The following is a 57,047-nucleotide window of genomic DNA, read 5'->3' on the forward strand; positions in this document are numbered from 1 at the left end:
CACGCCACGCGGGCGGACCGTGCGGGAGCAGGCGCGCACGCGCACGCCCCGGGCCACGCCGGCGAAGCCGGTCACGCCGGAGAAGCCGGCGAAGCCCGAGCAGCCGACGCTGCGGGTGGTCGACGGCGGCCGGGCCGACGAACCGCGAGCCCCGCGCAAGGCGGCATCCCCGGCCCGGACGGGGGCGACCCCGGCGGCGCGCGGCGGCACGACCGCGGGCGCCCGCTCCGGCACGCGCGGGGCCGGCCCGGCGCGCAGGACCACCACGACGACGGCACCGCGCGGCGACGGCACCGGTCGGGCGCCCGCGCGGACGCCGCGTCCCCGGACCGGCACCACGAAGGGTGGCGCCACCGCACCCCGGCCGCCGCTGCGCCGCAAGCCGCGCACGCGGCCGAAGCTGGCCGACCCGAACCGCCGGCTCCGGCTCGGCGCCTTCCTCGCGCTGGCCATGTTCGCCTGCATCGGCATCCGGCTGGTGACGCTCCAGGTCCTGCCGACACCCGCGTACGCCGACGGCGGCATCCAGGACCGGCTCCGCTCGGTGACCCTGTTCGCCTCCCGCGGCGGCATCTACGACCGCTCCGGCGTGCCGTTGACGCACAGCGTCGAGGCGCGGCACGTCTACGCGGACCCGGAGATGGTCGAGAACGCGGCGGACGCGGCGGCCAAGCTGTCGCCGCTGCTGGGCGTGGCCCGGTCAGACCTGGAGAAGCGGATGGCCAAGCGGAAGCTGGCCGGCGGCATCCCGTCCACCTTCTCGTGGCTCGCCCGCGGTGTGCCGATCGAGAAGGCCCAGCAGGTGATGGCGCTCAACATCGCGGGGATCGGCATCGGCCGCGACGAGCGCCGGGAGATCCCGGGCGCCGACCTGGCGGCCAACCTGATCGGCATCACCGGCGAGGACATGACCGGCCTGGAAGGGCTCGAGGCGCGTTACGACGACGTGCTGCGCGGCACCAACGGCAAGCACCGATTCGAGGCCGGCAACGGCGAGCTCGACATCCCGATCTCCGGCGGCTACGACGAGGTGGTGCCGGCCAAGCCGGGCAGCTCGTTGACGCTGACCATCGACCGCGACCTCCAGTACGAGTTCCAGCGCTCGCTGAGTGAGAACGTGCTGGCCCGCAAGGGCACCGTCGGCGCGGCGATCGCGATCGACATCAAGACCGGCGAGGTGCTCGCCCAGGCCAGCCAGCCCACCTACAACGCGGCCGACTGGGAGAAGTACTCGGCGGTCGACCGGGAGGACGCGGCGACCTCGTTCATCGTCGACCCGGGCTCGGTGCACAAGGCGATCATCTTCGGCGCCGGCCTGGAGGAAGGCGTGATCACCCCGAAGACGGTCTGGAAGATCCCGAACACGATCTACAAGGCCGGTGAGCCGTACTCGGACACCCACCCGGCCGGCAACAAGAAGATGTCGATGGCCGGCGCGCTCGCGTACTCCTCGAACGTCACGACGATCAAGGTCGCGGACAAGCTCGGCGCGCAGCGGGTGTACGACTACCAACTCAAGTTCGGCCTCGGCAAGGCGACCGGCGAGGGCATGCCGGGCGAGGCGCCCGGGCACGTGCTGCCGCCGGACGAGTGGAACGGCACCTCGCCGGGGTCGATCCCGATCGGCCACAGCGTCGACGTGACGCCGCTGCAGATGGCCGCCGTCTACGCGACGATCGCCAACGACGGCAAGTGGGTCCAGCCGCACCTGATCAAGGACACCGTCACCGGGGACGGCCGGCACGTCGCGCCGCCCGCGCCGGAGACCCGCCAGGTGATCAGCCCGCAGCACGCCGCGGAGCTCCGCTACCTGATGGAGGCCGTGACCACGATCCCGGACGCGACCGGCGTCTCGGGCCGGATCAAGGGCTACCGGGTGGCGGGCAAGACGGGCACGGGCAAGCGCGTGGTCGACGGTGAGTACGCGCCCGGCGACGTGGCGTCGTTCATCGGCATGGCGCCGGCGGAGGCACCCCGCTACGTCGTCGCGGTCTTCGCGTACACCCCGGGCGGTGGTGGCGGGGACGTCGCCGGACCGGCGTTCCGCGAGATGATGCAGTACACCCTGCAGCACTACCGCGTGCCACCGAGCACCAAGTCCGCCCCCAAGTACACGGCATTTCCGTAGATCAGCGTGGAGATGCGGAAGCCGGGCATGGACCGGGTAGGGTCTGACGCCGTGCCCGGCAATCCGCGCCCCCGCGCCGTCGCTCCCGTCCGGCTCGCCGACTTGGCGTCCCTGGTCAGGGCGGCTGTCCCCGTGACCGACGTCGACGTGACCGGGATCACCCATGCCAGCGGCGAGGTGCGCCCCGGCGATCTCTACGCGGCGCTGCCCGGTGCCCGGCGGCACGGCGCCGAGTTCGTCCCCGCCGTCGCCGCGGCCGGCGCGGTCGCGGTGCTGACCGACGCGGCCGGTGCTCCGGCCGCCGCCGCGGCGGGCCTGCCGGCGATCGTGGTCGACGATCCCCGCGAGGCGCTCGGCGCGGTCGCGGCCGCCGTCTACGGCGACCCCACGGCCGACCTGGTGGTCATCGGCCTCACCGGCACCGCGGGCAAGACCTCGACCGCCTACCTGGTCGAGTCCGGCCTGCGCGCGGCCGGCCACGTGACCGGCCTGATCGGCACCGTGGAGACCCGCCTCGGCGACCTGGTCGTCGACAGCGTGCGGACCACGCCCGAGGCCACCGACCTGCACGCGCTGCTGGCCGTCGCCCGCGAGCGCGGGGTGACCGCGGTGGTGATGGAGGTGTCCAGCCACGCGCTGGCGATGGGCCGCGTCGGCGGGGTGCGCTTCGCGGTCGGCGGCTACACCAACTTCGGCCAGGACCACCTCGACTTCCACGCCGACCGCGACGACTACTTCGCCGCCAAGGCCAAGCTGTTCGACGGGCGCTGCCGGGTCGAGATCCTCAACCTGGACGAACCGGCCCTGGTGCCGCTGCGCAAGCCGGAGACCGTCACCTACTCGGCCGCCGGCGACCGCGCGGCCACCTGGTGGGCCGACGGGGTCGTCGACGCCGGCTACGGCCAGGCCTTCCTCGCGCACGGGCCCGACGGTGCGGCCGTCGACGCCGGTGTCGCGCTGCCCGGCCTGCACAACGTGGCCAACGCGCTGCTCGCGATCGCCTCGCTGGTCGCCGTCGGGGTCGACCCCGCGACCGCGGCCGCCGGCGTCGCCGCCTGCCCGGGCGTTCCCGGGCGCCTCGAGGTCGTCGACGCCCCGGGCCCGGTGCTCGGCGTCGTCGACTACGCGCACAAGCCCGACGCGATCGTCGCCGCGCTCCGTGCGCTGCGCGCCCGCGCGACGAGCCGCGGCGGGCACCTGATCTGTGTGATCGGCGCGGGCGGCGACCGTGACCGGGGCAAGCGCCCGCTGATGGGCGCGGCCGCGGCCGAGGGCGCCGACCTGGTGCTGGTCACCGACGACAACCCGCGCACCGAGGAGCCCGCGGCGATCCGTGCCGAGGTCCTGACCGGGGCGCGGGGGAGCGGACCCGCGGTGGTCGAGGAGCTCACCGGCGGGCGGCGCGCGGCCATCGACGAGGCGGTCCGCCGGGCCGGCGAGGACGACGTGATCGCCGTGCTCGGCAAGGGGCACGAACGAGGGCAGGAGGTGGCCGGCGTGACGCACCCGTTCGACGACCGGGTCGAGCTCGCGGCGGCACTGCGCGCCCGGTTCGGCCATCTGGTGGGTCAGCGATGATCGCGATGCGCCTCGACGAGGTGGCCGCGGCGGCCGGCGGCCGGTTGGTCGGCGCCGACCCGGCGGCCACGGTGTCCGGCCCCGTCGAGTACGACTCGCGCAAGCCGACGGCCGGCGGCCTGTTCGTCGCCTTCCCCGGCGAGAAGGTCGACGGCCACGACTTCGCCGCGGCGGCGGTGGCCGACGGCGCGGTCGCGGTGCTCGGCACCCGGCCGGTCGAGGGCGTCCCGATGGTGCTGGTCGACGACCCGCTGGCGGCGCTGGCCGGACTGGCCCGGGCGTCCCTGTCCCGGCTGCCCGACCTGTGCGTGATCGGCCTGACCGGCTCGTCCGGCAAGACCACCACGAAGGACCTGGTCGCCCAGCTCGTCGCCCGGCTCGGCCCGACGGTCGCGCCGGCCGGCTCGCTCAACAACGAGCTGGGCTTCCCGCACACCGTGCTCAAGGCCGACGAGCAGACGCGCTACCTGGTGCTGGAGATGGGCGCCCGGGGTGCCGGGCACATCAGCTACCTCGCCGGCATCGCCACGCCGCGGGTCGGCGTGGTGCTCAACGTCGGCACCTCGCACATCGGCGAGTTCGGCTCGGTCGACAACATCGCCGCGGCCAAGGGCGAGCTGGCGGAGGCCGTACCCGTGGACGGGGTGGCGATCCTCAACGCCGACGACGAGCGGGTCCGCAAGATGGCCGTGCGCACCCGGGGCCGGGTGGTCCTGGTCGGCGAGTCGCCGGACGCCGACGTGCGCGCCGACGAGGTGACCATGGACTCCCAGGGGCTGGCGTCGTACACGCTGCGGGTGGCCCGGGGCAGTGTGCCCGTGCGGCTGCGGGTGCCCGGCCGCCATCAGGTCGGCAACAGCCTCGCGGCCGCCGCCGTGGCCCGCGAGCTGGGCATGCCGCTGCGCGAGCTGGGCGAGGCACTGGGTGAGCTGACGCTGCGCTCCGCCCGCCGGATGGACGTGTTCGAGCGGCCCGACGGCACGACCGTCATCGACGACTCGTACAACGCCAACCCGGCATCGATGGCCGCCGCCCTGCGGGCGCTGGCGACCATCGGCGAGGGGCGGCGTACCGTCGCGGTGCTCGGCTACATGGCCGAGCTCGGCGAGTTCGAGCGTGCGGGACACGAAGAGGTCGGGCGGCTCGCCGCGGAGCTGGGCGTCGACCGGGTGGTCGTCGTGGGCGAGGCCGCAGTGCCGATCCACGACGGCGCGATTGCCCACCAGGGCTGGGAAGGCAGGTCCGTGGTGGTGGGCGACCAGGCAGCGGCGATCGAGTCGCTGCGGGCCGATCTGCGGCCGGGTGACGTGGTCCTGGTGAAGGGCTCGCGGTACCGGACCTGGGACGTGGTGGACTCGCTGCGCGAGAACGGAACCACGGCGTGAGGGCGGTCATCGTCGCGATGGCGGTGGCGTTCCTCGTCTCGCTGTTCGGCACGCCGCTCGCGATCAAGGTGTTCACCCGGCTCAAGGCCGGCCAGCCGATCCGGGCCGACGGCCCGCAGATGCACATGGGCAAGAAGGGCACGCCGACGATGGGCGGCGTGGTCTTCATCGTGGCGACGGTGATCGCCTACGTGGCCGGCCACATCGCGCTGACCACCCTGCCGTCCCAGCAGATCTTCCAGGTCGGCCCGACGATCACCGCGCTGGTGCTGCTCGGGCTGCTGGTGTTCTGCGGCGCGGTGGGCTTCATCGACGACTTCCTCAAGGTCCGCCGGCGGCACAGCGGCGGGCTCAACAAGCGCGGCAAGCTGCTCGGCCAGCTCCTCGTCGGCGCCACCTTCGGCATCGTCGCGCTCTACTTCCCGAGCACCATGCTGGACACCACGGGCAGCCGCACCAACAGTGAGACCGTCGGCAGCACCGCCATCTCGTTCATCCGCGAGGTGAGTTGGCTCGACATCGGCAAGGTCGGCTCGGTCATCCTGTTCGTCTTCGTGGTGCTCGCCGCGACCAACGGCGTCAACCTGACCGACGGCCTGGACGGACTGGCCACCGGCGCCACGACGATGGTCCTCGGCGCGTACGCGTTGATCGCCTTCTGGCAGTACCGGCACTGGTGCGCCGACCCGAGCTACGTGAAGGCCGGCGCCGACACCTACTGCTACGCCGTGCGAGATCCCCTGGAGATAGCCCTGATCGCCGGGGCCGGCGCCGGGGCGTGTGTCGGGTTCCTCTGGTGGAACACCTCGCCTGCCCGGATCTTCATGGGTGACACCGGTGCGCTCGGCCTGGGCGGCCTGATCGCCGGCATGGCGATGTCGACCCGCACGATCATGCTGCTGCCGATCATCGGCGGGCTCTACGTGATCATCACGATGTCGGTGGTCATCCAGATCATCTCGTTCAAGACCACGGGCAAACGGGTCTTCCGAATGTCGCCGCTCCAGCATCACTTCGAGTTGGCGGGCTGGAGCGAGGTCAACATCGTGGTCCGCTTCTGGATCATCGCCGGAATCGGCGTCGCGATGGCGCTGGGCCTGTTCTACAGCGACTTCCTGGCAGCGGTCAGTTAGGGCTCAGGCCGACACGCCGAGAATTTCTCCGCTGTCCGGGCGTGCCGAGCGCCCATGATGGGCCGGTGGGGGAGGAAGCGAAACCGGGTTCGGTCGCCGCGCAGGCCCGCCGCTCGCTGTTCGACGGCGGGGTGTCGGCGCTGCGCGGGCTGCTCGGGCGTCCGCTGGCGTCCTACTACCTGCTGATCTCCAGCGCGGGCCTGCTGCTGGTCATCGGCCTGACCATGGTCTTCTCGGCGACCGGCCCGCGGGACATCGCCGACGACGGCAACGCGTTCGCCGCGCTGGCCAAGCAGGCGCTGTTCGCCGCCGTCGGGCTCGCCGCGTTCTGGGTGTGCCAGCGGCTGCCGGCCCGCACGTTCCGGGCGCTGGCCCGTCCGATCCTGGGCGTGGCCATCGCGCTGCTGCTGTTTCTCAACGGGCTCAACGCGCTGGCCGCCGTCCGCGGTGAGAAGGCGGTGCACCTCGGGCCGATCCAGAGCGACGAGCTCTGGCTGCACGTCGGGTCGTTCCAGCTCCAGCCCTCGGAGTTCGTCAAGATCGGCCTGATCCTCTGGGCGGCCGACGTGATCAGCCGCAAGGGCCCGGCGCTGACCTACTGGCGCGAACTGGCGATGCCGCTGTTCCCGGTCGTCGCGCTGCTCTTCATCCTGGTCGGCTACAAGGACCTGGGCACGATGCTGATCCTGCTGGCCATCGTGGTCGGCGTGCTCTGGGCCGCCGGCGTGCGGATGCAGGTGTTCGCCAGCCTGTTCGTGGCGGGCCTGGCCGGCATCGGCGTGCTGATCGCGGCCGCGTACTACCGTTTCGCCCGGCTGCTGACCTTCTTCAACCCGCCGACGGACTGCGACCTGAAGGACTGCTACCAGGGCATCCAGGGCCGGTACGCGATCGACAACGGCGGCTGGTTCGGCGTCGGGCTGGGTCAGGGCCAGCTCAAGTGGGGCTGGCTGCCGGCCGCCGACAACGACTTCATCTTCGCCGTGATCGCCGAGGAGCTCGGAGTGATCGGCTGCATCGTCGTGCTGGCGCTGTTCGGCGTGCTGGCCTACACCGGTCTGCGGATCGCGCGGCGCATCGACGACCCGTTCCGCCGCCTGGTCGCCGCCGCGCTGACCACCTGGCTGGTCGCCCAGGCCCTGATCAACATCGGTGGCGTGGTCGGGCTGATCCCGATCACCGGCCTGCCGCTGCCGTTCATCTCCGACGGCGGCAGCGCCCTGGTGGTGACCATGGCCGCGATCGGCATGCTGGCGTCGTTCGCCCGCGCCGAACCCGATGCCGCCCGAGCCCTGCATGCCCGCCCGCCGGCCAGGTGGGTCCGACTACTCTGGGCCCCGCTGCCTCCGTTGCCCTCGGCTCCGAAGGCCAGCCGTTCGTCGGCGTCCGCCGGCGGACGCGCCGCGCGCGAGCGTGCCGGCGTGGGTGGCGAGAGGAGACGGTGATGGGTCCGCTGCGGTCGGTCGTGCTGGCTGGTGGAGGGACGGGTGGGCACATCTATCCGTTGCTCGCCTTCGCCGACTGTCTCCGCCGGCATGATCCATCGGTCCGGATCACCTGCCTCGGCACACCCAAGGGCCTGGAGAACGAGCTGATCCCGCCGCACGGGTACGACCTGCGGCAGATCCCGGCGTTCCAGCTTCCCCGGTCGGTCAACATGGCGTTGCTGCGTACCCCCGACCGCATGGTGACCTCGACCCGCGCGGCCGGCAAGATCCTCGACGAGGTCCGCGCCGACGTGGTGGTCGGCTTCGGCGGCTACGTCTCGGTGCCCGGCTACCTGGCGGCCTGGCGCCGCGAGGTGCCGATCGTGGTCCACGAGGTCAACGTGCCGCCGGGCGTGGCCAACCGGATGGGCATGCGGTTCACCAAATACGTGGCGGTCGGCTTCCCGCACCAGCCGCAGCAGGCCGAGTCGCTGCGCGACGCCCGGGTCGTCGGCGTCCCGCTGCGCTCCTCGATCGCCCACCTCGACCGCCGCGCGGCCTCCGCCGCCGCCCGCGCGCGCTTCGGGCTGCGCCCCGACCTGCCGGTGCTGTTCGTCTCGGGCGGCTCGCAGGGCGCCCGGTCGATCAACCTGGCCGTCGCCGGTGCCGCCAAGGAGCTGTCCCGGGCCGGCGTGCAGGTGCTGCACGTGATCGGCGCCCGCAACGAGCCGGTCTCGATCCCCAACGACCTGCCGGTGCCCTACGTGACCATTCCCTACCTGAGCCAGATGGAGCTCGGGTACGCGGCCGCGGACCTGATGCTGAGCCGGGGCGGCGCGATGACCGTCGCCGAGGTGGCGGCGATCGGCCTGCCCACGATCTACGTCCCGTACCCGTACAGCAACCAGGAGCAGAGCCGCAACGCCCAGCCCGTGGTCGACGCCGGCGGCGGTCTGCTGGTCGACGACGGCGAGATGACGCCGGCGTGGGTCGAGCGCACCGTGATCCCGCTGCTGCGCGACCCGCACCGGCTGGCTGCGATGGGCTACGCGGCCGCGGGCTACGGACGGCGCGATGGTGACGAGGCGTTGCTCGACTTCGTTTACGAAGCGGCAACACACGCCGGACAGTGACTGACGAGAGCGAGGCACGGTGGCAGGGCTCAACATCGCGGACTTCACCCCGGCTGGCACGGTGGCGGCGGAGGATCTGGGCACGGTGCACCTGATCGGTGTGGGTGGTGTCGGCATGAGCGGGCTGGCCCGCCTGCTGCTGACCCGGGGCATCCAGACCTCCGGCAGTGAGCTGCGGGAGTGGCCGGCGCTGGCCGGCCTGCGCGCGCTCGGCGGCACGATCCACATGCGGCACGTCCCGGAGAACCTGGACGGCGTCGACACCGTGGTCTACTCGACCGCCATCCCGCAGGACCACCTCGAGCTCGAGGAGGCCCGCCGGCGGGGGCTGCGGATCATGCACCGGTCGGAGGCGCTGGCCGCCGCGATGACCGGCCGGCGCACCGTCGCCGTGGCCGGCACGCACGGCAAGACCACCACCACCTCGATGATCACGCTGATCCTCCAGCACGCCGGGCTCGACCCGTCGTTCGTGATCGGCGGCGAGATCTCCGAGGTCGGCTCCAACGCCCACCACGGCAGCGGCGACCTGTTCGTGGCCGAGGCCGACGAGAGCGACCGGTCGTTCCTGCTCTACCGGCCGTACGCGTCGATCATCACGAACATCGACGCCGACCACCTCAACACCTACGGCGACCTGGCCGGGCTGGAGGCGGCGTTCCTGGAGTACGCGCTGCTGACCGACCCGGCCGGCTTCGTGGTGACCTGCGCCGACAACGAGGGCACCCGGCGGCTCGCGCAGACGCTGCGCGAGCAGGGGCGGCGGGTGCTGACCTACGGGGTGGCCGCCGACGCCGACCTGCGGCTGTCCGACATCTCCTCGTCGGTGCTCGGCGTCCGCTACCAGGCGACGCTGCTCGGCGAGGAGGTCGGCGAGATCCGGCTGCCGGTGCCGGGCGGCCACTTCGGGCTCAACAGCGCGGCCGCCGTGCTCGCCGCGGTCGAGCTGGGCGTGTCCCTGCCGGTCACCGTGGAGGCGCTCGCCGCGTTCCCGGGCGTACGCCGCCGGTTCGAGCGCAGGGGCGTCGCCAACGGCGTCGTCGTCTACGACGAGTACGCGTACCACCCGGTGTCGGTCACGGCCGCGCTGGAGACGCTCCGCGAGGTCGCGTCCGGCGGCCGCCTGGTGGTGGTCTTCCAGCCGTACCGCGTCTACCGCACCCGCGACATGGAGGCGGAGCTGGCCACGGCGCTGGCGATCGCCGACGAGGCGATCATCCTCGAGGTCTTCGGCCCCGGCGAGACCCGCGGACCGGGCGAGGGCGGCGTCGCGCTGACCGCGGCGATCGGCCTGCCCGCCGCCCACAAGGTGTTCGTGCCCGACTGGGACGCGGTCCCGGCCGAGGTGGTCCGCCGGGCCCGTCCCGGCGACCTGGTGGTGACCATGGGCGCCCCGCCGAGCTCGCTGCTCGGTGACGAGCTGCTGGCCGCCCTGTCGGCGGCCGACCCGGCCGTGGGCGACGCGGCGGCGGGTTCGGTGTCGCCGGTCGCCGGCTGATGACCGTCCGGCCCGGCGGCGGCGCGCCCGAGCGGCGCCGCTGGACCCTGGTCCGCGCGGGCAGTGACGCGATGCCGTCGTCGGTGCGCCGGTTCATGCGGCGGGCGCGCCGTCGGCGGCTGCGGGCCGCGCTGCCCTGGGCCGTGGGTGTGGGCTTCCTGTCGGTGCTCGGCCTGCTGGCGTGGGTCATTCTGGGCTCCAGCCTGCTCGGCGTGCGGACGGTCGCGGTCGACGGCACGTCGCTGCTCGGCCCGGACGAGGTGCGGGCCGCCGCGGCGGTGCCGGCCGGTGCCCCGCTGGCCCGCCTCGACCTCGAGGCGGTCGCGGCCCGGGTGAGCACGCTGCCCGCCGTGGAGAAGGCCACCGTCACCCGGCAATGGCCCGACGCGTTGACGGTCGTCGTCGTGGAGCGCACGGCCGAGGCGGTCGTCCCGCAGGGCAGGCGGTTCCTCGTGGTCGACCGGTTCGGCGTGGTGTTCCAGGACCTCAACCGCCGCCCGGCCCACCTGCCGCTGGTGCGGATCGCCGACCCCCGGGGCAACGTCGACGGCACCCGTGGCGCGGTCGGTGTGATCGCCTCCCTGTCGCAGTCCCTGCGCCGCCAGTTGCTCGAGGTGGGTGTGGCCGGACCGGCCCAGATCACCCTCAAACTCTCCGGTGGCCGCACGGTGGTCTGGGGCGACGCGAGCCGCAGCACGGAGAAGGCGACGGTCACCGCGGGGCTGTTGCAGCGGGACGGAAAGACGTTCGACGTCAGCGATCCCGGGGTCGTCACGATCCGCTGAAGAAATACCGCGTGGCGACACGCCGTACCTGGTCCTTGGATCACGGTCGTGTCCCGCTTACGTTGCCCCAGAGGCCGAGCAGTTGACATAACTCTAAGCCTCTAGTAGAGGGTGAGGGTTTCCTCCCTTGCCCTTCGCGTAGCGGCGGCATGCCGCGTCCGGCCGCACACGGGAAGGGAAGGCACCCCCGATGACACCTCCGCACAACTACCTGGCGGTCATCAAGGTCGTCGGCATCGGTGGCGGTGGCGTCAACGCCGTCAACCGAATGATCGAGGTCGGCCTCAAGGGCGTCGAGTTCATCGCCATCAACACCGACGCGCAGGCGCTGCTGATGAGCGACGCCGACGTGAAGCTCGACGTCGGCCGCGAGCTGACCCGGGGCCTCGGCGCCGGTGCGAACCCCGACGTCGGCAAGAGCGCCGCCGAAGACCACCGCGACGAGATCGAAGAGGTGCTCAAGGGCGCCGACATGGTCTTCGTCACCTGCGGCGAGGGCGGCGGCACGGGCACCGGCGGCGCGCCGGTGGTCGCGAACATCGCCCGCAAGCTCGGCGCGCTGACCATCGGCGTGGTCACCCGCCCGTTCTCGTTCGAGGGCAAGCGCCGCCAGGTGCAGGCCGAGGCGGGAATAGACGAACTGCGCAACCAGTGCGACACGCTGATCGTGATCCCGAACGACCGGCTGCTGGCGCTCGGCGACCGCGGCATCAGCATGATGGACGCGTTCCGCCAGGCCGACCAGGTGCTGCTCTCCGGTGTCCAGGGGATCACCGACCTGATCACGACGCCGGGTCTGATCAACCTCGACTTCGCCGACGTCAAGAGCGTCATGAGCGGCGCCGGCAGCGCGCTGATGGGCATCGGCAGCGCCCGCGGCGACAACCGCGCCGTGGAGGCCGCCGAGGCCGCCATCTCCAGCCCGCTGCTGGAGCAGAGCATGGACGGTGCGCGCGGCGTGCTGCTCTCCATCGCCGGCGGCTCCGACCTCGGCCTCTTCGAGATCAACGACGCGGCCCAGCTCGTCACCGACGCGGCCCACCCGGACGCCAACATCATCTTCGGTGCGGTCATCGACGACGCCCTCGGCGACGAGGTGCGGGTCACCGTCATAGCGGCTGGCTTCGACGGCGGCACGCCCGCCTACAAGCCGTCCGAGCCGGTGCGCAAGGCGACTCAGCCGCAGCCGATCGTGACCAGCACGCCGGTCGAGACCACGCCGCCGCCGGTGGCCCCGGCCCAGCCGGCCCGCCGCGTGCTCTTCGACGACGTGGACGTGCCCGACTTCCTTAAAAACGGCTCGTAAAGTCCGGGTGTGCGCCGGAGGCGCTTCGGGAAGCAGGGCACGGCGCCTAATAGCCTGACAGCGTGAAGGCTGACGACGACACCCGGCGCGCCGAGTTGGCGGCCAACCTGGCCCTGGTACGGGCCAGGATCGACGCCGCCCGCTCGGCCGCCGGGCGCACCGACGAGGTCACGCTGGTCGCGGTCACCAAGACCTACCCGGCCAGCGACGTCGGGCTCCTGGCCGACCTGGGCGTCACCGAGGTCGGCGAGAACAAGGACCAGGAGGCGGCGCCCAAGGCGGCCGAGATCGGCGCCCGGGTGCGCTGGCACTTCGTGGGCCAGCTCCAGCGCAACAAGGCCAAGTCGGTGGCCGCGTACGCGGATGTCGTGCAGTCGGTCGACAGCGTCCGGCTGGCGGCGGCGCTCGACCGGGCCGCCGAAGGGCACGGGCGGGTCATCGACGTGCTGCTCCAGGTGAGCCTCGACGGCGACCCGTCGCGGGGCGGCGCGCTGCCCGGCTCGGCGGACCCGGACCGCGGTCTGGGCCCGGCCGCGGAGGCGGTGGCGGGTGCTTCGGCACTGCGGTTGGCCGGCCTGATGGCGGTCGCGCCGCTGGGTGCGCCGCCGGATCAGGCGTTCGCCCGGCTGGCCGAGATAGCCGCCGCGTTCCATGTCGATCATCCGACAGCCACGGTCCTGTCGGCGGGAATGTCCGATGACCTGGAGAACGCCGTTTCACACGGCGCGACACATGTGCGGATCGGTAGCGCGTTGCTCGGTAAGCGTCACTACCTGGGGTAGCCTGACGGCGGACACCAAACTACATCGGTGTTGTTTTCCATGCAGACCTTCGCAGCGCCGGGGGGCGCGCCGTCAACCGGGAGGGTGACGGCATAGGAAGGTCGGCTTGGTACCGATGCATAGACGGAGTCCACGCGCGTGACAGTGGCTCGGGCAGGGGGGCACGTGCCACACGGCGGACGGAGGGGCGCGGCACATGGGAGCTTTGCGAAAGGCGGGCGTCTGGCTCGGGTTGGTCGAAGAGGAAGACGACGACCGGGGTTATGACGACGGCTATGACGGCCGGTCCGGCAGCAGCCGGTCCGGTGATGCGGGCTACCGCGAATCGCGTTACCGGTCCAGCCGGTACAGCGACGACTTCGGCGAGGACGAGGAAGAGGCCGACGACGCGCCGGCGGTGCCGCGCGCCCGGTCGACCCGGCACGCCGACCGTCCGAGCCGGCTAGAGGCCGCCGAGGCCGAGCTCGCCGAGGCGCGTGAGGCTCGTGAGTCCCGCGCCGAGCGCGCACTCGAACGCTCCAGCGTGCGATCGATCACTCGTTCGCCGGCTCCGGAGAGCCCGTCACAGGTGAGTTACCCCACCCGCGACAATCTCGCGCTCGCACCGCAGGTGCAGTTGCGCGAACGCGCGGTGGTCGCCGACGACGAACAGCGCTACCAGATCACGACTCTGCATCCGACCACTTATCGCGAGGCCCGCACCATCGGTGAGCATTTCCGGGACGGTGTTCCGGTGATCATCAACCTCACCGAAATGGATGAGTCGGACGCCCGCCGTCTGGTGGATTTTGCGGCGGGCTTGGCCTTCGGTTTGAGGGGTACGATCGAGCGCGTCACCAACCGGGTGTTCCTGCTTTCACCGGCCAACGTCCAAGTCACGGCAGAGGACAAGGCGAAGATCGCTGAAGGCGGTTTCTTTACCCTGCCGTAGCCCTGAGCAGGGCAGAGCCGGCCTGATGGAGGGTTGCGCGAGTCGTGCTTTCGATTCTGTTCCAGGTCCTCTACCTGCTGATCTACTTCTTTTTGATCACTCTGCTCGCACGATTCGTATTGAGCGCTGTGCTTCAATATGGCCGTCGTTGGCAGCCGAGGCGTGCTGCGGCCGCCGGACTGGAAGTGGTGTGGAGCGTCACCGATCCGCCCCTCAAGGCGTTGAGGCGTGTGATCCCACCACTGCGGATCGGTAACCTCAGCATCGACCTCGCTTCGCTTGTGCTCTTGGTTATCCTGTTCGTGCTGATGAGATTCGTGGTGCAGCCCTGGATCTGACACACGGTCTGACCAGGAGCAACGCGGCCGCAACTGACCCGAGGAGTTTCGATGCCGCTTACCCCGGCCGACGTGCACAACGTCGCCTTCAAGAAACCCCCGATCGGCAAACGGGGGTACGACGAGGAGGAGGTCGACGCTTTCCTCGACGAGGTCGAGCGCGAACTCGCCCGGCTGATCGAGGAGAACAACGAGCTGCGCGCCCAGGTCGAGCGCGGCGGACCCCGAGGCGGCGCGCCAGCCGGCCCGGGTGCCGACCCTCGACTGGCTGCTGAGCTCAACGACCTCAAGGCCCAGCTCGACCGGATCCAGCGTGACAAGGCCGCCGCTGAGCAGGCCGCCCGCGCCATGCAGGGCGAGCTTGAGCAGATGCGCGCCCAGGGCGCCCCGGTTGTGGGCGGCGACGGCGAGCAGCAGGCCCTTCGGGTCCTGATGATGGCCCAGCGCACGGCCGACGACCACGTGTCCGACGCCCGCCGCGAAGCCGACAAGCTGCTCTCCGACGCGCGCACCAAGGCCGAAGAGGTCACCCGCGAGGCGCGGGCCAAGGCCGACGCGCTCGAGCGTGACGCGCGGCAGCGGCACCAGGAGGCCATGGGCGGTCTCGACGCCAAGCGCACGGCACTGCAGAAGCACATCGAAGAGCTCAAGCAGTTCGAACGGGAGTACCGCACCCGGCTCAAGGCCTACCTGGAGAGCCAGCTTCGCGACCTCGACGGTCGTGGGCAGGGGCTCGAGGCCGAGATGACCCGGACCGACGGCAATCGGTCCGTGACATCCGGCGCACCGGGTCTGGCCACCGCCGGTCTCGCGGGCTCCTACGGCGGCGCGGGACGCTCCGGCTCCCTCGAAGCCGGCCGCTAAGAGCTCCTCGAACCGACGACGGTTCCGTAAGCCCAACCGGGGGCGGGCATGCGTCCCCCGGACGGTGCCGTGTCTCCGGCGTACCCGGGTCCCCCCGGGGGCGCGCCGGACCCACGACATCTATACAGAAAGCGGCGGGGGTGAGCCGTGATCGTTGCAAGTTTGGTGCTCATCCTCGGTGCTGTCACGCTGCTCGTGCTCGGACTCGCAGGTGGTTCGAGCGTGTTGTTGGTCCTGTCGATCGCGGCGAGTCTTTTCGCCGCTGTCGCGCTCGTCGTCGGTGCCCGCCAGGCGGCCGCGGCACGGGCTCAGGCCAGCTACAACGATGACGAGCGATTCCAGCGTGCCGGCGGCGAGGATGACTCGAGAGTGTTCCACCACCGTTCGACGGTCCGGGGCAACGAGCCCGGCCGCCGGCGGGCGACCGCATGGGGGGCAGACGAGACGTCTGTCGCGGTCGCAGATCCCGTCGCTCCACCGAGCGTGCCCAACCAGGGCGCCTACCGGTCGGGCGAGGGCACGGAGTACGGCCGCCGCAGGGCGGCGGCCGCGACCGTCGACGAGCCGGGGGGCCTTGTCGACGACCGTACGGGTCATTACGACCAGGGCTTCGCAGACCTGCGTGCCGAGGGTCCCCCGCAGGGTCAGGGCTGGCCGAGCCAGCAACCGGCCCCGCCGCGGCAGACCTACGCCGCACCCGACCTGGTCGATGACGACGACGATGATGATGACGACGATCCGCCGGACGAGCCGGCGGCCCAGTTCGTCTCGGCCGCCGACGCGGCCCGGGTGGCGCGGATGTCCGCGCCGGTCCTGGTCTGCGACGGACGCCCGCGCTATCACATCCTCGGCTGCGTGCACCTGCTCGGTCGCGAAAGCGAGCCGCTGCCGGTGAGCGAGGCCGCGGAGCTCGGGTTCACGCCGTGCAGCCTGTGCGAGCCGGACAGCGCCCTGCTCGCGGGAGCGCGCCGGGTCTAGCTCTCTGTCGCGTTAAAGAAGGGCACCCGTCCCACGGGTGCCCTTCTTGGCACAATGAGGCATGGTCAGCAGGTCCGTCGTGGTAGCCGTCCGGGTGAAACCGGGGGCGTCGCGTGCCCGGATCGGTGGGCACCACGACGGTCCGCACGGTCCGGCGCTGGTCGTCGCCGTCACCGCCCGCGCCGTCGACGGCCAGGCCACCGAGGCCGCCCGTCGCGCGGTGGCCGACGCGTTCGGGCTGCGGGCCAGCGCGGTGGCGCTCAAGACCGGCGCTGCCAGCCGCGACAAGCTGTTCGTCGTGGAACTGCCGGCCGGTGCGGCCGGCGACGCCGCCCTCGACCGGTTCTCCGTGCTCCGCGCCGGCCCAGGACGGTGAGCGAGGAGCTGAACCTCGCCCTGCTACTCGGGGCGGCGGTGCTGCTTGTCGCGGTCGCGGCCGTGCGCTTGTCCACCCGGCTCGGCCTGCCCAGCCTCCTGGTCTACCTGGCGCTCGGACTGCTCATCGGCGAGTCGGGCCTGGGCATCCAGTTCGAGAACGCGTCGCTGACCCGGACCCTCGGCTTCGCCGCCCTGATCGTGATCATCGCGGAAGGCGGGCTGACCGCCCGGTGGTCGACGCTGCGCCCGGTGCTCGGCGTCTCGCTGACCCTCGCGACCGTCGGTGTCGCGGTGAGCATCGCGGTGGTCGGCGTGGCCGTACACCTGCTGCTCGACCTGGACTGGCGGCTCTCGCTGCTGTACGGCGCGGTGGTCGCGTCGACGGACGCGGCCGCGGTGTTCGCCACCCTGCGCAAGATGCGGCTGCCGGCCCGGTTGGTGGCGACGGTCGAGGCCGAGTCCGGCATCAACGACGCGCCGGTCGTGCTGGTGGTCGTGCTGCTGGCCACGGTCGGCCCGTTCGCCCACCCGTGGTGGTGGGAAGTCCTGGTGATCTTCTACGAGCTCGTGATCGGCGGCGCGATCGGCCTGGTGGTCGGTGCCGGCGGGGTCTGGGTGCTCCGGCGCGCGGCTCTCCCGTCCTCGGGCCTCTACCCGATCGCGGTGGTCGGGCTGACCGCACTGGCGTACGCGGCCGGCGCCGTCGCGCACGCGTCGGGATTCCTGGCTGTGTATACGGCCGGCGTGATGCTCGGCAATGCGCGGCTGCCACACCGGCAGACCATCCTCGGCTTCGCCGACGGCCTGGCCTGGGTCGCCCAGATCGGCCTGTTCGTGCTGCTCGGCCTGCTCGCCTCGCCCAGCCGGCTCGACGACGTGTTGGTGCCCGCCCTGGTGGTCGGCGTGGCGCTGGTGTTCCTGGCCCGGCCGCTGTCGGTGCTGGTCTCGGCCATCCCGTTCGGGGTGCCACTGCGGGCACAGGCCTTCCTGGCCTGGGCCGGCCTGCGTGGCGCGGTGCCGGTGGTGCTGGCGACCATCCCGCTCTCGGCCGGCACGCCCGGAGCGGCGCGACTCTTCGACGTGGTGTTCGTCCTCGTCCTGATCTTCACCGTGCTCCAGGCGACGACCATCGGGCCGGTGGCCCGGGCGCTGCGGGTCACCGCCCCGGCGGAGGCGGCCGAGCTTCGGGTGGAGACGGCGCCGCTGGAGCGGATGGGCGCCGACCTGCTCCAGCTCGAGGTGCCGCCGGGTTCGATGCTGGCCGGTGTGCACCTCGACGAGCTGCGGTTGCCGGTCGGTGCGGCGGTGACCCTGGTGCTCCGCGACGGTCAGGGCTTCGTACCGGGTCCCGACACCCGGCTCGCCGTCGGCGACAGCTTGTTGATCGTGGCCACCGCCGCCGTGCGGGACGCCGCGGAACGCCGCCTCCGTGCCGTCAGCCGCCGGGGGCGTTTGGCCAGGTGGTTTGCCGAGTACGGGGAGGAAAGGGGCTAACCATCGGTTAAGGTTCCTTTTGTCCTGATTGCCGGCTAATCAGGGGCGGAACTGGTTGAAACGGTGCGGCATGTTGTCGGACGTCTTCACGTTCCGTATTCTTGCCAACCTCCGGAGTGCGCGGCGGCCCGCCGCGCGCCCGTTTTGCACGTGGGGGAACGTGATGGCCGACCGCGCGAGCATCGTCCGGAAAGCACCGGCCTCAGCCGGTGCGCCGGGCACGCGCGCCGCCGGGCCGCACCCCGACCGCCGGCCCCGGCGCACCGAAACGGGTCCCGCCACACCCGGCGCGAGTCCCGTACAGAAGACCGCAACCACGTCAAACCGGTCGACCGTCCCGTCGCGCGCGGCCAAGCGGGCCGGCGCTGAGGGCACGACCGCCCGGCGGGCCGCCGCGACCGCGCCTGCCCGATCCCGGCCCGCGCGCGAGTCGGCGTCCGCGCCGCTTGCTGCTGCTTCTACGGGAGCGACGGGTAAGGCTGTCGCCACGGCGCGGATCGAGCCGGCTTCCGGGTCTGCCGATCGGACCAGGTCCGGGCGCAAGACCGTGGTCGCCGCGCAGGCCGGGTCCGGGCGGAAGGCGGCCAAGGCCGGCGCGGCCAAGAAGGCGAGCCCGGCCAGGGCGACGCCCGCGAAGAAGGCCGCGGCGAAGGCCGGGCCGGCCCCGGAGGCCAACGGTCGGAAGGCGGCCACGAAGAAGGCAGCCGACACGGCTGCGTCGTCGGCCACCGAGGCCGCTGCTACGAAGGCCACGGCGAAGAAGACGACCGCTAGTAAGAAGGCGGCCAACGCCGGAGCCGCCGCGAAGAGCGCGACCAAGGCTGCGCCCACGAAGGCTGCCGCGAAGAGCGCGTCCGCGAAGGCTGCTGCGAAGAGCGCGGCAGCGAAGCGGGCGCCGGCCGACCAGGCCGCGACCGCGGAGTCGGCGACAGCGAAGAAGGCCGCGCCGACCCAACGCGCGGCCGCGAAGAAGACCGCGACCAGTGAGGCTGCGGAGAAGAAGGCCGCACCGGCCCAGCGGCCGGCGGCGAAGAAGGCTGCGCCGGCGAAGGCCGCCAAGAAGGCCGCGCCGGCGAAGAAGGCGGCCGCCAAGGCGCCTGCGCGGAAGGCCGGCTCGTCGGCCGCCGCGAACACCCCGCCCGCGGGCGGGGCCGGAAAGGCCGCGCCGGCCAAGAAGGCGGCCCGGGCCGGTGGTCCCGTGGCCGGGACGGCCGCTACGCGCGCCGACTCGGCTGCCACCGGCACGCGGAAGAGCACCAGGCGCGCTGGGTCCGATTCCGGACCGGCGGCGTCGGCGTCGGGTCGCGGTGCTGGTGCGGGGCCAGCCGCGCGCTCGAAGGCAGGGTCACGGACCCGCGCCACCAGGTCGGAGGTGGGCGCCAAGCGCGCGCCAACCGGAGCCGGCACCTCGATTCAGGCCGGGTCTGCCGACCCGGTCTCGTCGCGGAGGAAGCGTTCCTCCTCCGCGACGACAGCACAAACCGCCGCGGGGGCCGCGGCTGAGGGAGAAGCCATGGTGAAGCCAGCCGACACGAAAACCGCCGCCAGCCGCAAAGCGCCCAAGGGCACGCGGACCGCCGCGGAGACGGAGAAGATCCGTGTGGCGCTCTCGGCCCGGCGGGAGGAGCTGACCATCGAGCACAGCCAGACGCTGACCGAGATCACCGTCCTGCAGCGCGACCGGTTCACCGACTCGGCGGGCGACGACCAGGCCGACACCGGCACCAAGACCTTCGAGCGTGAGCAGGAGATCACGATCGTCAACAGCATCCTCGACCGGATCAGCCAGGTGGAGCGCGCGCTGGAGCGCCTCGACGAGGGCGGGTACGGCTGGTGCGAGCGCTGTGGCAACCCGATCCCCGTCGAGCGGCTGGCCGCGTTCCCCTCCGCGACCCTCTGCGTCACCTGCAAGCAGTTGGAGGAGCGCCGGTAGGGCCGGCGTCCGCTCCTTCGCGTAGAGTTGCCCGGCCGGGCCGTGTCACCCGCGGCTCGACCGGGCAACGCCGCTTTCGCGACAAACCCGGCGGACCACGCCCGGCGATCCCCGCCGACGAGGAAGCAGGCCGAGCTGAACGCCGCCGAAGAGGGACAGATGACCGCGACCACGCCCGCGGACGAGACCCCGGCGCCGCCCAAGCGCGCCCGGGCCGTAGCCGTCTGGACGCTGGTGGGCGTTGCCGCCTTCATCATCCTGATCGACCAGCTCACCAAGCACTTCGCCCTCGAAGAGCTCAGCGGTCGCGGCCCGGTGCGGATCCTCGGCGGCGCGGTCTACCTGAGCCTGATCCGCAACAGCGGTGCCGCGTTCAGCATGGGCAGCGGGCACACCTGGGTCTTCCCCTTGGTCACGATCGCGGTGCTGAGCTGGATCGCCTGGATGACCCTCAAGCTCCGCTCGCTGCCGTGGGCGATAGCCCTCGGCCTGGTGGCCGGCGGCGCGCTGGGCAACTTCACCGACCGGCTGTTCCGGGCGCCCGGCCCGTTCCTCGGCCACGTGGTCGACATGATCAGCCTCTTCGCACCGTACGGCGAGAAGTTCGCGGTCTTCAACATCGCCGACAGCTCGCTGACCTGTGGCGTCGTGCTGGCGATCATCCTCGAGTTCAGCGGGCGGCAACGGGACGGCTCGCGGATACCGCTCCGCAAACAGAAGGCCAAGGCCGAGAACGACGCGGGGTCGGGCGACAAGTGACCTCCCGCGCTCTGCCCGTGCCGGACGGACTCGACGGCATGCGGCTCGACCAGGCGATCTCCCGGCTCTTCGGGCTGTCCCGCACCGCCGCCGCCGCGATCGTCGAGGCCGGTGACGCTGTCGTCGACGGCTCGCCGCGTCCGAAGTCCGACAAGGTCGCCGCGGGCGCCTGGCTCGAGGTGCGGCTGCCGGAGCCCCAGGCCGCGCTGACCGAGGTCGTGCCGCAGGCGGTGCCTGGTCTGCGCGTGGTCTACGCCGACGACGACATCGTGGTGGTCGACAAGCCGGTCGGCGTCGCCGCACACCCGAGCCCGGGCTGGACCGGCCCCACCGTGGTCGGCGGCCTGGCCGCGATCGGCCACCGGATCTCCACCAGCGGCGCCGCCGAGCGGCAGGGCGTCGTGCACCGGCTCGACGTCGGCACCAGCGGGCTGATGGTGGTGGCCAAGAGCGAGCGCGCCTACACCGGGCTCAAGCGGGCGTTCAAGGTGCGCGAGGTCGAGAAGCGCTACAGCGCCGTCGTCCAGGGCCACCTCGATCCGTTGCGCGGGACCATCGACGCGCCGATCGACCGGCACCCGCACCACGACTACCGGTGGGCGGTCGTCTCCGGCGGCAAGCCGAGCATCACCCACTACGACACGCTGGAAGCGTTCCCGGCCGCCAGCCTGATCGACGTGCGCCTGGAGACCGGGCGTACGCACCAGATCCGGGTGCACTTCTCGGCGTTGCGGCATCCCTGCGTCGGCGACCTGACCTACGGCGCCGATCCCACGCTCTCCGGGCGGCTGGAGCTGACCAGACAGTGGCTGCACGCACGCGCCCTCTCCTTCGTCCACCCGGGCACGGGCGACGAGGTGTTCTTCGAGAGCAGCTACCCTGACGACCTGCAGCGCGCGCTGGAAATCCTGCGCGACTGAGAGCCGAGCCTGGGGGAGGGGATCGTGCGCGTCGACGACCTGCTCCGCCGGATCGACGACGCGATCGTCCCGCCGCTCGGTCGGCTGCTGGACCGGCTCCGCCGGCCCACCGGCCACACCGGCCTGCTGACGGTCGTCTCGCTGGTCTCGGTCACCGTGGTGCTGGCGACCGCCGTCTGGGTGGCAGAGCGCCCGCGTGAGGACGCGCCGAGCGGCGAGGTGGTCCGGGTCGGGGTCCCCGACGGTGTCTCGGTGCCGAGCTACCTGGCCGAGTCCCGGCGCGAGCTCGACGAGCTCTCGGCCCGCGCCTCCGGCAAGGGCGACCCGTACGCGCTGGTGATGTTCTCCGCCTACCTCGCGCCCGACCGGTTGCCCACCGTGCTCGACGGCGCACCGGTGTCCGAAGTGTTCACCAGGGTGCCGCTGCCCGGCATGCAGACCCAGATCGCGCGGATGCCCGTACACCGGGTGCCCGATGACGTGGTCGCCGGAATGCTGCTGTTCGCGGAGCGCAAGGAGCGGGAGGCGCACGACTACCAGGACCGCGCCGTCGAGGTCACGGGCACGCCCGACGAAGGTCGACTGCGTCCCGTGTACGAGACAGCGGCCCGGGTGGCGATCGCCGAGGCGACGGCATACCGCACACATTGCTCGTGTGTGTACGCCGCCGTACTGCGCGCGGCGCCGCCCGACCTGAAGCGGCTCGCCGCGCGACCCGGCGTGCGGGCTGTCGATCCTGCGCCCGAGGTGCGTACCCTGGACCGGGCGGTGTTCCTGCCGCCCCTGCCGGAACCGAATCCGGCGCCGCGCCCGACACCTGTCGAGCCGACCGCCGCACCACCGGAACCAACCGCGCTACCAGCGCCGACGCCGTCGGCCGAACCATCCGGCCCCACACCGGAGCCGCCGACCACCGCGCCGACCGAGGCGGTGAGCAGCGGTTCACCGGAGCCGGGGTAATCGTGGAGTGGCCCACATCCGGTGACCGGCCCGGCACGTTGGAACAGTCTGACGGTGCGCCATGTGCACAGTGGGGATATGCGTGCTGGTGTGGGCCGCATAGGGTTGCTTCGTAGCCGGATCTGTCGAGCGGGCGTACGCGTCGGGAGGGCGAGGCGTGGAGGGCACCGAAACCGGGTGGGGTCGACCGGCTGAGCCGGCCCCACGGTGGCGGGCACTCCTCGACCGTGCGCTGCTCGGGGGGCGCACCGGGGAGAACCATGAGGTCCGGGAGGCCAGGGTGGCCGCGCCGCGGGCTCCGGTGGAGCGCCAGGAACCACCGGTCGCGCCGGTCAACGGGTTCCAGGGCCGCGCCGTCGCGCCGGTCTCCTACCCGCCCGAGCGGCGCTATCCGCCGGAGCGGGAGAGCTACCCGCCGGAGCGGGAGAGCTACCCGCCGGCCCAGCCGGGCTACCTGCCGACCCAACAGGGCTACCCGCCGGCGCGGGAGAGCTACGTGCCGCCGCAGGAGACCTACCAGCCGGTGCAGGAGAGCTATCCGCCCGCGCCGGAGGCCCATCCGCCGGCGCAGGACAGCTACGAGCCGACGGCCTACCAGTCCGGCGGCTACTACGGCGGGAGCGGGGCGGGCACCGACTACGCCTACGGCGCCGGTGCCTCCGGATACGCACAGGACCGCTACACCGGCGACCAGTTCGACGGCGGCGACTACACCGAGAAATACACGGGCGGCGGATACGAGGGGTACGCCCGCACCGAGCCGCGCCTGGTCGAGCCGCCGCCACCGCCGCCGCCACCGGTCAGCCAGCCCGACCCGGGTGGGCTCGAGTGGCGTGCCCCCGCGCCGACCGAGACCGAGGTCGACCGGGCCGTCGGGGTGCTGCGCCGGGAGTTCGGCAGCTCGCGGGTGCTGGCGTTCGCCAACCCGAAGGGCGGCGTGCACAAGACCACCGCGACCGTGCTGGCCGCCGCGACCGTCGGCAGCGTCCGTGGGCAGGGCGTGCTGGCCTGGGACGACAACGAGCTTCGCGGCACGCTCGGGCTGCGGGCCGGCAGCGCCCGGCACGCCCGCACGATCCGGCACCTCATCACGAACCTGGCCGAGGTCGAGGCCCAGCACGGCTACGGGCTGACCGAGGCGCTCGACGAGTTCCTGCGGCACGCGTCCGACGGGACCTACGACGTGCTGGCCGGCGAGGAGAGCCCGCGGTTCGCGCAGCGGCTCGACCAATACACGGTGCGTCGCGTGCTGGAGCTGCTCCGGCGCACCCACGACGTGATCTGTGTCGACACCGGCAACAACGTCGAGAGCGCCAACTGGCAGACGGTCCTGCAGGCGGCCGACCAGTTGGTCATCACCACGGTGCCCCGGGAAGACGCCGCGTTCACCGCCGACTGGATGCTCGACCTGCTCTACGACGTCGGCATGGGCGATCTCGCGACCAACGCGGTGACCCTGCTGTCCTGCCCGACGCCGGGCAAGTCGCCGATGCTGGACGACCTGGCCGCGCACTTCGCCACGCGTACGCGTGCGGTCGCGGTCGTGCCCTACGACCCGGCGCTGGAGACGGGCTCGTCGATCGAATACCAGCAGCTCCAACCCGCGACCCGCGACGCCTGGCTCAAGGCCGCCAGCGTGATGCTGGAGCCCTTCGCCCGCTGAGCCGGTCGGGTGGTGATCACCCACTACCGTGTACGCATGTCCGGCGGTCGATGGGCGGGTCTCGGCGAGCCGATCATGTTCGCGTTGCGACGCGCGTACGGGTCGGCGTTTCGCGGGCGTGCCCCGCTGATCGGGACGATCGACGTGCTGGCCCACGCCACCGCGCGGGCGAAGCGCCTGCCGCTGCTCCTGGACCCGTCGGTGCTGGCCGAGCTGCGGGGGATCGCCGAGAGCCCGGCTCATCCTTCCGGCCGCTACGGCCCCGGCGAGACCATCGCGGCGACCCCGCCGGACCCCGAGGTCGAGGCGTTGCTGCGCGAGGTGGAGTGGCGGGTCCGGCGGGTGGCGCGCCGGCCGGTGCCGGAGCGGAAGGACGACCCGGACTGGTGGGAGCATCGGCCACGGTGGACGCCGGCCGCACGGGCGCAGCTGGCCGGCACCCTGGCCGAGGCACGCGAGCACGGTGTCGGCTTCGCCGGCCTCGGCCATCTCCTGCTCGCCACGTTGCGACTGCGGGACCTGCCGGCCACCCGCTACCTGGCGGCCAACGACGTGCGGCGCGCGGAAATGATCGCGTCGGTGGCCCGCGACCGCACCCTCGGCGAGTCGTCGGCGCCGTATCCGGAGCCCAGCCCCTTCCCCGCGGAGGGTCGGGGGCTCGGTGCCCGGATCGGCCGCGCCATGTCGCGGCTGACCCGGCTCGACGGCTTCCTGCTGGCATCGACCGAGGACATCAAGGCCCAGGCGGTGCGTCTCGACCACGACGTCGCCGGCGCCGGCCACGCGCTGCTGGCCCTGCTGCGGGTCGACGCGTCCTTCACGGCGACGGGCGCAGGCTTCGCGCCCCCACGCCGAGCCCGCAACCACGCGGCCGCCCTGCTCCGCGAAGCCGGCCTTGACCCCCACCGCCTGGATACGGCGCTAGCACCGCCCCCGAACCACGAGGCCGGTGCGCCGCTCGGCTCCGCGCGGGACCGGCCGGTGGCCGGGTTGCCATCGGGCCTGGGCTCTGAGGCTGGCTTGCCGTTCGGCTCCGCGCGGGACCGGCCGGTGGCCGCGTTGCGATCGGGCCTGGGCTCTGAGGCTGGCTTGCCGTTCGGCTCCGCCGCGGACCGGCTGGCGGCCGGGTTGCCATCGGGCCTGAGCCCCGACGCCGTCGTGCCGCTGGGCCCCGCGCCGGACCGGCTGGTGGACGTGCTCCCACCTGACCCGAGCCCCGAGGCCGTCGCCGAACAGGTCGAGGAGCTCCGTCGGGGTGACCCCTTCCTCGCCGACGAGCTGCTCCGGGCCGGCAAGCGGACCGCCGAGATCTCCCTGCACCACCACCACGCCATGTCCGGCACGACCCACTACCTGTTGGCCCTCCTGGAGGCACCCACCGCCGGTCCGCTCCTGGACGCGTGCGGAGTCGACGGCGACGACCTGCGCGCCCGAGCCACCGCCCTGCTCAGCGCGATCCCGTCGGCCTGGTCATGATCGACTCTGTCCTAGGATGCCCTAGCGGGTGTGTGCCGCGGACCTGGCCAGCGCAGCGAAGCGGAGCGATCCCCGGCGGGAGCGACGGTCGCGCCCACCGCGGACCCGGGAGAACCAGCTTTTGATCGTCGCCGCCGAACCCCGGCCCCGGCCACCGATCTCGATCCCGTGGCACGTCGGGGGACGTGGCGCGCGGGGCGGGAGTGGCGCGCCTCGGCGAGTCTTGATCGTTTGTGGCGGGGTGCGGTAGGCGATGGGCGATTCGCCTGAGAGGATCGGTCGGTGACCGCCGCCAGCCCCGAGCCGACCGACGGGTCCGGCGCCACCCCCGCTACCGGGGACGGCACCTGGACGAGGGCGGGTTCCCTGCCCGCTGACCCGCTCGCTTCCCCGTCGCCCGACCCTGCCGGCGGTGGGTCCGCGGCGTTCGGCTCGTTCGCACAGCTCGACCCGCCGGATGCCGGGCGCGCGTCGGGTGCGGGGCCGTGGTCCACGCCGCCGACCGGTTGGCAGCCGCCGAGTCCTGTCGAGGTCGGCGTCCCGGGTGCGGACGTCGCCTACGGGCCCTCGGCACCGCCCACCCCGCGGATGCCGCTGCGGCAGCGGCTCGGTGCCGCCGGGTTGACCGTCGCCGTCGTCGCCGTGATCGGTGCGCCGCTCGGGCTGCTGTGGGCTCTGATCGCGCCCGGGGTGCCCATCATCAAGACCGAGGACGGCGCCGTGTTCGCGACGCCGAGTCCCGAGGAGTTCATCGCCTCCGACGGGTGGTTCACGATCCTGCTGTTCTCGCTCGGGGTCGTGGCGGCGCTGGTGACCTGGATCGGGTTCAAGCGGCACCGCGGGCCGTTGACCTTGGCCGCGCTGGTCGTCGGCACCATCGGCGCCAGCATCCTGGCCTGGCAGGTGGGCCGGCGGATCGGGTCCGGTGACTACCACGACAAGGTGCTCGCCGCCCAGCCCGGCGACCTGCTCGTCCGGCCGCCCGACCTGCGGGCCGGCGGGTTCACCAAGCTCTGGGACGTCGTACCGTTCGTGCACGGCGACCTGCTGATCGCGACCTTCGGCGCGGTGATCATCTACACGCTGCTCGCGGGCTGGTCGCGCACCCCGACGCTGCGACCCGAGCCGGCGCTGCCGCAGCCCGCCGTGCCGAGCAACCCGTACTACTCGCTCGCCGGACCGAGCGAAACCGCCGCAGCGGGCTGGCCGGGCCAGCCGGCCACGGAGCCAGGCGGACCAGCCCAGCCGGGTGGGTCCGGTTGGCAGGGCGGGCCGGCCGATCCGGGCGACCCCGCCGCGCCCCCGCGCTGACGCCCGCGACGGTGAGCGCCGGCCTGGAGCCGCGGACCCGCGACTGGGTGCACTCCGCCCTCCCACCGGCACACGAGATCCACACCGTCACCCCACTGCGCGGCGGCTGGACCTCCCGGATGTGCCGGCTCGACATCCAGGGCCCGGACACCTCGTACCCCCTGGTCCTGCGGTCCTTCCTGAAGCCCTTCTACGCCCGGCACGCCCCCGGACTGCTCGCCCGCGAGGCCGGCATCCTGCGACTGCTCGCCGGCACGACCGTCCCGGCCGCCCGCCTGCACGCCGTGGACCCGGCGGGTGCGGGCGCCGCCCATCCCTCCCTGCTGATGTCGCTGCTCCCGGGCCGCGTCGACCTCACAGTGGACCGGTCCGCGGAGCTGGCCCGCCAGCTCGTCGCGATCCACGCCATCGCGAACAGGCCGCGGACCTACCAGCCCTGGACCGACCCTGACCGGGTACGCGTCCCGGACCAGGACACGGCCCTCTGGCGCCACGCCGTCGGCCTCATCCGCCGGGAGGCGCCGCCGTGGGAGGGCCGGTTCCTGCACCGCGACTTCCACCACGGCAACGTGCTCTTCGACGGCGACACGGTCACCGGCGTCGTCGACTGGGTGGAGACCTCCTGGGGCCCGGCCGACCTCGACGTCGCACACTGCGCCACCGCGACCGCCCTGCTGCACGGGCCCGAGCAGGGCCTCAAGTTCGCCGGCCACTACCAGGAGGCCGGCGGCGTGCTCGGTGCCGACCACCGCTACTGGCGGCTGTTGGACGCGCTCGGCTTCGCACCGGACGCCGAGAAGGTCGCCGGACCCTGGCGTGATCTCGGTCGCACCGACCTGACGCCGACCCTGCTGACCCGGCGCCTGACTGACTACGTCGCGGCGGCGGTCAGCTAGTTCGGGCTCCCGGGCACGGCCAGGTCGCGCAGCGGCACCGGCACCGCCCGCACCTGGCGCAGCAGTGCCGCCTCGCGGCTCAGCAGCCGCAGCTCGGCCCGCAGCCGGCCGGCGGTGTCCGGGGTGGCCAGCAGCCGCTGCCGGTCCTCCAGCGTGAGCGCGGCGGTCGCGGCGACCAGGTGGGACAGCACCGTCGGGTCTTCCGGGAGTTGCTCGGTCAGCTCCCGCTCGTCGGCGCGGATCAGCGTCAGGTACTGCCGGAAGACCGCGAGCACCCGGGGCGCCAGCAGGTCGGCGAGCTCCTCCTGGCCCTCCGGCTCGGGCAGCCATTCGACCTCGGCCATCAGATAGGGCTCGGAGGTCTTGTCGACGGACACCACCCGGAACCGGCGCCGGCCCACGGTGACGATGTCGTAGCGGCCGTCCGGCAGCTCGGTGACCTGGCGCAGCTCGGCCGTGCAGCCGACCTCGTGCAGGGCCACGTCGCCGGGCTCGGCCTGCGCCGCGGGCGGCGGTGGCAGCGGCGTCGTCGGCACCGGACCCAGCCGGGGCGGCTGTGTCTCCGGTGGGGCGGGGGCGGGCGCGGTGGGCAGCGTCTCCCACCCTTGCTGGATCGCCAGCACCCCGAACTCGCGTGGATCACCATCGGGCCGGCTCAGCAGATGCTTCACGAGGTCGCGGTAGCGTTCCTCGAAGATGTGCAACGGCAGCACCAGGCCGGGGAAGAGCACCGTCCCGAGGGGAAAAACGGGCAGCCGCGACGTCACCGCCCGAGCCTAGCGCCTGACCGGGCACCAGGGACCGAACAGCGCGAACGGCGCCGGAATCCCGATTGCTGGAACGCCTAGACTTTGTGGGGTGTTGAACCGGATCGACTTGCGCGGCGTCGACACTGACCCGCGCGGTCTGCTGCCCCGTGCCCGGCTCGATGTGTCGCAGGCCGTCGAGACCATCCGCCCGCTCGTCGAGGCGGTGCGCGAGCATGGGTTCAGCGCGGTCCGGGAGGCCACCGCGCGCTTCGACGGTGTCGAGCTCGACGAGCTCCGCGTCCCGCCCGAGACGATCAAGGCCGCGGAGCGGAGCCTCGACCCCGATGTGCGGGCCGCCCTGCTGGAGGCGATCAGCCGCGCCCGCCGGGTCCACGAGGACCAGCGCCGGCGCGACACCACCACCCAGGTCGTACCCGGTGGCACGGTCACCGAACGCTGGGTCCCGGTCGAGCGGGTCGGGCTCTACGTGCCCGGCGGCCTGGCCATGTACCCCTCGACGGTCGTGATGAACGTGGTGCCGGCCCAGGTCGCCGGCGTCGACGCGCTGGTCGTGGTGAGCCCGCCGCAGAAGGACAACGGCGGCCTGCCGGACCAGCGGGTGCTCGCCGCCTGCGCGCTGCTCGGCGTCGACGAGGTCTACGCGGTCGGCGGGGCGCAGGCCATCGCGGTGCTCGGCCACGGCAGCACCACCAACGCCGCCGGCACCGGCTACTGCCGGCCCGTCGACATCATCACCGGGCCCGGCAACGTCTGGGTCACCGCCGCCAAGCGGATCATGCGCTCGGGCGGCACCGTCGGCATCGACGCCGAGGCCGGCCCCACCGAGATCGCCATCCTGGCCGACGACACCGCCGACCCGGGCCACGTCGCCGCCGACCTGATCAGCCAGGCCGAGCACGATCCCCTGGCCGCCAGCGTGCTGGTCACCCCGTCGACCAGCCTGGCCGACGCGGTCGACGCCGAGCTCGCGACCCGGGTCGAGGCCACCAAGCACACCGGGCGGGTCACCACCGCGCTGACCGGCGAGCAGTCCGGGACCGTTCTCGTCGACGACCTCGACCAGGGGCTGCGGGTGGTCGACGCGTACGCCGCCGAGCACCTGGAGATCCAGACCCGGGACGCCCGCACGATCGCGATGCGGGTACGCAACGCGGGCGCGATCTTCGTCGGTCCGTACGCGCCGGTCTCGCTGGGCGACTACTGCGCGGGGTCCAACCACGTGCTGCCGACCGGCGGCTGCGCCCGCCACTCCAGCGGCCTGTCCGTGCAGTCGTTCCTGCGCGGCATCCACGTCATCGAGTACGACGAGGCCGCCCTGCGGGACGCGGCACCGCACGTGGTGACCCTGGCCAACGTGGAGGACCTGCCGGCGCACGGCGAGGCGGTCACGGCGAGGTTCCCGGCATGACGACACTTGACGACCTCCCGCTGCGGGACGACCTGCGCGGGTTGACCGCCTACGGCGCGCCCCAGCTCGACGTGCCGGTGCGGTTGAACACCAACGAGAACTCGTACCCCGTGCCCGACGACGTGGTCGAGGCGATCGGCAAGGCGGTCCAGGACGAGCTGCGCGACCTCAACCGCTACCCCGACCGGGACGCGGTGGCGTTGCGCGCCGACCTCGCGGCCTACCTCGGCCACGGGCTCACCGTCGCCAACGTCTGGGCGGCCAACGGGTCCAACGAGGTCCAGCAGCAGCTTCTCCAGGCGTTCGGCGGCCCGGGCCGCACGGCGCTCGGCTTCACCCCGGCGTACTCGATGCACCCGCTGCTCGCGGTCGGCACCGGCACGGCCTGGGTCGACGGCCACCGCGGCGGCGATTTCACGCTGACCGCGGCCGACGTGGTCGCGCAAGTGAGACAGCACGACCCGGACCTGGTCTTCCTCTGCTCGCCCAACAACCCGACGGGCACGGCGCTGCCGCCGGACGTGGTGACCGCGGTGCTCGACGTCGCGCCCGGCATGGTGGTCGTCGACGAGGCCTACGCCGAGTTCGCCCGGCCCGGCACTCCGAGCGCGCTGACCGTGCTGCCCGGCCACCCACGGCTCGTGGTCACCCGCACGATGAGCAAGGCGTTCGGGTTCGCCGGCGGCCGGCTGGGCTACCTGGCGGCCGACCCGGCGGTGGTCGACGCCGTGCAGCTCGTCCGCCTGCCCTACCACCTGAGCGCCCTGACCCAGGCCGCCGCCCGCGCCGCCGTCGCCCACCGCGACGGGCTGCTCGCCACCGTCGAGGCGATCAAGGAGCAGCGCGACCGGATCGTGGCGACGCTGCGATCGCGCGGCCTGACCGTGGCCGACAGCGACGCCAACTTCGTGCTGTTCGAGGTCGGCGGCGACCAGCGGGCCGCCTGGCAGGCACTGCTCGACCACGGCGTGCTGGTCCGCGACGTCGGCCTGCCCGGCTGGCTGCGGGTCACCGCCGGCACCCCCGCCGAGACCGACGCCTTCCTCACCGCCATGGAGTCCTTGTGAGCACCCGCCGCGCCCGCGTGGAGCGCACCACCAACGAGACCAAGGTCAGCGTCGAGATCGACCTCGACGGCACCGGTCGGGCCGAGATCTCCACCGGCGTCGGCTTCTACGACCACATGCTCAACCAGATCGCCCGCCACGGCGGGTTCGACCTGACCGTGCAGACCGTCGGCGACCTGGAGATCGACGCGCACCACACGATGGAGGACACGGCGATCGCCCTGGGCACGGCGTTCGCCGAGGCGCTGGGCGACAAGGCCGGCATCGTGCGGTACGGCAGCGCCACCGTTCCGATGGACGAGGTGCTGGTGCGGGCCGCGGTCGACCTGTCCGGCCGCGCCTACGTGGTGCACGACGAGCCGCCGCTGGCGCCGTACATCGGACCGGTCTACCCGACCAGCATGACCCGGCACATCTTCGAGTCGTTCGGCCTGGCCGCGAAGGTCACGTTGCACGTCGACGTGCTCCGGGCCGCCCGCCCCGGCGGCAACCCAGACGCCCACCACGTGGTCGAGGCCCAGTTCAAGGCGCTCAGCCGGGCGCTGCGCGAGGCCGTGGCGATCGACCCGCGGTCCGGTGGCGCCGTGCCGTCGACGAAGGGCGCCTTGTGAGCATCGCGCTGCTGGCGCTGGCCGGGATCCTGTCCGGCGGCGCCTACTCGCTCTACAAACAGGGCACCTCCCGTGCCGCGGCCGTCTTCGTCGGGCTGCTCGCCGCGCTGGCTCTCGTCGGCGGCATCCTCTGGCTGGTGCCGTCATGAAGGTCGTCGTCCTCGATTACGGGTCCGGCAACCTCCGATCGGCCCAGCGGGCGCTCGAGCGCGTGGGCGCGGACGTCACCGTGACACCCGACCTCGAAGCCGCCGCCGAAGCGGACGGGTTGGTCGTGCCGGGCGTGGGCGCGTACGCCGCCTGCATGGCCGGCATTGACGCACTGACGGGCGACGCCGGTCGGGTGATCGCCGAGCGGGTCGCCGCCGACCGCCCGGTGCTCGGCATCTGCGTCGGCATGCAGATCCTGTTCGAGGCGGGCGAGGAGCACGGCGTGGTCACCAAGGGGCTGGGCCTGCTGCCCGGCGCGGTGACCCGGCTCGGTGCCCGGCGGGTGCCGCACATGGGCTGGAACACGGTCGCACCGCCCGCCGACTCGGTGCTGTTCGCCGGCCTGCCGACCGACACCAGGTTCTACTTCGTCCACTCGTACGCGGCCCACGATCCGCTGCCGGGCGCCACGCTGTGCACGCACGAGGCGCCGTTCGTCGCCGCGGTGGAGCGGGGCGCCCTGTCGGCGACCCAGTTCCACCCGGAGAAGTCCGGCGACGCGGGGGCCACCCTGCTCGGCAACTGGCTGGCCACCCTTGGCTAAGGAACGCGCCCTGCGCCGGGCCGCCCGCGAGGCGGAGGCCGCCAAGCAGCGCGCCCGACGCGCCCGAATCGTCGCGCGCCGGCAGCGCCGTCGTGCGCTGCTCACCCGGCTCATGCCCCGGCGTCGCCGCACCGGCCGCCTGCTCGTCCGCCGCAGCCGCGGCCAGCGCGCCGGCATCGCGGTGGTCACGCTCGTGCTGCTGGCGCTCGTCTGGTTCCTGGTCGACGACATCGCGCTGCGCCTGGTGCTGACCCTGCTCGGCCTGCTCTGCCTGCCCGCCCTGGTCGTCGTCGCCCTGGGCCGCCGCACCTCCTGACAAAAGCTTCCGAGGAGATCAACCGTGACGCTCACCCTGCTGCCCGCCGTCGACGTCGCCGACGGCCAGGCCGTCCGCCTCGTGCAGGGCGCCGCCGGCACCGAGACCGGCTACGGCGACCCGCTGGAGGCGGCGTTGGCCTGGCAGCACGACGGTGCGCAGTGGGTGCATCTGGTCGACCTCGACGCCGCGTTCGGCCGGGGCTCCAACGCCGAGCTGCTCGCGGACGTGGTCGGTCGTCTCGACGTCAAGGTCGAGCTTTCCGGCGGCATCCGCGACGACGCCTCGCTGCGCGCCGCGCTGGCCACCGGCGCGGCCCGGGTCAACATCGGTACGGCCGCACTGGAGGACCCGGTGTGGTGCGACCGGGTCGTCGGCGAGTACGGGGACCGCGTGGCGATCGGGCTCGACGTGCGCGGCCGCACCCTGTCCGCCCGCGGCTGGACCCGCGACGGCGGTGACCTCTTCGAGGTCCTCGAACGCCTCGACAAGGCCGGCGCGGCCCGGTACGTGGTCACCGACATCACCAAGGACGGCACGATGCGCGGACCCAACCTGGACCTGCTGCGCGACGTCTGCTCCCGTACACCCGCGCCCGTGATCGCCTCGGGCGGCGTCTCGAAACTCGACGATCTGCGCGCGCTGGCCACCCTGGAAGACGCCGGGGTCGAAGGCGTGATCGCCGGCAAGGCGCTCTACGCGGGCGCGTTCACGGTGCGCGAGGCCCTGGCGGTGCTGGCGTCGTGAGCGTCGCGGTCCGGGTGATTCCCTGTCTAGACGTCGACGCGGGCCGGGTGGTCAAGGGCGTCAACTTCGTCGACCTGCGCGACGCCGGCGATCCGGTGGAGCTCGCCGCGGCCTACGACGCGGCCGGCGCCGACGAGCTGACCTTCCTCGACGTGACCGCGTCGTCCGACGACCGGGGCACGATGCTCGACGTGGTACGGCGTACCGCCGAGTCGGTGTTCATCCCGCTGACCGTCGGCGGCGGGGTCCGCTCGGTGTCCGATGTGGACACCTTGCTGCGGGCCGGCGCCGACAAGGTGGGCGTCAACACCGCGGCGATCGCGCGGCCGGAGCTGGTGAGCGAGATCGCGCAGCGGTTCGGCAACCAGGTGCTGGTGCTCTCGCTGGACGTGCGCCGCTCGCCCTTCGGCGGGTTCCAGGTGACCACGCACGGCGGGCGCAAGGAGACCGGGCTCGACGCGGTCGAATGGGCGAAGCGGGTCGCCGACCTCGGTGCGGGGGAGATCCTGCTCAACTCGATGGACGCCGACGGCACCAAGGCCGGCTTCGACCTGGAGCTGATCCGGGCCGTCCGGGCGGTCGTCGACATCCCGGTGATCGCCAGCGGCGGCGCGGGGACGACCGCCCACTTCCCGCCGGCCGTCGACGCGGGCGCGGACGCGGTGCTGGCGGCCAGCGTGTTCCACTTCGGAGACCTGCGGATCGGCGACGTGAAGACGGCACTGCGCGAGGCGGGTCACCCCGTACGCGGCTGATCTGATCCCACACAGAACCGGATCCGGCGGTCCTGCGTCTTGGAGGCGAGAGGATGTCGTCGGCATACGGGGAGTGGCATGAGAGCGCTGTCGACCATCGGTCGCGTGGAGGCGCCCGTCAGCAGGGTTACACCTTCGGCAGAGGCGGAGTTCACCGCCTTCGTCACCGCCAACTACGGTCGGCTGCTGCACATCGCCGACCTGATCATCGGTGACGCCGGGCGGGCCGAGGAACTGCTCCAGACCGTCCTGACCCGCACCTACCTGCGGTGGTCCAGGGTCAGGCAGGACAACCCGCTGGGGTACGTGCGCACCGGGCTCGCCAACGCGCGCACCGACTGGTTGCGCCGTGGCCTCGGGCGGGAGCGGCCGACCGCGATCGTGCCGGTCACCGCACTGACCGCGGACCACTCCGAGCAGGTGGTCGGGCGCGACGCGGTGCACCGTGCGCTCGCGGTGCTCACGCGGCGGGAGCGGGCGGTGGTGGTCCTGCGCTTCTACGAGGATCTCAGCGAAGCCGAGATCGCCCGGACCCTCGACATCGCGGCCGGCACGGTGAAGAGCACCTGTGCGCGCGCCCTCGTGAAGTTGCGCCTCTCGCCCGACCTTCAAGAAGGGAACCGGTCGTGAACACCATCGAGGATCTGCGGGCCGCGCTCGACTACCCGGACCAGCCAGCCAGCCCGGACACCGGCGCCATCATCGCGCGCGGGCGGCGCCGGCGAACGGTCCGCCGGGCCGCGGTGGCCGGCGGGCTGGCCGCGGTCGTCGCGACGGTCGTGGCTGTGAACCCGTTCGGCGGTGGTCCGGAGCTCCGCCAGGGCATGGCGCTGGACGGCACGGCGCCGGCCCCGGCCCTGATCGCGGCGGCGGGGACGGGTGTGGAGGAGGCCCCCGAACGGTTCGACCCGCTGATGCGTACGTTGCACATCGGTTGGGTCCCGGGCGGTTTGAGGGGCGGGTCGGCGGAGGTCAGCGTCACGGAGCAGAGCTTCGGTGCCAAGGACAAGGACTGGGCCGACGGAGGTACGGACCTGGGCCTGTTCCTGGTGGTGCTGGCCAAGGGCCGACCGATCACGGACTTCTCCGACGGTGCCCTCGGGCTGCCCATGGGGGCGGTGGAACGCGAGACGGAGGACATCAACGGCCGGCCCGCGGTGTGCCTGAGCGATCCAGCGGTACGTGGCTCGTGTCCCGCGCTTCGCTGGGAGTACGCGCCGGGCGCGTGGGCACGCGTCTCGTACGGCGGCAGTGCCGGTCCGACGCCCGAGGCGGCGGCGGCCGTGGCCCGCAAGGTGGCCGAGTCGGTGTGGCTCACCGCGGCCGAGCCCGTCCGGCTGCCGTTCACGCTCACCGGAGCGACCGCGGACCTGCCCGCCGTGCGCACGTTCGTCTCGATCGCCGAGCCCGGGTACCCGGACTACGAGGGGCAGGTCTGGTCCGCGAGCATTGCGGTTGCCCAGACGGCCGCCGAAGCCGAGAAGCCTCCCGGCGAACGCCGGCAGGTGTCCTTCGAAGCCCGCAAGTCCGTGGACCCCGGATCCCGTATGCGGGCGGACCCGGAGCCGAACGCGACCGTAGGCGGGCACGACGCCTGGGTGGCCGACACCGAAATGATCGTCTGGAACGTGTCCGGAACCCGGGCAGTGACCTGGTACGAGAATTGGGACGCCGACCCGAGGACCGCCTACGCCGACCTGCGCATGATCAAGGATCCCGCCGACCCCGCCGACTGGCCCGTGGTCAAGCGCTAGTCGGCGGGCTCGGTCCGCCCGGCGTACTCCAGGATCGCCGCAGCGTGGTCGGCATCGTCCAACGTCCAGTCGCTGTCGTCCGGGATCGGACGGCGGAGCAACTGGGCATAGACGGTGTCGACCGCGCCCACGCCGGACCGGCGGGCGCGCCAGAGCGTGCCGCCGGCGGAGGTGACCCGGAACCAGCCGTCGGCCACCGTGATCAGCCCGGCGCCGGTCAGGCGCCGGACCGCTTCCTCGACCTCACGCCGGCCCGGTAGCAACTGGCGCAGGTGGTCGGCCATCGAGAGCACGTCGGCCAGCCGCACGCCCTCGGGTCGTCGAGTTGTCGCCGAGCGCATGTGTCGCCCGGCGCCGTTCGCCATCACCACCGAGACGAAGATCCAAGCATCGGATCGTCGCCAGCCGTCTTGCCCCATGGAGCAATGATGCCAACGTCAACGACCCATGAACATTGGTGTGATCTTTCGTTTACCTGAAACCTTCACCAGGTTCGATGCATCATGCAGTCGGTTCGGCGATCGGTTGACCACCGATCCGGGGTGGCGAGGGGCGCACGGTGAACAGCGGAATGAAGACGTGGTTCAACGGTCCGATGAGGAGCGCGTACGCCACCGTGCCGATGCCGACAGTGCCTCCCAGCAGCACACCCGCGCCCAGCACGCCCACCTCGATCACCGTCCGGGTGAGCCGGATCGAGCGGCCGGGCTTGCGCCCCACCCACCCGGTCATCAGCCCGTCCCGAGGCCCCGGCCCGAGCCGCGCGCCGATGTAGAGGCCGCCGGCGACCCCGTTGAGCACGATGCCGAGAACCAGGAAAGTGATCCGCACCGGCAGCCCGTCCGGCGTCGGGAACAGGGCCAACGAGGCGTCGACGGCGAGGCCGATGATGACGATGTTGCTGACGGTGCCGATGCCCGGCTTCTGCCTCAGCGGGATCCAGAGCAGCAGGACGGCCGCACCCACGATGATCACGATGGTGCCGAACGAGAGCCCGGTCTTCTCCGCGAGACCCTGGTGGAACACGTCCCAGGGGTCCAATCCCAGGGTGGCCTCGATCTGGAGTGCCATGCTCGCCCCGTACAACACCAGGCCCAGGAACAACTGGGTGAGCCGGCGGGGAAGCCGGTCACGCAAGGCCATGGGGTGGTGCGGGTGGTTGCTCTCGGACGCCATGCATGCAACTCTGAAGGCCAATTGGTTCGGTGTTGAAGAGCCAATTCGCGAGGAGTGGATATGACAAGCCTGGTCCGGGGTAGCCAACTCGCCCGCCTGCTCGGCCACTGGCACGCGTTGCCGGGCCGTCGCAAGAACCCCGACTACGCGGCCCTGGCCGGGGCGGTCCGGGGCCTGCTCGCCGACGGACGGTTGCCCCTGGGCATCCGGCTGCCCGCCGAGCGCGAGCTGGCCGAGTCACTCAAGGTCAGCCGGACCACCGTGACGGCCGCGTACCGGGAGCTGCGCGACAGCGGCCACCTCACCAGCCGCCGCGGCGCCGGGAGCTGGACCACCCTCCCCGGCGGCCACCGGGTGGCCAGCACCGGCCTGTGGACCCCGCTCAACGACCTCGGCATGATCGACCTCGGCTGCGCCGCGCTGGCCGCGCCGCCCGAGCTGATCCCCGCCGCCCGCGCCGCGGCCGACGAGCTGCCGCGCTACCTCGGCGACGCCGGCTACCACCCGACCGGCCTGGTCGAACTGCGCGAGGCGGTCGCCCGCGGTTTCACCGACCGCGGCCTGCCGACCAGCCCTGACCAGATCATGGTGACCAGCGGCACCCAGCAGGCGCTCGACCTGGTGCTGCGGCTGACGGTCCAGGCCGGCAACGGCGTGCTCATGGAGTCACCCACGTACCCCAACGCCCTCGCGGCGCTGTCCGCGCGCCGGGCCAGGATCACCACGCACGGCCTGGACCCGGCGAACGGCTGGGACGGCGAACTGCTGCTCAGCGCGCTACGCCAGAGCACGCCTCGCTTGGCCTATGTCATTCCGGAGTTCCACAACCCGACCGGCCACCTGATGCCGGCCGACCTGCGCGAGCGGATGGTCGCCGCGGCCCACGCCACCGGCACCGACCTGGTCGTCGACGAGTCGTTCGTCGACCTCCCGCTGGACGGGGTCGAGATGCCACCACCGGTGGCGATGTTCGACCGCCACTCCCGCGTGATCACCATCGGCGGCATGAGCAAGCCGTACTGGGGCGGCCTGCGCATCGGCTGGGTCCGCGCCTCGGCCCCGACGGTCCAACGACTGGCGGCCCTGCGGGTCGGCGTCGACATGTCCAGCCCGGTGCTGGACCAACTCGTAGCCGCCCAACTCCTGGACCGCGCCGACACGATCGTCCCGGCCCGCCGCCTGCAACTCGCCGCCCAACGCGACGCGCTGCTGGACGCACTGGCCGAACACCTACCGGAGTGGCGGGTCCAGACCCCACACGGCGGCGTGACGCTGTGGGCAGAGCTCGACGGACCGATCTCCAGCGCCCTGGCCCGAGCGGCCGAGGAGGTCGGGGTGCGGCTGGCTCCGGGGCCTCGGTTCGGCCTGGACGGGACGCTGGAACGCTTCCTGCGACTGCCGTACACGCTGCCGGAGGGCGACCTGATCGACGCGGTCAAGCGAATCGCCACGGTCCGCTACGACCTGGACCACGCCCCCCACCCAGGCTGGCGCAAACCAGTCGTCATCGCCTGACGCAAAAGCCCTGTGGCGGCAGGCATCCGCAAGCTCAGCAGCTAGAAGACGTGAACAGCCGGTCCCCCGTCGGAGTGTCGCCACCCGGCGGAGCACACCCGCTTCCCCCGCCACATGGATCGGCCCGCCCGGGTGGCGTGGGACTGCCACCCGGGCGGGCCGATCTGTGCTGTCTAGATCTCGGCCAGCGTGCCTTCGTACATCTTGTTGATCTCCGTCTGGAAGTTGGCCTCGACGCCGCGGCGCTTGACCTTCATCGACGGGGTGATCTCGCCGTCCTCGATCGTCAGGTCGCGGGAGAGGATGGTGAACTTCTTGATCGTTTCCCAGCGGTTGAGCTTCGCGTTGAGCTCGGCCACGTGGCCCTCGACCATCTCGCGGGCCTGTGCCGATGCGACGATCTCCGCGTAGGGCTTGCCGGCCAGCTCGCCGCCCGCCGCCCAGGCCGCGATGGCGTCCGGGTCCAGGGTGATCAGCATCGTGCAGAAGTTGCGGGCCTGGCCGACCACGATCGCCTGTGAGGTGTACGGGCAGATGGCCTTGAACAGGCCCTCGATGTGGGACGGGGCGATGTACTTGCCGCCCGACGTCTTCACCAGGTCCTTCTTGCGGTCGGTGATCTTCAGGAAGCGGTCTTCGCTGATCTCGCCGATGTCGCCCGTGCGGAAGAAGCCGTCCTCGGTGAACGCGGCCGCGGTCTCCTCGGGCAGGTTGTGGTAGCCGCGCATCACCGGCGTGCCGCGGAGCAGGACCTCGCCGTCGGAGTCGATCTTGCACTCGAGGTCGCCGAGCGGCTGGCCGACCGTGCCGATGCGCAGGCCGCCCGGGCGGTTGACGAAGTTGCCCGCGCTCGTCTCCGTCAGGCCGTAGCCCTCGGAGATCGGCAGGCCCGCGGCGGCGAAGAACTCGGAGATGTCGACGCTGAGTGGGGCGGCGCCGGACACCAGCGTGCGGATGTTGCCGCCCAGCCGGGCCTGGAGCTTGCTGAACACCAGCTTGTTGGCGATCGCGTACTGAATCTTGAGGCCCGCGGGCACCGGCTGGTCGGCCTGCTCCAGCTTGACCTTGCGCCTTCCGGTGGCGACCGCCCACCCGAAGATCTTGGCCTTGGCGCCGCCCTCGGAGGTGGCGTTGGTGATCGCCTTGTTGTAGACCTTCTCGAAGATCCGGGGCGCGCCGCACATCAGCGTCGGCTTCACCACGCCGAGGTTGTCGACCAGCACGTCGATCCGGCCGTCGACGTAGGTCGGCAGGCCGACGTGGATGATGCCGCACAGCAGCGTCTTGCCGAACGAGTGCGACAGCGGCAGCCAGAGGTATTGCAGGTCGTCGGCCCGCAGGATGCCCAGGTCGGCCTGCGCCACGGCCTCCCAGCACCAGCCGGCGTGCAGCAGCTCGACGCCCTTGGGACGGCCGGTGGTGCCGGAGGTGTAGATCAGCGTGGCCAGGTGGTCCGGGGCGATCTCGGCGACGAGCCGCTCGATCAGCTCCGGGTCGCCGGCCAGCGCGGCAGCGCCCTGCTTCTCCAGGTCGGCCATCGTGAGCTGGGGCGGGCTGGCGGCCGGGTCGGCGTCACCGTCGATCAGGACGACGTGGGTGACCGCGGGTAGGTTCGCGCCGGCCAGCTTGCCGGCCTGCATGGCGTTCTCCGCGATGACGACCTTGGAGCCTGAGTCGGCGATGATGAACGTCGCGTCCTCCGGCTCGGTGGTCGGGTAGACCGTGGTGGTCGCCGCGCCCGCGCACATGATGCCGAGGTCGGCGATGACCCACTCGAGGCGGGTGTTGGCGAGGATGGCGACGCGCTCCTCGGCGCCGACGCCGAGGCCGTTCAGGCCGGCCGCGAGCGAACGCGCCCGCTCGCCCACCTGCTGCCAGGTCATCCACTGCGGACCGGACGCACCCGGGTAGCCCAACGCCCGCGCGTCGGGCGAAGCGGCGACACGCTTGAGGAACATGTCGGGGATCGACCGGTAAGGGACATCGAGCGACATATCCGGAAACCACCTTTAGTTGGCCATGTGATCGTGGTCACTCTGACGGTTGCTACCGAAGAGTATGGCTAACCGGTGCGTCGATGCCAGTCCCTGAGCGTACGTGTCGATCATGGGCTGACCAGGGTCTTTATCCTGGACTCAGGGGTGGTAGCGGAGGGCGCCCAGGGACCAGTCGTACGTGCCGCGTAACCAGCGGCGCCGGGACTGCAACATCCGGGACAATCTGCCGTCCGCGTCGGCCAGCACCTCGGCCTCCAACGCGCCGTAAGCAGCCAGTCCGGCGTTGTACCGCGCCGCCGCCTCGGTCAGGGCCGCCCGCTCCGGCCAGTTCAGCTCGTACGCGATGACGGTGGCCAGGTTGTGCCCGTCGCGCAGGCGTTCCTTCCCGTACGAGAAGACGTCGTTGCACCAGCACACGAGATCGGCGGCCAGTAGGTCGAGCCGGACCACCCGCGGGTCGACCCGGTCGACGGTGGCCGCCAGACCGTCCGTGGCCAGGTCGGTGAGCGCGAAGCTGGGCAGCACGGCACCGGTGTGCCGGCGCATCTGCACGTACTCGGCGAACCGGGGCACGCGGTGCAGTTGCCGGTTGGTCGCCTCCCAGAGCAGGGCGAACAGGTACTCGCGGAAGGCCGCGGCGAACTTGAGCAGCCCGCCCGGCCGGCCCAGCGCGCGGACCCGGCGGCAAAGGTCGTGCAGCGCGGCCGCGGTCGGCCCGGCCGGCTGGTAGCCCGCGTGCGCGGTGGTGCCGAACCGGTCGACCACCTCGAGCAGCGGCGCCAGGGCGGGCGCGAGCCGAGCCGGGTTGGCGCCGAGCTCGTCCTCGTCGCACCGGTCGTCGAACGCGAACAGCCAGGTGATCAGGTCGGCCAGCAGCCGGACCGCCGACAGGGGCACCTCCGGGCAGGCCCGCGCGGCGAGCTCCGCGGCGTTGGCGCGCGCCAGCCGTTCCCGGGCCGCCGCCGACGGCACCAGCCCGAACGCGTCCGCCCAGTCGGCCGAGTGCGCGGCGACCTCGGCGACCGCCTCGTGGACAAGCGCCTCGTACGGCGGCGGGGTCAAGGCCGTCACCGCGAACGTCCGCATCCCACCCCCAGCCCGTACCCGATGATGTCTGGCGACCGGGCGGCGAGGGAACGGGTGGTTCGGTCGATGCCTCAGATCTTCAGCGGGGAAGTCCGCAGCCGATCGGCCAGCGCGGGCGGACCGTCGATCTGAACCCGGGTGGCCCGCTGCCGTCCGGACAGGAAATAGGCCAGCTCGCCGGGCGCACCGACCAGCCGGAGCCGCTCACCGCCGGTGCCGGCGGTGACCTCGCCGAACCCGGGCGCCTGCACGAGCAGCGCCGCCGGGAACTTGCGCAGCCGGAGCCGGGCGATCAGGGACGCGGTCTTCCAGAGCGCCGCCTGGTCCTCCTTGGGCAGGTCGCGGGGCTGCCAGCCGGGCTGGGCCCGACGGACGTCCTCGTGGTGCACGAAGAACTCCAGGCCGTTGGTCATCCCCTCGACCAGTGGGTTGCTGACCGGGCTCCACAACGGTGGGTTTCGGACCAGTTCGACCAGGTCCGGGTACGGTCGGGCGGCGAACGAGCGCAGCGTGTTGCGGGCGTGCGACCGCAGCGGGGGGATGAACATGCCGAGGCTGGTGTCGGGCCGGCGCTCCCGGATGACCAGATGGGCGGCCAGGTCGCGGGCGACCCAACCGTCGCACATGGTCGGCGCTTCGGGGCCGACCGTGCTGAAAAGGTCGGCAAGTTTCCGACGTTCGGACCGTACGAACCGCGACATGGCGAGAATCGTAGCCAGGGTGAGCCAAATCTAAACACCTGTGATCGTGGACACATGGAATACCCGCTCGCCCGGAGGGCTTGGGTCCGGTAAGGATTACGGTGGAATTTCGCGGCTTACTCCCAGTGGGTAGCCGGGCGGTCAGACAGAGGGGCAAAACATAGTGGCGAGCGTGACCAGTCGGGACGTGCTCGCCCGGGGCTTCCGCGTGCTCGGCCGGGCCATTCGCGACGAACCGCGCATCTTCGCGTTCGCGGTCGGCGGCAGTGTGCTCTTCGGCGGCCTGGTCGTGGGCAGCGCGTACGTGATCGGGCACATCGTCGGGAAGATCATCGTGCCGGCCATCGAGGACGGTGCGGTCAACAACGCGCTGCTCTGGCTGGGCGCGCTCGCGGTGCTGGCGATCAGCGTGTTCCGGGTGGTCGGCATCTTCGGCCGCCGGCTCGGTGCCGGCTACATGCAGTTCCGCCTCCAGGCGCGCTACCGGCGGCTGGTCACCGGCCGCTACCTCGACCTCCCGCTCTCCTGGCACCACCGGCACGCGACCGGCACGCTGCTGTCCAACGCCAACTCCGACGTCGAGGCCGCCTGGTTCCCGATCGCACCCCTGCCGTTCGCGGTCGGCACGCTGGTGATGCTGATCGGTGCCGTCGGGTCGCTCTTCCTGACCGACTGGGTGCTCGCGCTGGTCGGCCTGACCACCTTCGCCGGGCTCTTCCTGATCAACGTCTTCTACTCGCGCCGGATGGCGCCGCGCCAGGCCCGCGCCCAGCTCATGCGGGGCGAGGTCAGCGCGATCGCGCACGAGAGCTTCGACGGCGCGCTGGTGGTCAAGACGATGGGCCGCGAGGGTCAGGAGACCGACCGCTTCGCCGGCCAGGCCCGCGAGCTACGCGACGCGCTGATCTCGGTCGGCCGGCTGCGGGGCCTGTTCGACCCCCTGATGGAGACGCTGCCGAGCCTGGGCACGCTGGCCGTGCTGCTCGTCGGCACGTTCCGGCTGCGGGCCGGCGACATCTCGGTGACCGACCTGGTCAGCATCGCGTTCCTGTTCACCGTGCTGGCCTTCCCGGTCCGCGCGATCGGCTGGGTGCTGGCCGAGCTACCGCGCAGCGTGGCCGGCTGGGACCGGCTCCAGCACGTGCTCACGGCCACCGGCGAGATGCGGTACGGCACGACAAGCCCGGAAAAAGCAGACAGTCCCGCGCGGCTCGCCTTCGACAACGTCGACTACGCCTACCCCCTCGGCGCCGAGACCGACGACATGGCCGCCGCCGCGACCGGCGAGGAGCACGGCCCGACCGTCCTGCACGACATCAGCCTCGTCGTCCCCGAGGGCCGCACGGTCGCACTGGTCGGCCCGACCGGCTCCGGCAAGTCGACGATCGCCTCCCTCGCCGTCCGGCTGGTCGACCCCGCCACCGGCACGATCAGCATCGACGGCCACGACCTGCCGGACCTGACCGCCGCCGCGCTGGCCGACAACGCCGCGCTGGTCGCGCAGATCCCGTTCATCTTCGACGACTCGGTGCGCGCCAACGTCGCCCTCGACCGGCCCGGCATCGACGACGACGCGGTCTGGGCCGCGCTGCGCCTCGCCCAGGCCGACGAGTTCATCGCCCGCCTGCCCGAGGGCCTCGACACGATGGTCGGCGAGCGCGGCACCTCGCTGTCCGGCGGCCAGCGCCAGCGCCTCACGCTGGCCCGGGCCCTGGCCGGCCGGCCCCGGCTGCTGGTGCTCGACGACGCCACCAGCGCGGTCGACCCCCGGGTCGAGGCGGCGATCCTGGCCGCCCTGCGCGGCGGGGAGCAGCCCACCTCGATCATGGTGGTCGCCTACCGGCGGGCCACGATCGCGCTCGCCGACGAGGTCGTCTACATCGAGCACGGCCGGGTGGTCGCCGCCGGCACCCACAGCGAACTGCTCTCGACCACGCCGGGGTACGTCGACCTGGTCACCGCCTACGAGCGGGCCGAGGCCGAACGGGAGCGCGAGCACGCGTACGAGGAAGGGGCGGTGACCGCGTGACCACGACCGTCACCGCACCCGCGAAAGCCAAGGTCACCGACGACGCGAGGGAGGAGCGGCCCGAGTCCACCTGGGCCACCATCCGGCGCGGCCTCTCCCTCTCGCCCGAGCTGCGTATCGGCCTGGCCGGCACCCTGTTCTTCGCGATCATCTCGATGATCGGTCGGGCCGCCGTGCCGGTCGCCATCCAGCAGGCCATCGACAAGGGCATCGCCGGCCCCGGCGGGCTCGACGTCGGCTTCGTCGGCACCGTCGCGGCGATCACCGCCGGCGTGCTCGCGGTGACCACGCTGTGCGGCTACCTGATGATGCGGCGCCTGTTCACGGTCAGCGAGACGGCGCTGGCCAACGTGCGGGTGCGCACCTTCCGGCACATCCACGACCTCTCGATGCTGCACCAGCAGTCGGAGCGGCGCGGTTCGCTGGTCTCCCGGGTGACCAGCGACATCGACCAGATCACCCAGTTCCTCCAGTGGGGCGGCGTGATCCTGATCATCAGCGCCGGCCAGCTCCTGGTCACCGCCGGCGTGATGGCCTTCTACTCGTGGCAGCTCACGCTCGTCGTGCTGGTCGCGTTCGCGCCAGCGGTGTTCGTGATCCGGGCCTTCCAGAAGCGCCTGGCCGGCGCGTACGGGCTGGTCCGCCAGCGGATGGGCGCCCTGCTCGCGGCCGTGTCGGAGAGCGTCGTGGGCGCGCCGGTCATCCGGGCGTACGGGGTCTCCGAGCGCACCCGGACCCGGCTCAACACCGCCATCGACGGACACAAGACGTCCCAGATGCGCGCCCTGCGTACCAGCGTGATCGGCTTCTCCAGCGGCGAGATCGCGGCCGGCCTGGCCACCGCCGCGGTGGTCGTGGTCGGCGTCCAGCTCGGCATCGGCGGCGCGCTGACGATCGGCCAGCTCACCGCGTACCTCTTCCTGGTCACGCTGTTCATCCAGCCGGTGCAGATCGCCACCGAGGTGCTCAACGAGGCCCAGAACGCGGTGGCCGGCTGGCGCCGCGTGCTCGACGTGCTCGACGTCTCGCCCGACGTGGCCGACCCCGGCGAGCGGGGTGTCGAGCTGCCGGCCGGGCCGATCGACGTGCGTTTCCAGGACGTCTCCTTCACGTACGGCGGCCCGATCGTGCTCGACGACGTGGACCTGGACATCCCGGCGAAGACGCGCGTGGCCGTGGTCGGCGAGACGGGCAGTGGCAAGACCACGTTCGCCAAGCTGCTCACCCGGCTGATGGACCCGACGACGGGCACGGTCCGGCTGTCCGGCGTGCCCCTGGGCCAGCTCCGCTTCGACTCGCTGCGCTCTCGCGTCGTGATGGTGCCGCAGGACGGCTTCCTGTTCGACGCGACGGTGGCCGAGAACGTGCGGTTCGCCCGCCCGGACCTCACCGACGCCGACCTCTCGCTGGCGTTCACCGAGCTCGGTCTGACCGACTGGGTCGAGAGCCTGCCGAACGGACTGTCGACCCGGGTGGGCGAGCGCGGAGAGGCGCTCAGCGTCGGCGAGCGGCAGTTGGTCGCGCTGGCCCGGGCGTACGTGGCCGACCCCGACCTGCTCGTGCTCGACGAGGCGACCAGTGCCGTCGACCCGGCCACCGAGGTCCGCCTCCAGCGCACGCTCGACGCGGTGACCCGTGGCCGCACCACGGTCGCGATCGCGCACCGACTGTCGACCGCGCAGGCCGCCGACGAGGTGATCGTGGTCGACAAGGGCCGCGTCGTGCAGCGCGGCCCGCACGACAAGCTGGTCCAGGACGCGGGCTCCGTCTACGGCAAGCTCTACGCGAGCTGGCTGGAGCAGACCCGCTAAGCCCTCTCGAACACCGAGAGCTGGAAGGTCAGGAGCCGGTCCCGGGGCTCGTCCGGGTCGGGCAGGTCGCGCAGGCCCTGCACGATCGGCATGACGGTCGAGACCCAGACGGCCCCGTCGACGTTCCACAGGTAGGACCAGGCGCGGGTCTCGATCGTCTCGGCGATCTGGTTGGGCGACGTGGCCGCCGCGCCGACCGTCACCTCCCGGCTCTCGCGGGTGCGCAGCCCGGCGGAGGTCGCGGCGGCCAGCACCGCCTCGGGCAGGTCCACCCGGTCGCGCCCGGGGAGACCGGCCAGCAGCGGCGCGAAGGCGTCGTGGCGGTCGCGGTCGTTGCTCGCGGACAGGGCCAGCACCCGTCCGCCGGGCCGGACCACCCGCACCGCCTCCGCGAACGCCGCCGCCACGTCGACGATCACGTGCAGGGCACCGGCGAAGAAGGCGTTGTCGACCGAGGCGTCGCGCACCGGCAGCCCGCGGGCGTCACCGACGGCGACCCGTGCGCCGAGCCGGGTGTGCGCGTGCGTGAGCATGGCGGGGGAGAGGTCGACACCGACGGCGGGCACGCCGTGCACCTGGGCCAGCGCGGCGGCGACCAGCCCGGTGCCTACGCCGATCTCCAGCACGCGACCGGGCAGCAGGTGGGGTGCGAGCGCTTCGGCGAACTGCCGACCGCGCTGTTCTCCACCCCGCGTCTGGTCGTAGGAGTCGGCGACCCGGTCGAACGGCAGGGACTCGGCCATGCGCGCCAGGCTAGCCCGGGGCATCGGGCGACCGCGGGTTGGGCCGGACGCGCGGACAGGCCGCGGCTCAGCCCGCGGCGTCGGGCGGGGGCAGGCTGGCCCAGACGCCGGACAGGCTGCGCTCAACCCGCGGTGTCGGGCGGCGGCGGGCTGGCCCAGACGCCGGACAGGTCGCCGAAGACGTAGCGTTGGATGGTCGGGCCGATGGCGGCGACCAGCACCTCGGGCGACGCCGACGCCAACGGCTCGATCTTGATCACGTATCGGGCCATGGCCAGCCCGGCGAGCTGGCTGGCCACCAGGCTGACCCGCATGGGTGCCTCGGCCGGCGGCATGGGCACGAGCTGCCGCACCCGGCGCAGCACCTGGCTGACGACGAACTCCCGGAACAGCTTGGCCGTCCACTCGCTGCTCACCGCCGAGCGCAGCATCGCCACGCCGGCCTTGCCCGCGGGCGAGTCCCAGATCGACAGGAAGAACCGGACCAGCCGCTCGCCGATGGCGTCCTGGTCGCCGGCGAGCACCTCCGGGATCAGCTCACCGGGGTCGAGCGGCGCGTTCATCGCCGCCAGGAACAGCTTGTCCTTGGTGCCGAAATAGTGGTGCACCAGCGCCGGGTCGACGCCGGCGCCGGTCGCGATGTGGCGGATCGAGGCACCGTCGTACCCCTTCTCCGCGAAGGCGGTGCGGGCGGTCGCGAGGATCGCGTCGCGGGTGTCGGGGTTGCCGGGCCGGCGGCCGGTCCGTCTTACCATCAGTTGCCCTTCGGTGCTTCGGGTCGGGCGTCGCTTTTCGTGGCGACGCCCGACCCCTTTGGTCAGGCCGTGCGGCGGCGCAGCGTGGTGGCGCCGAGGAGGAGCGCGAGGATGATCGCGCCCACCACGATGCCAAGGTCCCGCCACATCGTGCCGGTCGGGTCGGCGTGCGCGCCGACCTCGGTGAGTGCCTCCACCGAATAGGACAGTGGCAGCACGTCGCTGATCACTTGCAACCAGCCGGCCATCGAGTCCCGGGCGACGAACAGCCCGCAGAGCAGGATCTGCGGGATCGCCACGACCGGCATGAACTGCACGGCCTGGAACTCGGTGCGGGCGAACGCGCTGCACAGCAGGCCGAGCGCGACGCCGAGCACGGCGTTGGCCACCGCGATCACGATGACCAGCCAGAGGCTGCCGGCGGTGTCCAGGTCGAACAGCCAGTAGGCCAGCCCTGCCGCGACCGTCGCCTGCACGGCGGCGACGAGGCCGAACGCGATGCCGTAGCCGAACAGCAGGTCGAGCTTGCCGACCGGCGTGGTGAAGAGGCGCTCGAGCGTGCCACTCGTGCGTTCGCGCAGCATCGCGATGCTGGTGATCAGGAACATGATGATGAACGGGAAGATGCCGAGCATGACCAGTGCGATCCGGTCGAACATCGGACCCTGTCCGTCGAACATGAAATAGAGCAGGGTCAACAGCAGCAGGGGTACGACGATGACGAGCCCGATCGTGCGGCGGTCATGCCGGAGCTGCCGGACGATCCGGCCGATCGTGCTGGCGAGGATGTGTGGAGACATCACGCGGCCGCCTTCTCCTGTTGACGGATGATGCGCAGGAACGCCTCGTCGAGGTCGTCGGTGCCGGCCGTCGCCTTGATCGCCGCCGGGGTGTCGTCGCCGATCAGGTGGCCGTCGCGGATCAGCAGCAGCCGGTCGCAGCGGTTGGCCTCGTCCATCACGTGGCTGGAGACCAGGATCGTCGCGCCGTCGGCGGCCAGGCCGCGGAACCGCGCCCACAGCTCGTCGCGGAGCACCGGGTCCTGGCCGACGGTGGGCTCGTCGAGGACGAGGACCTCCGGCCGGCCGACGATCGCGCAGGCCAGCGAGGCCCGGCTGCGCTGCCCGCCGGACAGGTTGCCGACGAGTTGGTGCGCGGCGCCGGAGAGCCCGACGCCGTCGAGAGCGGCCTCCGCGTCAGCGGCCCGAAGTCCGTAGAGCGAGGCGAAGTAGCGGGCGTTCTCCCGGACCGTGAGGTCGTCGTAGACGCTGGGGGCCTGCGTCAGGTAGCCGATCTTGCGCCGGAGCGGCGGGGAGCCGGCCGGCTCGCCGAGGACGGTGACCCGCCCCGAGGCGACGAGCTGCACGCCGACCACGGCGCGCATGAGCGTGGTCTTGCCGCTGCCGCTGGGCCCGAGCAACCCGGTGATGCTGCCGCGCGGGATGGCGCAGCTGAACCCGTGCAGCACCTCGCGCTTTCCGCGGTTGATCACGAGGTCGGTGACCTCGATCGCGGTCTCCATCGTTCCTCCGTCTCTGAAATTCAACGCCTGTTGAACTCAACGGTAGATGAAATAGATGGGTGTACGCAAGCGAACGCCCCGGCCCCCCTTCGTTCGGGGGACCGGGGCGTTGTGGTTCTTGCTCTAGAGCGCGAGCACCCGGTCGAGGAAGTCGCGGTAGCGGCGCATCGCCACCCGCATCGCCTCGGTGTCCGGCGCGTCGGAGTCGCGCCGCGGGTCGAGCTCGACCTGCTCGGCGAGCAGCGTCTCGGCGAGCTGCTGCACCGCGCGGGCCACCAGGGCCTGCGCGTGCCCGAGGGCCTCGGTCGGCTCGTCGACGAACTGCGCCTTGACCTCGTGCCACTCGGACTTCAACGCGTCGGCCGCGTCGGCACTCCACACCGCGATCCGGGTCTCCGGCACGTCACCCGGACGCAGCGGCGGCCCGCTGACCGGGCGCACCTCGGCGGCCGGCGACCCGAGGTCGGTCAACGTCGGGGCGGCGACGACCGGCTCCGCGTGCGCGTGCGGGCTCGGCGGGAACTCCACCGTGTCCCCAGCCTCTTCCGCCGCGTCGGCCGGCTCGTCGCTCTCAGCCAGGTCGTCGACCGGCTGAGGAGCTTCGGCGGTCTCCACCAGACCCTCGTCGTCGGCGGCGACCTCCTCGGCCGGTGCGTCGACGGCGGCGGTCTCGACGAGTTCCTCGCCCGCGACCTCGTCGGCCTCGGGCTCTTCGTCGGCGTCCGCGACCGCCTCGGCCGCGGGCTCGTCCGCGTCGTCGCTGTCAGAGGCCGCCTCGGGCTCCGCCTCGACGTCGTCGGCTTCGGCTTCGGGCTCAGCCTCGACGTCGGTCGCCGCCTCGGGCTCGCCCTCCGCGTCAGCCTCGGGCTCCGCCGCGGTCTCGGCGACCGCTTCGGGCTCCTCGTCCGCGGTGTCTCCGTCGTCAGTGGCGGCCTCGGAGTCGCTCTCGACCTCCGCGTCGGCCTCCGCCTCGATGTCGGTGTCGACGTCCGGCGCCGCTTCGTCCTCGGTCGTCTCGACGACGGCTTCGGGCTCCGCGTCGGCGGTGTCCTCGTCGTCGGTCTCGGTAGCGGCCTCAGGCGCCGCCTCGACCTCGGTCTCCGCGACGGCTTCCGGCTCGTCGTCCGCGGCCTCGTCGTCGGTCGCGGCCTCTGCCTCGGTCTCGGCAACGGCTTCCGGCTCGCCGTCGGTCGCGACCTCGGAGTCGGCCTCCGCCTCGACGTCGGTGTCGGTCGCCGCTTCGGCGACGGCCTCAGGCTCGCCGTCCGCAGCGTCCTCGTCGTCGGCGGGTTCGGCCGCTGCCTCGTCCTCGGTCTCAGTGACCGCTTCGGGCTCGGCGTCAGCGGCAGCCTCGTCCTCGGTCTCGGCGTCCGCGTCGGCCTCGGTGACCGCCTCGGGCTCCGCGTCAGCGGTGTCCTCGTCGTCGGTCTCAGCCGCGGCCTCAGGCGCCGCTTCAGCCTCGTCCTCGGCGACAGCTTCCGGCTCGGCGTCCGCGTCGGCCTCGTCGTCGGCAGCCTCGGGCGCTGCTTCAGCTTCGGTCTCGGTGACGGCCTCGGGCTCCGCGTCAGCGGTGTCCTCGTCGTCGGTCTCAGCCGCGGCCTCAGGCGCCGCTTCAGCCTCGTCCTCGGCGACAGCTTCCGGCTCGGCGTCCGCGTCGGCCTCGTCGTCGGCAGCCTCGGGCGCTGCTTCAGCTTCGGTCTCGGTGACGGCCTCGGGCTCCGCGTCAGCGGTGTCCTCGTCCGCGGCCTCGGTGGCCGCCTCGGGATCGGTCTCGACCTCACCGTCCGCGCCGGCCTCCGCCTCGTCGTCCGCGACTTCGGTGACGGCTTCGGCTTCCGCCGGCGCCCCACCTTCGGCCTCGTCCTCGGTGTCGGTCGCGGTCTCGGTGACGGCTTCGGCTTCCGCCGGCGCCTCGTCCTCGTCGTCCGTCGCGGTCTCGATGACAGCCTCGGCTTCGGCCGGTGCCTCGTCCTCGGCCTCCACCTCGTCCTCGGCGTCGGCGTCGGTCGCGGTGACTGCCTCGGCTTCCGCCGGCGCCTCGCCTTCGGCCTCGTCCTCGGTGTCGGTCGCGGTCTCGGTGACGGCCTCGGCTTCCGCCGGTGCCTCGTCCTCGACCTCAGCGTCGGTGTCCGTGTCGGTCGCGGTGAGTGCTTCGGCTTCGGCCGGTGCCTCGTCCTCGGCCTCCACCTCGTCCTCGGCGTCGGCGTCGGTCGCGGTGACTGCCTCGGCTTCCGCCGGTGCCTCGCCTTCGGCGTCGTCCTCGGTGTCGGTCGCGGTCTCGGTCTCGGTCTCGGTGAGAGCCTCAGCCTCAGCCTCTGCCGGTGCCTCGTCCTCGACGGTCGCCGCCTCAGGCTCCGGGTCGGTCACGGTGTCGGTGGTGGCGACCACGTCGGCGTCCACAGTGGCGGCGGCCGGCTCGTCGCCCTCGGCCGGTGCGTCGGTGGTGGTCGCGGCCTCTTCGGCCAGCAGAGCCTGCCATTCACGCTCGAACTCCGGGTCGGCTGCGGCCGCGGCGGCGGCGGTCTCTGCCGCTTCCTCCGCGTTCTCGGCGACGACCGGCTCGGCCTCGACCACCTCCGCGGCGGCCGCCTCGGCCTCCGCCACCGCCGAAGCGTCCGCCGCGTCCAGCGCCGCCTCGGCGTCGCCGGGGGCCACGGCCGGGGTGGTGGTGCTGTCCGATTCGGACTCCGTGGATGCGGGAGCGGTCGCCCACGGGGAGCCGGACGTGTCGGGAGCGTTCAGGAACTGGGTCGCGATCGGGGGGAGCGGCTGCGCGGTCGGTTCACCCGGACGGATGACCGGGGTCTCGATCGTGGTCTCGGTCAGGGCAGCCGACACCGGGCCGGCCGGCTCGGTGGTCTCCGCAGCCTGGGCCGCGGCGAGGGCGTCGAGTGCCGACACCGGGCTGTCGTCGCCGGGTGGGCGCTGGCCGGGCAGGGAGATAGTGGGCTCGCCCTGGTCGGGCTGGGAGTGGGGCTGGGGCTGCATGCGGGTGATTTCCTTCCGTCCGCTCCGTCAAGACCCGGCCGGGCGATGCCAGGATGGGGGGCGCCGGACAGGTGGGGGAGACGGGACGCGACTGCCGGAACGGAACGCGTCGGGCCCGTGTGCCGGTTGGACACGGGTGGACGCGCGGAAAGGGCAGGGGAGCGCCCCGCCGGTGAGTGGAGAAACCCGGGCGGCGCACGCTCAAACTACCGCGACGTGAGCCGGAGCACAGCCCCTGATTTCGCTCAGATATCCCCAGGATGTGGTCCTGCCGCCGGTACGGAACAATTGGTCGGGTGGCCGTACCAGAATCGGGTCTCGACCCTGCGATCGCTGCCCGTCTGAAGCGCACCGACGACGGGCTGGTGCCCGCTGTCGTCCGCCGGCACGACGACGGCGAGGTGCTGATGCTCGCCTGGATGAACGACGAGGCGCTGCATCGCACGCTGACCACCGGCCGGGCCACCTACTGGTCGCGCAGCCGCCACGAGATCTGGGTCAAGGGCGAGACCTCCGGCCACCACCAGTACGTGAAGTCCGCCGCCCTCGACTGCGACGGCGACACCATCCTGCTGACCGTCGAGCAGATCGGCCCCGCCTGCCACACCGGCACGCCCACCTGCTTCTCCGACGAGCTGACGGTGGGCGCATGACCACGGGGGCGGTGACACCGACCCTCGAAGAGTTCGCCGACCTGGCGCGCACCGGACGGGTCGTGCCCGTCACCCGGCGGCTGCTCGCCGACGGCGAGACCCCGGTCGGCGTCTACCGCAAGCTCGCCGGCGGCCCGGGCACCTTCCTGTTGGAGTCGGCCGAGCAGGGCGCGGGCAGCGCCGGCACGACCTGGTCGCGCTACTCCTTCGTCGGCGTACGCAGCGCCGCCACGCTGGTCGAGCGCGGCGGACGGGCCGAATGGCTGGGCACTCCGCCGGAGGGCGTGCCGGCCGACGGCGACCCCGTCGACGTGCTGCGGGCGACCGTCGCCGCACTCACCGGCGGGCGGCACGACCCCGACGGGCCGCCGTTGACCGGAGGCATGGTCGGCTACCTGGCGTACGACCTGGTCCGCCGGTTCGAACGCCTGCCCGAGCTGGCCGACGACGAGCTCGGCGTGCCCGAGCTCGGCATGATGCTGGCGACCGACCTGGTGGTGCTGGACCACTACGCGGGCTCGGCGATCCTCGTCGCCAACGCGATCCTGCCGCCCGACGCGACCCAGGAAGGCATCGCGGCCGCCTACCACCACGCGGTCGGCCGGCTGGACGCGATGACCACCTCGCTGTCCCGGCCGACCCCGCCGATGATCTCCACGATCGACCTGCCTCCGGCCGAGCCGAGGTTGGAGAGCCGGACGCCGGACGGCGGCTACCCCAAGGCGGTGGAGCTCGCCAAGGAGGCGATCCGGGCCGGCGAGTGCTTCCAGATCGTCGTCTCGCAGCGGTTCGAACGCCGCACCACCGCGGACCCGCTCGACGTCTACCGGGTGCTGCGGACCACGAACCCCAGCCCGTACATGTATCTGCTGCGGTTCGACGACTTCGACATCGTGGGCTCGTCGCCGGAGGCGCACCTCAAGGTCACCGACGGCCGGGCGCTGCTGCACCCGATCGCCGGCACCCGCCCGCGCGGGCGCGACCAGCGGCACGACAACGAGCTCGCGACCGAGCTTCTCGCCGACCCCAAGGAGCGCGCCGAGCACGTGATGCTGGTCGACCTGGGCCGCAACGACCTGGGTCGGGTCTGCGTGCCGGGCACGGTCGAGGTGCCGGAGTTCGCCACCATCGAGCGCTACAGCCACGTCATGCACATCGTCTCGACCGTGGTGGGGCAGCTCCACCCCGACCGGACCGCGTTCGACGCGCTGGCGGCGACGTTCCCGGCCGGCACGCTGTCCGGTGCGCCCAAGGTCCGGGCGATGGAGATCATCGAGGAGCTGGAGCCGGCCCGCCGGGGCGTCTACGGCGGCACCGTCGGCTACCTCGGCTTCGGCGGCGACCTCGACATGGCCATCGCCATCCGCACGGCGCTGATCCGCGACGGCGTGGCCTACGTGCAGGCCGGTGCCGGCATCGTCGCCGACTCCGACCCGGCCGCCGAGGAGCGGGAGACCCAGAACAAGGCCGCCGCGGTCCTGGCCGCGATCGGCGCGGCCGAGACGCTGCGGGCGGCGCGATGAGCGGGAGAAAAGGCCTCACCCTGACCGTGCTGCTCTGCATCGTGGGTGCCGGCCTGGCGTTCATCGGCGCGGGACGCACCTGGGAGAGCGGCTACACGCACAACGTCGCGCCGCTGCCGCCGTCGAGCTTCGACCAGACCGGTGGCGACCTCGTGCCGGGCCTGGCCGCGCTGGCGCTGGTCGGGCTGGCCGGCGCCGGGGCCCTGCTGGCCACCCGGGGCTGGGGGCGCCGCGTCGTGGGCGTACTCCTGGTGCTGGTGGGTGTGGGTCTGCTGGCCCTGTCGCTCGGGCGGGCTTTCGACGCCAGCACCGCGTGGCCGGCGCTCACCGCGGCCGGCGGAGTGCTGGTGGTGCTCAGTGGGCTCGCGGCCGCAGCGGCCGGCCACCGCTGGCCGGCGATGGGGGCGCGCTACGAGCGGTCCCCGAAGAAGTCGGTGGGGGGCACCACCGACACCTGGAACGCCCTGGACCGCGGTGAGGACCCGACGGTCAGGTGAGTGAGCGCGCCTTGACCTTCGCCACGCGCGGCATGGTGACGATCATCGCCACGTGACGCCGCACCTCGTCGCGCTGGTCGGCGCGGGCCCGGTCGGCACAGATGGCCTCCCAGGCGTTGCCGCGCGCCGTGCGGACGCGGTCTCCGGCGACCACCCGCGACGCGCTGTCGATGACCCCGTACGCCGCGGACAGAACGGCCCGTGGAAGGTCCGCTATCCCGCCCTGCTGCCGTGCCAGTGTGTTGTCCATAGCCCGCCCCGATGAACAAGTCCCCTGTGGTCGGTGCACAAGTGGCCACCGTCGACCAGTTTGCCCGACGACATCCTCCGCGAGGGCTGTTTCGCCAGAGTGTCCGACCCGTGGCGGATGCGGTCCCCATCACCCCCTTAGTAACCGGCGGCACACCCACGGTGGGACGGGCCGGGCATTATGCCCGACCACGCGGGGTGAGACGGCCCATACCCCGGACGCTGTCCGCCGTCCGGCGGGCCATAGCATCGGGCGCATGACACCCGGAAAGGGGAGTCCGTTGGTGAATGCTGATGAACCGCAGGGTGACGACGGCGCCAACCCGGCGGCGCCGGTGAGTGTCCTCGACGAGATCATCGCGGGCGTGCGCGAAGACGTCGAAAGTCGGCAGCAGCAGGTGCCACTGGAAGAGGTCAAGCGGCTCGCCGCCGCCGCGCCCCCGCCCCGCGACGCCCACGCGGCGCTGCGCCGGCCCGGTGTGGCGGTGATCGCGGAGGTCAAGCGCGCGTCACCGTCCCGCGGCCAGCTCGCCGACATCCCCGACCCTGCCGAACTGGCCAGTGAATACGCGGGCGGCGGAGCCCGCTGCATCAGCGTGCTCACCGAGGGCCGATGGTTCGGCGGCTCGCTGGACGACCTGGCCGCCGTGCGCGCCGCGGTCGACATCCCGGTGCTCCGCAAGGACTTCGTGGTCTCCAGCTATCAGGTGCACGAGGCGCGGGCGCACGGTGCCGACATGGTGCTGCTGATCGTCGCCGCGCTCGAGCAGAACGTGCTGACCGGCCTGCTGGAGCGGATCGAGTCGCTCGGCATGACCGCCCTGGTCGAGGTGCACGACGAGGAAGAGGCCGACCGGGCCATGGAGGCCGGCGCGCGGGTGATCGGCGTCAACGCCCGCAACCTGCGTACCCTCGAGGTAGACCGGTCGGTGTTCGAGCGGATCGCCCCCGGGTTGCCCAACAACGTGGTCAAGATCGCCGAGTCGGGTGTACGCGGGCCGCACGACCTCATCCGCTACGCCTCCGCCGGTGCCGACGCGGTGCTGGTCGGCGAGGGACTGGTGACCCAGAAGAGCCCCCGGGACGCCGTCGCCGAGCTGGTCAACGCCGGCAACCACCCCGCGACTCCGAGGCCGGTGCGATGACCGACGTCCTGCTACCCGACGCCACCGGGCATTTCGGGCCCTTCGGCGGCCGCTTCATCCCGGAGGCCCTGGTCGCCGCGCTCGACGAGCTCGACGCCGCCTACCGGTCCGCCAAGGCCGACCCGGTGTTCGTGGCCGAGTTCGAGGCGATGCTGCGTGACTACGCGGGTGCGCCCTCGTCGCTCTACGAGGCCCGCCGGCTGAGCGCCCAGGCCGGCGCGCGGATCCTGCTCAAGCGCGAGGACCTGCTGCACACCGGCGCGCACAAGGTGCGCAACGTGCTCGGCCAGGCGCTGCTCACCAAGCGGATGGGCAAGCGCCGGGTGATCGCCGAGACCGGGGCCGGCCAGCACGGTGTGGCCGCGGCGACCGCGGCGGCGTACATGGACCTCGAGTGCGTGGTCTACATGGGCGAGCTC

Annotated in this window: 55 protein-coding genes (1 of these 55 only partly in view); 42 read left to right on the forward strand and 13 right to left on the reverse strand. The window is 72.5% G+C overall.

Going from position 1 to position 57,047, the window contains the following annotated elements; translation table 11 throughout:
- Positions 1-451: 451 nt before the first annotated feature.
- The 16 genes from BLV39_RS12870 to BLV39_RS12945 all read left to right on the forward strand — a co-directional run bounded on the left by BLV39_RS12870 (position 452) and on the right by BLV39_RS12945 (position 18,138).
- Positions 452-2,128 (forward strand): peptidoglycan D,D-transpeptidase FtsI family protein, encoded by a 1,677-nt coding sequence (locus BLV39_RS12870; RefSeq protein ID WP_425304694.1) that lies wholly within the window; start codon positions 452-454, stop codon positions 2,126-2,128.
- A 12-nt stretch (positions 2,129-2,140) separates the two neighbouring features.
- On the forward strand, positions 2,141-3,706 hold the full coding sequence (locus BLV39_RS12875; RefSeq protein ID WP_090790523.1) for a UDP-N-acetylmuramoyl-L-alanyl-D-glutamate--2,6-diaminopimelate ligase: 1,566 nt from the start codon (positions 2,141-2,143) through the stop codon (positions 3,704-3,706).
- Positions 3,703-5,091, forward strand: coding sequence for a UDP-N-acetylmuramoyl-tripeptide--D-alanyl-D-alanine ligase (locus tag BLV39_RS12880; protein ID WP_090790525.1), 1,389 nt, complete (start codon positions 3,703-3,705; stop codon positions 5,089-5,091). The genes BLV39_RS12875 and BLV39_RS12880 overlap by 4 nt, the downstream gene beginning before the upstream one ends.
- Positions 5,088-6,224, forward strand: a complete 1,137-nt coding sequence (gene mraY / locus BLV39_RS12885; protein ID WP_090790526.1) for a phospho-N-acetylmuramoyl-pentapeptide-transferase — start codon at positions 5,088-5,090, stop codon at positions 6,222-6,224. Before BLV39_RS12880 ends, mraY begins: the two co-directional genes overlap by 4 nt.
- A 65-nt stretch (positions 6,225-6,289) precedes the next feature.
- Positions 6,290-7,669, forward strand: coding sequence for an FtsW/RodA/SpoVE family cell cycle protein (locus tag BLV39_RS12890; protein WP_239083916.1), 1,380 nt, complete (start codon positions 6,290-6,292; stop codon positions 7,667-7,669).
- A complete protein-coding gene (gene murG / locus BLV39_RS12895) occupies positions 7,669-8,784 on the forward strand; it encodes an undecaprenyldiphospho-muramoylpentapeptide beta-N-acetylglucosaminyltransferase (protein WP_090790528.1) in 1,116 nt (371 codons plus the stop codon). Before BLV39_RS12890 ends, murG begins: the two co-directional genes overlap by 1 nt.
- 19 nt (positions 8,785-8,803) lie before the next feature.
- The gene (gene murC / locus BLV39_RS12900) at positions 8,804-10,282 is read left to right on the forward strand and encodes a UDP-N-acetylmuramate--L-alanine ligase (RefSeq protein WP_090790530.1); all 1,479 of its coding nucleotides are present in this window, start codon (positions 8,804-8,806) and stop codon (positions 10,280-10,282) included.
- Entirely contained in the window at positions 10,282-11,067 is a 786-nt protein-coding gene (locus tag BLV39_RS12905) for a cell division protein FtsQ/DivIB (RefSeq protein ID WP_090790531.1), read from the forward strand. Before murC ends, BLV39_RS12905 begins: the two co-directional genes overlap by 1 nt.
- 190 nt (positions 11,068-11,257) lie before the next feature.
- Positions 11,258-12,373, forward strand: coding sequence for a cell division protein FtsZ (ftsZ, locus tag BLV39_RS12910; protein ID WP_090790533.1), 1,116 nt, complete (start codon positions 11,258-11,260; stop codon positions 12,371-12,373).
- A gap of 62 nt (positions 12,374-12,435) precedes the next feature.
- Complete coding sequence (locus tag BLV39_RS12915) at positions 12,436-13,155, forward strand: YggS family pyridoxal phosphate-dependent enzyme (protein WP_090790534.1); 720 nt, start codon at positions 12,436-12,438, stop codon at positions 13,153-13,155.
- A 196-nt stretch (positions 13,156-13,351) separates the two neighbouring features.
- Positions 13,352-14,086 (forward strand): cell division protein SepF, encoded by a 735-nt coding sequence (locus BLV39_RS12920; protein ID WP_090790537.1) that lies wholly within the window; start codon positions 13,352-13,354, stop codon positions 14,084-14,086.
- 44 nt (positions 14,087-14,130) lie between these two features.
- Positions 14,131-14,424, forward strand: coding sequence for a YggT family protein (locus BLV39_RS12925; protein WP_090790539.1), 294 nt, complete (start codon positions 14,131-14,133; stop codon positions 14,422-14,424).
- 51 nt (positions 14,425-14,475) lie between these two features.
- Positions 14,476-15,288, forward strand: a complete 813-nt coding sequence (locus BLV39_RS12930; RefSeq protein WP_089251496.1) for a DivIVA domain-containing protein — start codon at positions 14,476-14,478, stop codon at positions 15,286-15,288.
- Positions 15,289-15,435: 147 nt separating this feature from the next.
- A complete protein-coding gene (locus BLV39_RS45110; protein ID WP_090790541.1) occupies positions 15,436-16,266 on the forward strand; it encodes a hypothetical protein in 831 nt (276 codons plus the stop codon).
- A 61-nt stretch (positions 16,267-16,327) separates the two neighbouring features.
- Positions 16,328-16,642: a DUF167 domain-containing protein gene (locus tag BLV39_RS12940; protein ID WP_090790543.1), complete on the forward strand. Its 315-nt coding sequence runs from the start codon at positions 16,328-16,330 to the stop codon at positions 16,640-16,642.
- The gene (locus BLV39_RS12945) at positions 16,639-18,138 is read left to right on the forward strand and encodes a potassium/proton antiporter (protein ID WP_090790545.1); all 1,500 of its coding nucleotides are present in this window, start codon (positions 16,639-16,641) and stop codon (positions 18,136-18,138) included. Before BLV39_RS12940 ends, BLV39_RS12945 begins: the two co-directional genes overlap by 4 nt.
- Before the next feature lie 39 nt (positions 18,139-18,177).
- Here BLV39_RS12945 and BLV39_RS44775 read toward each other — a convergent pair whose 3' ends face one another.
- Positions 18,178-19,521: a hypothetical protein gene (locus BLV39_RS44775; protein ID WP_176984878.1), complete on the reverse strand. Its 1,344-nt coding sequence runs from the start codon at positions 19,519-19,521 to the stop codon at positions 18,178-18,180.
- Between the two features lie 130 nt (positions 19,522-19,651).
- On the opposite strand from BLV39_RS44775, the gene BLV39_RS12955 reads away from it, so the two are divergent.
- From BLV39_RS12955 to BLV39_RS12990, 8 genes are all read left to right on the forward strand, one after another.
- Positions 19,652-20,071 (forward strand): TraR/DksA family transcriptional regulator, encoded by a 420-nt coding sequence (locus BLV39_RS12955; RefSeq protein WP_090790548.1) that lies wholly within the window; start codon positions 19,652-19,654, stop codon positions 20,069-20,071.
- Positions 20,072-20,230: 159 nt separating this feature from the next.
- On the forward strand, positions 20,231-20,830 hold the full coding sequence (lspA, locus tag BLV39_RS12960; protein ID WP_090790551.1) for a signal peptidase II: 600 nt from the start codon (positions 20,231-20,233) through the stop codon (positions 20,828-20,830).
- A gap of 38 nt (positions 20,831-20,868) precedes the next feature.
- Complete coding sequence (locus tag BLV39_RS12965) at positions 20,869-21,750, forward strand: RluA family pseudouridine synthase (RefSeq protein ID WP_090791468.1); 882 nt, start codon at positions 20,869-20,871, stop codon at positions 21,748-21,750.
- 24 nt (positions 21,751-21,774) lie between these two features.
- Entirely contained in the window at positions 21,775-22,710 is a 936-nt protein-coding gene (locus BLV39_RS12970) for a hypothetical protein (RefSeq protein ID WP_090790553.1), read from the forward strand.
- Between the two features lie 157 nt (positions 22,711-22,867).
- Positions 22,868-24,373: a MinD/ParA family ATP-binding protein gene (locus BLV39_RS12975; RefSeq protein ID WP_090790556.1), complete on the forward strand. Its 1,506-nt coding sequence runs from the start codon at positions 22,868-22,870 to the stop codon at positions 24,371-24,373.
- Positions 24,374-24,409: 36 nt separating this feature from the next.
- The gene (locus BLV39_RS12980) at positions 24,410-25,849 is read left to right on the forward strand and encodes a Clp protease N-terminal domain-containing protein (protein ID WP_143049740.1); all 1,440 of its coding nucleotides are present in this window, start codon (positions 24,410-24,412) and stop codon (positions 25,847-25,849) included.
- A gap of 282 nt (positions 25,850-26,131) precedes the next feature.
- The gene (locus BLV39_RS12985; RefSeq protein WP_090790561.1) at positions 26,132-27,160 is read left to right on the forward strand and encodes a DUF2567 domain-containing protein; all 1,029 of its coding nucleotides are present in this window, start codon (positions 26,132-26,134) and stop codon (positions 27,158-27,160) included.
- An 11-nt stretch (positions 27,161-27,171) separates the two neighbouring features.
- Positions 27,172-28,056: a phosphotransferase family protein gene (locus BLV39_RS12990; protein WP_204082907.1), complete on the forward strand. Its 885-nt coding sequence runs from the start codon at positions 27,172-27,174 to the stop codon at positions 28,054-28,056.
- Here BLV39_RS12990 and BLV39_RS12995 read toward each other — a convergent pair.
- Positions 28,053-28,823: an LON peptidase substrate-binding domain-containing protein gene (locus BLV39_RS12995; RefSeq protein WP_090790563.1), complete on the reverse strand. Its 771-nt coding sequence runs from the start codon at positions 28,821-28,823 to the stop codon at positions 28,053-28,055. The genes BLV39_RS12990 and BLV39_RS12995 overlap by 4 nt on opposite strands.
- Before the next feature lie 91 nt (positions 28,824-28,914).
- Between BLV39_RS12995 and hisD the strand changes: the two genes are divergently transcribed.
- The 10 genes from hisD to BLV39_RS13040 all read left to right on the forward strand — a co-directional run bounded on the left by hisD (position 28,915) and on the right by BLV39_RS13040 (position 36,238).
- Positions 28,915-30,234, forward strand: a complete 1,320-nt coding sequence (gene hisD, locus BLV39_RS13000) for a histidinol dehydrogenase (protein ID WP_090790565.1) — start codon at positions 28,915-28,917, stop codon at positions 30,232-30,234.
- A complete protein-coding gene (locus BLV39_RS13005) occupies positions 30,231-31,301 on the forward strand; it encodes a histidinol-phosphate transaminase (protein ID WP_090790566.1) in 1,071 nt (356 codons plus the stop codon). The genes hisD and BLV39_RS13005 overlap by 4 nt, the downstream gene beginning before the upstream one ends.
- Positions 31,298-31,912 carry an imidazoleglycerol-phosphate dehydratase HisB gene (hisB, locus tag BLV39_RS13010; protein ID WP_090790568.1) on the forward strand — a complete coding sequence of 205 codons (615 nt, stop codon included), beginning with the start codon at positions 31,298-31,300 and terminating at the stop codon, positions 31,910-31,912. Before BLV39_RS13005 ends, hisB begins: the two co-directional genes overlap by 4 nt.
- Complete coding sequence (locus BLV39_RS42970) at positions 31,909-32,061, forward strand: hypothetical protein (protein WP_176984879.1); 153 nt, start codon at positions 31,909-31,911, stop codon at positions 32,059-32,061. The genes hisB and BLV39_RS42970 overlap by 4 nt, the downstream gene beginning before the upstream one ends.
- The gene (hisH, locus tag BLV39_RS13015; protein WP_090790570.1) at positions 32,058-32,666 is read left to right on the forward strand and encodes an imidazole glycerol phosphate synthase subunit HisH; all 609 of its coding nucleotides are present in this window, start codon (positions 32,058-32,060) and stop codon (positions 32,664-32,666) included. Before BLV39_RS42970 ends, hisH begins: the two co-directional genes overlap by 4 nt.
- Positions 32,659-32,982, forward strand: coding sequence for a hypothetical protein (locus BLV39_RS13020; protein ID WP_090790572.1), 324 nt, complete (start codon positions 32,659-32,661; stop codon positions 32,980-32,982). Before hisH ends, BLV39_RS13020 begins: the two co-directional genes overlap by 8 nt.
- Positions 32,983-33,006: 24 nt before the next feature.
- Positions 33,007-33,729, forward strand: coding sequence for a bifunctional 1-(5-phosphoribosyl)-5-((5-phosphoribosylamino)methylideneamino)imidazole-4-carboxamide isomerase/phosphoribosylanthranilate isomerase PriA (gene priA / locus BLV39_RS13025; RefSeq protein WP_090790574.1), 723 nt, complete (start codon positions 33,007-33,009; stop codon positions 33,727-33,729).
- Complete coding sequence (gene hisF / locus BLV39_RS13030; RefSeq protein ID WP_090790577.1) at positions 33,726-34,484, forward strand: imidazole glycerol phosphate synthase subunit HisF; 759 nt, start codon at positions 33,726-33,728, stop codon at positions 34,482-34,484. The genes priA and hisF overlap by 4 nt, the downstream gene beginning before the upstream one ends.
- Positions 34,485-34,562: 78 nt before the next feature.
- On the forward strand, positions 34,563-35,114 hold the full coding sequence (locus BLV39_RS13035; protein ID WP_090790579.1) for a SigE family RNA polymerase sigma factor: 552 nt from the start codon (positions 34,563-34,565) through the stop codon (positions 35,112-35,114).
- On the forward strand, positions 35,111-36,238 hold the full coding sequence (locus BLV39_RS13040) for a hypothetical protein (protein WP_090790581.1): 1,128 nt from the start codon (positions 35,111-35,113) through the stop codon (positions 36,236-36,238). The genes BLV39_RS13035 and BLV39_RS13040 overlap by 4 nt, the downstream gene beginning before the upstream one ends.
- On the opposite strand, the gene BLV39_RS13045 is transcribed toward BLV39_RS13040, so the two are convergent.
- Together BLV39_RS13045 and yczE are read right to left on the reverse strand one after the other, a co-directional pair.
- Entirely contained in the window at positions 36,235-36,657 is a 423-nt protein-coding gene (locus BLV39_RS13045) for a hypothetical protein (RefSeq protein WP_090790583.1), read from the reverse strand. The genes BLV39_RS13040 and BLV39_RS13045 overlap by 4 nt on opposite strands.
- Positions 36,658-36,739: 82 nt before the next feature.
- Positions 36,740-37,414 carry a membrane protein YczE gene (gene yczE / locus BLV39_RS13050; protein WP_373315406.1) on the reverse strand — a complete coding sequence of 225 codons (675 nt, stop codon included), beginning with the start codon at positions 37,412-37,414 and terminating at the stop codon, positions 36,740-36,742.
- A 60-nt stretch (positions 37,415-37,474) separates the two neighbouring features.
- On the opposite strand from yczE, the gene yczR reads away from it, so the two are divergent.
- A complete protein-coding gene (gene yczR, locus BLV39_RS13055; protein ID WP_090790586.1) occupies positions 37,475-38,929 on the forward strand; it encodes a MocR-like transcription factor YczR in 1,455 nt (484 codons plus the stop codon).
- A gap of 173 nt (positions 38,930-39,102) precedes the next feature.
- On the opposite strand, the gene BLV39_RS13060 is transcribed toward yczR, so the two are convergent.
- From BLV39_RS13060 to BLV39_RS13070, 3 genes are all read right to left on the reverse strand, one after another.
- The gene (locus BLV39_RS13060; protein WP_090790588.1) at positions 39,103-40,923 is read right to left on the reverse strand and encodes an AMP-dependent synthetase/ligase; all 1,821 of its coding nucleotides are present in this window, start codon (positions 40,921-40,923) and stop codon (positions 39,103-39,105) included.
- A 141-nt stretch (positions 40,924-41,064) separates the two neighbouring features.
- Positions 41,065-41,997, reverse strand: a complete 933-nt coding sequence (locus tag BLV39_RS13065; RefSeq protein ID WP_239083915.1) for a terpene synthase family protein — start codon at positions 41,995-41,997, stop codon at positions 41,065-41,067.
- Between the two features lie 86 nt (positions 41,998-42,083).
- Complete coding sequence (locus BLV39_RS13070) at positions 42,084-42,713, reverse strand: TIGR03085 family metal-binding protein (RefSeq protein WP_090790592.1); 630 nt, start codon at positions 42,711-42,713, stop codon at positions 42,084-42,086.
- 163 nt (positions 42,714-42,876) lie between these two features.
- On the opposite strand from BLV39_RS13070, the gene BLV39_RS13075 reads away from it, so the two are divergent.
- Both BLV39_RS13075 and BLV39_RS13080 read left to right on the forward strand, forming a co-directional pair.
- Positions 42,877-44,742, forward strand: coding sequence for an ABC transporter ATP-binding protein (locus BLV39_RS13075; protein ID WP_239083914.1), 1,866 nt, complete (start codon positions 42,877-42,879; stop codon positions 44,740-44,742).
- Positions 44,739-46,553, forward strand: coding sequence for an ABC transporter ATP-binding protein (locus BLV39_RS13080; RefSeq protein ID WP_090790594.1), 1,815 nt, complete (start codon positions 44,739-44,741; stop codon positions 46,551-46,553). The genes BLV39_RS13075 and BLV39_RS13080 overlap by 4 nt, the downstream gene beginning before the upstream one ends.
- Here BLV39_RS13080 and BLV39_RS13085 read toward each other — a convergent pair.
- From BLV39_RS13085 to BLV39_RS13105, 5 genes are all read right to left on the reverse strand, one after another.
- Complete coding sequence (locus tag BLV39_RS13085; protein WP_204082906.1) at positions 46,550-47,296, reverse strand: class I SAM-dependent methyltransferase; 747 nt, start codon at positions 47,294-47,296, stop codon at positions 46,550-46,552. The genes BLV39_RS13080 and BLV39_RS13085 overlap by 4 nt on opposite strands.
- A gap of 122 nt (positions 47,297-47,418) precedes the next feature.
- The gene (locus BLV39_RS13090; protein WP_090790598.1) at positions 47,419-48,051 is read right to left on the reverse strand and encodes a TetR/AcrR family transcriptional regulator; all 633 of its coding nucleotides are present in this window, start codon (positions 48,049-48,051) and stop codon (positions 47,419-47,421) included.
- Positions 48,052-48,113: 62 nt separating this feature from the next.
- Positions 48,114-48,851: an ABC transporter permease gene (locus tag BLV39_RS13095; RefSeq protein WP_090790600.1), complete on the reverse strand. Its 738-nt coding sequence runs from the start codon at positions 48,849-48,851 to the stop codon at positions 48,114-48,116.
- On the reverse strand, positions 48,851-49,573 hold the full coding sequence (locus BLV39_RS13100; RefSeq protein WP_090790602.1) for an ABC transporter ATP-binding protein: 723 nt from the start codon (positions 49,571-49,573) through the stop codon (positions 48,851-48,853). The genes BLV39_RS13095 and BLV39_RS13100 overlap by 1 nt, the downstream gene beginning before the upstream one ends.
- Before the next feature lie 123 nt (positions 49,574-49,696).
- Positions 49,697-52,561, reverse strand: a complete 2,865-nt coding sequence (locus BLV39_RS13105) for a midas domain-containing protein (RefSeq protein ID WP_090790604.1) — start codon at positions 52,559-52,561, stop codon at positions 49,697-49,699.
- A gap of 296 nt (positions 52,562-52,857) precedes the next feature.
- On the opposite strand from BLV39_RS13105, the gene hisI reads away from it, so the two are divergent.
- From hisI to BLV39_RS13120, 3 genes are read left to right on the forward strand one after another with little or no spacing between them, the layout of a single operon-like run.
- Complete coding sequence (gene hisI / locus BLV39_RS13110) at positions 52,858-53,214, forward strand: phosphoribosyl-AMP cyclohydrolase (RefSeq protein ID WP_308442726.1); 357 nt, start codon at positions 52,858-52,860, stop codon at positions 53,212-53,214.
- Entirely contained in the window at positions 53,211-54,737 is a 1,527-nt protein-coding gene (locus tag BLV39_RS13115; protein WP_090790608.1) for an anthranilate synthase component I, read from the forward strand. The genes hisI and BLV39_RS13115 overlap by 4 nt, the downstream gene beginning before the upstream one ends.
- Positions 54,734-55,234 carry a Trp biosynthesis-associated membrane protein gene (locus tag BLV39_RS13120; protein ID WP_090790610.1) on the forward strand — a complete coding sequence of 167 codons (501 nt, stop codon included), beginning with the start codon at positions 54,734-54,736 and terminating at the stop codon, positions 55,232-55,234. Before BLV39_RS13115 ends, BLV39_RS13120 begins: the two co-directional genes overlap by 4 nt.
- Here BLV39_RS13120 and BLV39_RS13125 read toward each other — a convergent pair.
- Entirely contained in the window at positions 55,227-55,472 is a 246-nt protein-coding gene (locus tag BLV39_RS13125; protein WP_176984918.1) for a hypothetical protein, read from the reverse strand. The genes BLV39_RS13120 and BLV39_RS13125 overlap by 8 nt on opposite strands.
- 295 nt (positions 55,473-55,767) lie before the next feature.
- Between BLV39_RS13125 and trpC the strand changes: the two genes are divergently transcribed.
- The gene (gene trpC / locus BLV39_RS13130; RefSeq protein ID WP_239083913.1) at positions 55,768-56,628 is read left to right on the forward strand and encodes an indole-3-glycerol phosphate synthase TrpC; all 861 of its coding nucleotides are present in this window, start codon (positions 55,768-55,770) and stop codon (positions 56,626-56,628) included.
- On the forward strand, positions 56,625-57,047 hold the beginning of the coding sequence (gene trpB / locus BLV39_RS13135) for a tryptophan synthase subunit beta (RefSeq protein ID WP_090790616.1). Its footprint extends 783 nt past the window's final position; only the first 423 of its 1,206 coding nucleotides appear in the window; its start codon is at positions 56,625-56,627; the stop codon falls past the right edge of the window. Before trpC ends, trpB begins: the two co-directional genes overlap by 4 nt.

It is taken from the genome of Asanoa ishikariensis (assembly GCF_900107455.1).
Lineage (GTDB): Bacteria > Actinomycetota > Actinomycetes > Mycobacteriales > Micromonosporaceae > Asanoa > Asanoa ishikariensis.

Coding starts and splice junctions, on each gene's coding strand:
- BLV39_RS12870 (WP_425304694.1), top strand. CDS start 452: ATGTTCGCCTGCATCGGCATCCGGCTGGTGACGCTCCAGGTCCTGCCG.
- BLV39_RS12875 (WP_090790523.1), top strand. CDS start 2,141: ATGCGGAAGCCGGGCATGGACCGGGTAGGGTCTGACGCCGTGCCCGGC.
- BLV39_RS12880 (WP_090790525.1), top strand. CDS start 3,703: ATGATCGCGATGCGCCTCGACGAGGTGGCCGCGGCGGCCGGCGGCCGG.
- murG (WP_090790528.1), top strand. CDS start 7,669: ATGGGTCCGCTGCGGTCGGTCGTGCTGGCTGGTGGAGGGACGGGTGGG.
- BLV39_RS12905 (WP_090790531.1), top strand. CDS start 10,282: ATGACCGTCCGGCCCGGCGGCGGCGCGCCCGAGCGGCGCCGCTGGACC.
- ftsZ (WP_090790533.1), top strand. CDS start 11,258: ATGACACCTCCGCACAACTACCTGGCGGTCATCAAGGTCGTCGGCATC.
- BLV39_RS12920 (WP_090790537.1), top strand. CDS start 13,352: ATGGGAGCTTTGCGAAAGGCGGGCGTCTGGCTCGGGTTGGTCGAAGAG.
- BLV39_RS12930 (WP_089251496.1), top strand. CDS start 14,476: ATGCCGCTTACCCCGGCCGACGTGCACAACGTCGCCTTCAAGAAACCC.
- BLV39_RS12940 (WP_090790543.1), top strand. CDS start 16,328: ATGGTCAGCAGGTCCGTCGTGGTAGCCGTCCGGGTGAAACCGGGGGCG.
- BLV39_RS12955 (WP_090790548.1), top strand. CDS start 19,652: ATGGTGAAGCCAGCCGACACGAAAACCGCCGCCAGCCGCAAAGCGCCC.
- lspA (WP_090790551.1), top strand. CDS start 20,231: ATGACCGCGACCACGCCCGCGGACGAGACCCCGGCGCCGCCCAAGCGC.
- BLV39_RS12965 (WP_090791468.1), top strand. CDS start 20,869: ATGCGGCTCGACCAGGCGATCTCCCGGCTCTTCGGGCTGTCCCGCACC.
- BLV39_RS12980 (WP_143049740.1), top strand. CDS start 24,410: ATGTCCGGCGGTCGATGGGCGGGTCTCGGCGAGCCGATCATGTTCGCG.
- BLV39_RS13005 (WP_090790566.1), top strand. CDS start 30,231: ATGACGACACTTGACGACCTCCCGCTGCGGGACGACCTGCGCGGGTTG.
- hisH (WP_090790570.1), top strand. CDS start 32,058: ATGAAGGTCGTCGTCCTCGATTACGGGTCCGGCAACCTCCGATCGGCC.
- BLV39_RS13035 (WP_090790579.1), top strand. CDS start 34,563: ATGAGAGCGCTGTCGACCATCGGTCGCGTGGAGGCGCCCGTCAGCAGG.
- BLV39_RS13045 (WP_090790583.1), bottom strand. CDS start 36,657: ATGGGGCAAGACGGCTGGCGACGATCCGATGCTTGGATCTTCGTCTCG.
- yczE (WP_373315406.1), bottom strand. CDS start 37,414: ATGGCGTCCGAGAGCAACCACCCGCACCACCCCATGGCCTTGCGTGAC.
- yczR (WP_090790586.1), top strand. CDS start 37,475: ATGACAAGCCTGGTCCGGGGTAGCCAACTCGCCCGCCTGCTCGGCCAC.
- BLV39_RS13060 (WP_090790588.1), bottom strand. CDS start 40,923: ATGTCGCTCGATGTCCCTTACCGGTCGATCCCCGACATGTTCCTCAAG.
- BLV39_RS13070 (WP_090790592.1), bottom strand. CDS start 42,713: ATGTCGCGGTTCGTACGGTCCGAACGTCGGAAACTTGCCGACCTTTTC.
- BLV39_RS13085 (WP_204082906.1), bottom strand. CDS start 47,296: ATGGCCGAGTCCCTGCCGTTCGACCGGGTCGCCGACTCCTACGACCAG.
- BLV39_RS13090 (WP_090790598.1), bottom strand. CDS start 48,051: ATGGTAAGACGGACCGGCCGCCGGCCCGGCAACCCCGACACCCGCGAC.
- BLV39_RS13095 (WP_090790600.1), bottom strand. CDS start 48,851: ATGTCTCCACACATCCTCGCCAGCACGATCGGCCGGATCGTCCGGCAG.
- BLV39_RS13100 (WP_090790602.1), bottom strand. CDS start 49,573: ATGGAGACCGCGATCGAGGTCACCGACCTCGTGATCAACCGCGGAAAG.
- BLV39_RS13105 (WP_090790604.1), bottom strand. CDS start 52,561: ATGCAGCCCCAGCCCCACTCCCAGCCCGACCAGGGCGAGCCCACTATC.
- BLV39_RS13115 (WP_090790608.1), top strand. CDS start 53,211: ATGACCACGGGGGCGGTGACACCGACCCTCGAAGAGTTCGCCGACCTG.
- BLV39_RS13120 (WP_090790610.1), top strand. CDS start 54,734: ATGAGCGGGAGAAAAGGCCTCACCCTGACCGTGCTGCTCTGCATCGTG.